Source organism: Mycobacterium sp. 852014-52144_SCH5372336, assembly GCF_001665615.1.
Taxonomy (GTDB): domain Bacteria; phylum Actinomycetota; class Actinomycetes; order Mycobacteriales; family Mycobacteriaceae; genus Mycobacterium; species Mycobacterium neumannii_A.
In genome coordinates, this window is record NZ_LZSW01000047.1 from 335488 (window position 1) to 393158 (window position 57671).

The 57671-nt window shown below is 67.1% G+C and carries 57 protein-coding genes and 1 pseudogene (2 of these 58 only partly in view); 25 read left to right on the forward strand and 33 right to left on the reverse strand.

Annotated elements, in window-relative coordinates; translation table 11 throughout:
• The 4 genes in view from A5759_RS12335 to A5759_RS12350 are tightly spaced (at most 52 nt apart) and all read left to right on the forward strand, a layout consistent with a single transcriptional unit that may run on beyond the window.
• On the forward strand, positions 1-640 hold the 3' portion of the coding sequence (locus A5759_RS12335) for a phosphotransferase (RefSeq protein ID WP_068198322.1). The gene continues 464 nt to the left of window position 1, outside the view; 640 of the gene's 1104 nt are visible here — the last part of the coding sequence; its start codon lies off the left edge, out of view; its stop codon occupies positions 638-640.
• 21 nt (positions 641-661) lie between these two features.
• Positions 662-1213, forward strand: coding sequence for a TetR/AcrR family transcriptional regulator (locus tag A5759_RS12340; RefSeq protein WP_068197837.1), 552 nt, complete (start codon positions 662-664; stop codon positions 1211-1213).
• A 52-nt stretch (positions 1214-1265) separates the two neighbouring features.
• Positions 1266-2753, forward strand: coding sequence for an aldehyde dehydrogenase family protein (locus A5759_RS12345; protein ID WP_068197839.1), 1488 nt, complete (start codon positions 1266-1268; stop codon positions 2751-2753).
• Positions 2750-3157, forward strand: a complete 408-nt coding sequence (locus A5759_RS12350; RefSeq protein ID WP_156616896.1) for a nuclear transport factor 2 family protein — start codon at positions 2750-2752, stop codon at positions 3155-3157. The genes A5759_RS12345 and A5759_RS12350 overlap by 4 nt, the downstream gene beginning before the upstream one ends.
• Before the next feature lie 71 nt (positions 3158-3228).
• On the opposite strand, the gene rlmN is transcribed toward A5759_RS12350, so the two are convergent.
• Together rlmN and A5759_RS12360 are read right to left on the reverse strand one after the other, a co-directional pair.
• Positions 3229-4353, reverse strand: a complete 1125-nt coding sequence (gene rlmN / locus A5759_RS12355) for a 23S rRNA (adenine(2503)-C(2))-methyltransferase RlmN (RefSeq protein WP_068198324.1) — start codon at positions 4351-4353, stop codon at positions 3229-3231.
• 112 nt (positions 4354-4465) lie between these two features.
• Positions 4466-4939 (reverse strand): MarR family winged helix-turn-helix transcriptional regulator, encoded by a 474-nt coding sequence (locus A5759_RS12360; RefSeq protein ID WP_068197844.1) that lies wholly within the window; start codon positions 4937-4939, stop codon positions 4466-4468.
• 87 nt (positions 4940-5026) lie between these two features.
• Here A5759_RS12360 and A5759_RS12365 point away from each other — a divergent pair, with 87 nt between their 5' ends.
• From A5759_RS12365 to A5759_RS12415, 11 genes and pseudogenes are all read left to right on the forward strand, one after another.
• A complete protein-coding gene (locus tag A5759_RS12365) occupies positions 5027-6085 on the forward strand; it encodes a glucose 1-dehydrogenase (protein WP_068197846.1) in 1059 nt (352 codons plus the stop codon).
• A gap of 1 nt (position 6086) precedes the next feature.
• The gene (locus tag A5759_RS12370; RefSeq protein WP_068197849.1) at positions 6087-7901 is read left to right on the forward strand and encodes a glycoside hydrolase family 15 protein; all 1815 of its coding nucleotides are present in this window, start codon (positions 6087-6089) and stop codon (positions 7899-7901) included.
• Positions 7898-8464, forward strand: coding sequence for a hypothetical protein (locus A5759_RS12375; RefSeq protein ID WP_068197851.1), 567 nt, complete (start codon positions 7898-7900; stop codon positions 8462-8464). Before A5759_RS12370 ends, A5759_RS12375 begins: the two co-directional genes overlap by 4 nt.
• Positions 8465-8554: 90 nt before the next feature.
• Positions 8555-10351 (forward strand): thiamine pyrophosphate-requiring protein, encoded by a 1797-nt coding sequence (locus tag A5759_RS12380; RefSeq protein WP_068197854.1) that lies wholly within the window; start codon positions 8555-8557, stop codon positions 10349-10351.
• Positions 10348-11475 (forward strand): enolase C-terminal domain-like protein, encoded by a 1128-nt coding sequence (locus A5759_RS12385; RefSeq protein WP_082962093.1) that lies wholly within the window; start codon positions 10348-10350, stop codon positions 11473-11475. Before A5759_RS12380 ends, A5759_RS12385 begins: the two co-directional genes overlap by 4 nt.
• A 15-nt stretch (positions 11476-11490) precedes the next feature.
• Positions 11491-14379, forward strand: coding sequence for an FAD-binding and (Fe-S)-binding domain-containing protein (locus tag A5759_RS12390; RefSeq protein ID WP_068197857.1), 2889 nt, complete (start codon positions 11491-11493; stop codon positions 14377-14379).
• A gap of 2 nt (positions 14380-14381) precedes the next feature.
• Positions 14382-14744, forward strand: coding sequence for an ANTAR domain-containing protein (locus A5759_RS12395; protein WP_068197860.1), 363 nt, complete (start codon positions 14382-14384; stop codon positions 14742-14744).
• Positions 14745-14855: 111 nt separating this feature from the next.
• Complete coding sequence (locus A5759_RS12400; protein WP_068197862.1) at positions 14856-15308, forward strand: hypothetical protein; 453 nt, start codon at positions 14856-14858, stop codon at positions 15306-15308.
• A pseudogene (locus A5759_RS12405) lies at positions 15305-16535 on the forward strand (NRAMP family divalent metal transporter). The gene A5759_RS12400 and the pseudogene A5759_RS12405 overlap by 4 nt, the downstream one beginning before the upstream one ends.
• Positions 16532-16933: a hypothetical protein gene (locus tag A5759_RS12410; RefSeq protein WP_068197866.1), complete on the forward strand. Its 402-nt coding sequence runs from the start codon at positions 16532-16534 to the stop codon at positions 16931-16933. The pseudogene A5759_RS12405 and the gene A5759_RS12410 overlap by 4 nt, the downstream one beginning before the upstream one ends.
• Entirely contained in the window at positions 16920-17258 is a 339-nt protein-coding gene (locus A5759_RS12415; protein ID WP_068198328.1) for a PRC-barrel domain-containing protein, read from the forward strand. Before A5759_RS12410 ends, A5759_RS12415 begins: the two co-directional genes overlap by 14 nt.
• Before the next feature lie 18 nt (positions 17259-17276).
• On the opposite strand, the gene A5759_RS12420 is transcribed toward A5759_RS12415, so the two are convergent.
• From A5759_RS12420 to A5759_RS12435, 4 genes are all read right to left on the reverse strand, one after another.
• Complete coding sequence (locus A5759_RS12420) at positions 17277-18155, reverse strand: phosphatidate cytidylyltransferase (RefSeq protein WP_068197870.1); 879 nt, start codon at positions 18153-18155, stop codon at positions 17277-17279.
• Positions 18155-18712, reverse strand: a complete 558-nt coding sequence (gene frr / locus A5759_RS12425) for a ribosome recycling factor (protein ID WP_064398771.1) — start codon at positions 18710-18712, stop codon at positions 18155-18157. Before frr ends, A5759_RS12420 begins: the two co-directional genes overlap by 1 nt.
• A gap of 72 nt (positions 18713-18784) precedes the next feature.
• Positions 18785-19486 carry a UMP kinase gene (gene pyrH / locus A5759_RS12430; RefSeq protein ID WP_068198329.1) on the reverse strand — a complete coding sequence of 234 codons (702 nt, stop codon included), beginning with the start codon at positions 19484-19486 and terminating at the stop codon, positions 18785-18787.
• Between the two features lie 198 nt (positions 19487-19684).
• On the reverse strand, positions 19685-20362 hold the full coding sequence (locus A5759_RS12435) for a class I SAM-dependent methyltransferase (RefSeq protein WP_068197872.1): 678 nt from the start codon (positions 20360-20362) through the stop codon (positions 19685-19687).
• A gap of 45 nt (positions 20363-20407) precedes the next feature.
• On the opposite strand from A5759_RS12435, the gene A5759_RS12440 reads away from it, so the two are divergent.
• On the forward strand, positions 20408-20833 hold the full coding sequence (locus A5759_RS12440) for a MarR family winged helix-turn-helix transcriptional regulator (RefSeq protein WP_068197875.1): 426 nt from the start codon (positions 20408-20410) through the stop codon (positions 20831-20833).
• A gap of 19 nt (positions 20834-20852) precedes the next feature.
• Positions 20853-21974 carry a glycerate kinase gene (locus tag A5759_RS12445; RefSeq protein WP_068197878.1) on the forward strand — a complete coding sequence of 374 codons (1122 nt, stop codon included), beginning with the start codon at positions 20853-20855 and terminating at the stop codon, positions 21972-21974.
• Here the strand turns inward: A5759_RS12445 and A5759_RS12450 are convergent.
• From A5759_RS12450 to rpsB, 3 genes are all read right to left on the reverse strand, one after another.
• Positions 21971-23377 carry an amidase gene (locus tag A5759_RS12450; protein WP_068197881.1) on the reverse strand — a complete coding sequence of 469 codons (1407 nt, stop codon included), beginning with the start codon at positions 23375-23377 and terminating at the stop codon, positions 21971-21973. The genes A5759_RS12445 and A5759_RS12450 overlap by 4 nt on opposite strands.
• 130 nt (positions 23378-23507) lie before the next feature.
• On the reverse strand, positions 23508-24323 hold the full coding sequence (tsf, locus tag A5759_RS12455) for a translation elongation factor Ts (protein ID WP_068197883.1): 816 nt from the start codon (positions 24321-24323) through the stop codon (positions 23508-23510).
• 12 nt (positions 24324-24335) lie between these two features.
• The gene (gene rpsB / locus A5759_RS12460) at positions 24336-25199 is read right to left on the reverse strand and encodes a 30S ribosomal protein S2 (protein WP_068197884.1); all 864 of its coding nucleotides are present in this window, start codon (positions 25197-25199) and stop codon (positions 24336-24338) included.
• Between the two features lie 285 nt (positions 25200-25484).
• Between rpsB and A5759_RS12465 the strand changes: the two genes are divergently transcribed.
• A complete protein-coding gene (locus tag A5759_RS12465) occupies positions 25485-25985 on the forward strand; it encodes a murein hydrolase activator EnvC (protein WP_068197886.1) in 501 nt (166 codons plus the stop codon).
• A 135-nt stretch (positions 25986-26120) separates the two neighbouring features.
• Entirely contained in the window at positions 26121-27053 is a 933-nt protein-coding gene (locus A5759_RS12470; protein WP_082962095.1) for a TIGR03621 family F420-dependent LLM class oxidoreductase, read from the forward strand.
• Here A5759_RS12470 and A5759_RS12475 read toward each other — a convergent pair.
• The 7 genes from A5759_RS12475 to A5759_RS12505 form a co-directional block, all read right to left on the reverse strand.
• Entirely contained in the window at positions 27037-27924 is an 888-nt protein-coding gene (locus A5759_RS12475) for an alpha/beta fold hydrolase (RefSeq protein ID WP_068197893.1), read from the reverse strand. The genes A5759_RS12470 and A5759_RS12475 overlap by 17 nt on opposite strands.
• A gap of 69 nt (positions 27925-27993) precedes the next feature.
• A complete protein-coding gene (locus tag A5759_RS12480; protein WP_068197896.1) occupies positions 27994-28896 on the reverse strand; it encodes a tyrosine recombinase XerC in 903 nt (300 codons plus the stop codon).
• A gap of 33 nt (positions 28897-28929) precedes the next feature.
• Entirely contained in the window at positions 28930-30090 is a 1161-nt protein-coding gene (locus tag A5759_RS12485) for a lactate 2-monooxygenase (RefSeq protein WP_068197899.1), read from the reverse strand.
• 24 nt (positions 30091-30114) lie between these two features.
• Positions 30115-30963: a siderophore-interacting protein gene (locus A5759_RS12490; RefSeq protein WP_068198332.1), complete on the reverse strand. Its 849-nt coding sequence runs from the start codon at positions 30961-30963 to the stop codon at positions 30115-30117.
• A gap of 131 nt (positions 30964-31094) precedes the next feature.
• Complete coding sequence (gene dprA, locus A5759_RS12495) at positions 31095-32222, reverse strand: DNA-processing protein DprA (protein ID WP_068197902.1); 1128 nt, start codon at positions 32220-32222, stop codon at positions 31095-31097.
• Entirely contained in the window at positions 32219-33730 is a 1512-nt protein-coding gene (locus tag A5759_RS12500; protein ID WP_068197904.1) for a YifB family Mg chelatase-like AAA ATPase, read from the reverse strand. The genes dprA and A5759_RS12500 overlap by 4 nt, the downstream gene beginning before the upstream one ends.
• Positions 33731-34099, reverse strand: coding sequence for a YraN family protein (locus A5759_RS12505; RefSeq protein WP_068197914.1), 369 nt, complete (start codon positions 34097-34099; stop codon positions 33731-33733).
• Positions 34100-34236: 137 nt separating this feature from the next.
• Here A5759_RS12505 and A5759_RS12510 point away from each other — a divergent pair, with 137 nt between their 5' ends.
• Positions 34237-35055: a DUF1206 domain-containing protein gene (locus A5759_RS12510; RefSeq protein WP_068198335.1), complete on the forward strand. Its 819-nt coding sequence runs from the start codon at positions 34237-34239 to the stop codon at positions 35053-35055.
• On the opposite strand, the gene A5759_RS12515 is transcribed toward A5759_RS12510, so the two are convergent.
• The gene (locus tag A5759_RS12515) at positions 35056-35427 is read right to left on the reverse strand and encodes a heme-binding protein (RefSeq protein WP_068197927.1); all 372 of its coding nucleotides are present in this window, start codon (positions 35425-35427) and stop codon (positions 35056-35058) included. It lies immediately after the preceding gene.
• 176 nt (positions 35428-35603) lie between these two features.
• Here A5759_RS12515 and A5759_RS12520 point away from each other — a divergent pair, with 176 nt between their 5' ends.
• From A5759_RS12520 to A5759_RS12535, 4 genes are read left to right on the forward strand one after another with little or no spacing between them, the layout of a single operon-like run.
• Entirely contained in the window at positions 35604-36620 is a 1017-nt protein-coding gene (locus A5759_RS12520; protein ID WP_068197930.1) for an iron ABC transporter substrate-binding protein, read from the forward strand.
• On the forward strand, positions 36621-38201 hold the full coding sequence (locus A5759_RS12525; protein WP_068197933.1) for an iron ABC transporter permease: 1581 nt from the start codon (positions 36621-36623) through the stop codon (positions 38199-38201).
• 11 nt (positions 38202-38212) lie between these two features.
• Entirely contained in the window at positions 38213-39247 is a 1035-nt protein-coding gene (locus tag A5759_RS12530; protein WP_068197935.1) for an ABC transporter ATP-binding protein, read from the forward strand.
• Complete coding sequence (locus tag A5759_RS12535; protein WP_068197937.1) at positions 39244-41742, forward strand: AMP-binding protein; 2499 nt, start codon at positions 39244-39246, stop codon at positions 41740-41742. Before A5759_RS12530 ends, A5759_RS12535 begins: the two co-directional genes overlap by 4 nt.
• Here the strand turns inward: A5759_RS12535 and A5759_RS12540 are convergent.
• The 6 genes from A5759_RS12540 to A5759_RS12565 all read right to left on the reverse strand — a co-directional run bounded on the left by A5759_RS12540 (position 41723) and on the right by A5759_RS12565 (position 46158).
• On the reverse strand, positions 41723-42526 hold the full coding sequence (locus tag A5759_RS12540; RefSeq protein WP_068197939.1) for an acyl-CoA thioesterase II: 804 nt from the start codon (positions 42524-42526) through the stop codon (positions 41723-41725). The two genes, A5759_RS12535 and A5759_RS12540, sit on opposite strands and share 20 nt — an antisense overlap.
• Positions 42523-43743 (reverse strand): CoA transferase, encoded by a 1221-nt coding sequence (locus tag A5759_RS12545; protein WP_068197941.1) that lies wholly within the window; start codon positions 43741-43743, stop codon positions 42523-42525. The genes A5759_RS12540 and A5759_RS12545 overlap by 4 nt, the downstream gene beginning before the upstream one ends.
• Before the next feature lie 33 nt (positions 43744-43776).
• On the reverse strand, positions 43777-44517 hold the full coding sequence (locus A5759_RS12550) for an HAD-IIA family hydrolase (RefSeq protein ID WP_369816195.1): 741 nt from the start codon (positions 44515-44517) through the stop codon (positions 43777-43779).
• Positions 44518-44581: 64 nt separating this feature from the next.
• Positions 44582-44926 (reverse strand): heme-binding protein, encoded by a 345-nt coding sequence (locus A5759_RS12555; RefSeq protein WP_064398725.1) that lies wholly within the window; start codon positions 44924-44926, stop codon positions 44582-44584.
• Between the two features lie 28 nt (positions 44927-44954).
• Entirely contained in the window at positions 44955-45251 is a 297-nt protein-coding gene (locus tag A5759_RS12560; protein WP_068197944.1) for a hypothetical protein, read from the reverse strand.
• A 118-nt stretch (positions 45252-45369) separates the two neighbouring features.
• The gene (locus A5759_RS12565; RefSeq protein ID WP_068197948.1) at positions 45370-46158 is read right to left on the reverse strand and encodes a spirocyclase AveC family protein; all 789 of its coding nucleotides are present in this window, start codon (positions 46156-46158) and stop codon (positions 45370-45372) included.
• Positions 46159-46361: 203 nt separating this feature from the next.
• Between A5759_RS12565 and A5759_RS12570 the strand changes: the two genes are divergently transcribed.
• Positions 46362-47018, forward strand: a complete 657-nt coding sequence (locus A5759_RS12570; protein WP_068197949.1) for a TetR/AcrR family transcriptional regulator — start codon at positions 46362-46364, stop codon at positions 47016-47018.
• Here A5759_RS12570 and A5759_RS12575 read toward each other — a convergent pair.
• From A5759_RS12575 to A5759_RS12620, 10 genes are all read right to left on the reverse strand, one after another.
• Positions 47015-47893, reverse strand: a complete 879-nt coding sequence (locus A5759_RS12575) for a mycofactocin-coupled SDR family oxidoreductase (protein ID WP_068197951.1) — start codon at positions 47891-47893, stop codon at positions 47015-47017. The two genes, A5759_RS12570 and A5759_RS12575, sit on opposite strands and share 4 nt — an antisense overlap.
• Positions 47894-47957: 64 nt before the next feature.
• Positions 47958-49226 (reverse strand): cytochrome P450, encoded by a 1269-nt coding sequence (locus A5759_RS12580; protein ID WP_068197952.1) that lies wholly within the window; start codon positions 49224-49226, stop codon positions 47958-47960.
• Positions 49223-50134: an SDR family NAD(P)-dependent oxidoreductase gene (locus tag A5759_RS12585; RefSeq protein ID WP_068197958.1), complete on the reverse strand. Its 912-nt coding sequence runs from the start codon at positions 50132-50134 to the stop codon at positions 49223-49225. The genes A5759_RS12580 and A5759_RS12585 overlap by 4 nt, the downstream gene beginning before the upstream one ends.
• The gene (locus tag A5759_RS12590; protein WP_068197960.1) at positions 50131-51354 is read right to left on the reverse strand and encodes a cytochrome P450; all 1224 of its coding nucleotides are present in this window, start codon (positions 51352-51354) and stop codon (positions 50131-50133) included. The genes A5759_RS12585 and A5759_RS12590 overlap by 4 nt, the downstream gene beginning before the upstream one ends.
• A gap of 10 nt (positions 51355-51364) precedes the next feature.
• Entirely contained in the window at positions 51365-52816 is a 1452-nt protein-coding gene (locus A5759_RS12595; protein ID WP_068198339.1) for an aldehyde dehydrogenase family protein, read from the reverse strand.
• Between the two features lie 19 nt (positions 52817-52835).
• The gene (locus A5759_RS12600) at positions 52836-53723 is read right to left on the reverse strand and encodes an SDR family oxidoreductase (protein WP_068198337.1); all 888 of its coding nucleotides are present in this window, start codon (positions 53721-53723) and stop codon (positions 52836-52838) included.
• Between the two features lie 25 nt (positions 53724-53748).
• A complete protein-coding gene (locus tag A5759_RS12605) occupies positions 53749-54894 on the reverse strand; it encodes a spirocyclase AveC family protein (protein ID WP_068197962.1) in 1146 nt (381 codons plus the stop codon).
• 3 nt (positions 54895-54897) lie between these two features.
• The gene (locus tag A5759_RS12610) at positions 54898-56010 is read right to left on the reverse strand and encodes an ABC transporter substrate-binding protein (RefSeq protein ID WP_068197965.1); all 1113 of its coding nucleotides are present in this window, start codon (positions 56008-56010) and stop codon (positions 54898-54900) included.
• Positions 56011-56070: 60 nt separating this feature from the next.
• The gene (locus A5759_RS12615) at positions 56071-56877 is read right to left on the reverse strand and encodes a CbbQ/NirQ/NorQ/GpvN family protein (RefSeq protein ID WP_068197968.1); all 807 of its coding nucleotides are present in this window, start codon (positions 56875-56877) and stop codon (positions 56071-56073) included.
• Between the two features lie 55 nt (positions 56878-56932).
• A protein-coding gene (locus A5759_RS12620; protein WP_068197970.1) for a nitric oxide reductase activation protein NorD crosses the window boundary here: on the reverse strand, positions 56933-57671 show its end. The gene runs 965 nt beyond the window's last position; 739 of the gene's 1704 nt are visible here — the last part of the coding sequence; its start codon lies beyond the right edge, outside the window; the stop codon is at positions 56933-56935.

Here is a 57671-nt window from a genome sequence, read left to right on the forward strand (position 1 = left end):
GATCAGCGCCGACCGGGCCGCCAAGATCGTCGAGCTGCAGGCGAGGCTGCACGCGACCTTCTGGAACCAGGTGCCCGACTGGCTCTACACCGCATCGGGCGATACCGCGTCATTGCTCACCGGGCCGCTGTTGAAGACGTCGGCGCGCCGCATCGCCGAGCGCACCGATATCGCGGTCGACGCCGGCCGATTCATCGACGAGAACTACCGTGCCGTAGCCCGGCTCATCGACGAGCCGCCCCACACCGTGATGCACGGGGACGCGCATCCGGGCAATGTGTACTTCCGCAACGGTGAGGCCGGGCTACTGGACTGGCAAGCCGTCCGGCGCGGGCATCCCAACCGTGAGCTGGCGTACACCCTGGTCACCAGCATGACGCCCGCCGATCGCCATGCGCACCAACGCGACCTGCTCGACGTCTACCGCCAAGCGCTCACCGCATGCGGCGGACCGGAGTTGGACCGCGACGAGCTGTGGGAGCGGTACCGCCAGGGCGCCCTCTACGCCTACGTCGCCGCGCTGATCACCGCCGGGTTGGGAGGCATGCAGGCCGAGGGCATCGCCCTGGAGGGCCTGCGCCGCGGCATCGCGGCGCTAGAAGATCTCGACACTGTCGCCGTACTCCAGAAGTCGATGTGAAGAACGATCTACGCTTGCCCCGTGAACGAAGCGCTGCGCGACGCACTCGGACCCGAGGACACCTCGACGCGGCACCGGATTCTCGTCGCGACCTCGGAGGTCCTGGCCCGAAGCGGGCAGACCAAGCTCAGCCTCTCGGAGGTCGCGTTGCAGGCCGGCGTATCCCGCCCGACGCTTTACCGCTGGTTCGCCTCCAAAGGTGAACTGCTCGACGCGTTCGGCGTTTTCGAGCGTGACCTGTTCGACAACGGCATCAGTAAGGCGACGGCCGGCCTGCGGGGCAACGAGAAGCTCGACGCGGCGCTGCAGTTCATCGTCGAATACCAGCACTCGTACTCCGGTGTTCGCGTGGTCGACATCGAACCCGAGGTCGTCATCCCGCAGCTGACGAAGATCATTCCGCTCATGCGGGCGCGCCTGGAGAAGCTGCTGAGCGGCCCGAACGCAGCGGTCAAGGCGGCCACCGCAATTCGGGTCGCGATCTCGCACTACATCGTGCGCAGCGACGACGACGACCAGTTCCTGGCGCAACTGCGGCACGCCACCGGGATCAAGCCACAGGGTCAGGCGTAAGGCTCCGGCCCGAAAAGCTGACACTCGCGCAAAAATTTGTAAAGCTGTCCGCATGACCCAGGTTGAGACTGATACCGGCGTGCTGGCCGGCGACGAGCGGATGTTGATCGACGGCGAAATGCAGACCACGGCCAGTGGCGCGACGTTCGATGTCATCCACCCCGCCAGCGAACAGGTCGCGGGCCGGGCGACCGACGGCACCGTCGAGGACATGGCCCGCGCGGTCGGCGCGGCGCGGCGCGCATTCGACGAAACCGACTGGTCGCGCGATCTGGACTTCCGCTACCACTGCCTGACGCAGCTGCACGAGGCCTTCGAACGCAACAAGGAGCGCCTGCGCCGGATCCTCATCACCGAGGTCGGCTGCCCCGTATCGGTGAGCGGCAGCCAGATCGAGAGCCCGATCGACGAGGTCAAGCACTGGGCCGAACACGGCAAGAACTTCGACTACCTGGTCGACAACGGCGTGCACGAGACACCGCTGGGCCCGGCCCGCCGCAAGATCCACTACGAGCCGGTCGGTGTGGTCGGGGCGATCACCCCGTGGAACGTGCCGTTCTACCTCAACGTCGCCGAGACCGTGCCCGCGCTGATGGCCGGTAACACCGTCGTCCTCAAACCCGCGCAGCTGACGCCGTGGTCGGGCAGCGAGTACGGCCGCATCGTCGCCGAGGAGACCGACATCCCGGCCGGGGTGTTCAACGTGGTGGTGTCCAACTCCAACGAGGTCGGCGCTGCGCTGTCGGCCGATCCGCGGGTCGACATGATCACCTTCACCGGGTCGACGGCCACCGGGCGGGCCATCCTGGCCGCAGGCGCACCGACGGTGAAGAAGACGCTGCTGGAGTTGGGCGGCAAATCGGCCCACATCGTGCTCGACGACGCCGACTTCAACTCGGCGTTGTCGATGGCGGCGATGATGGCGTGCGTGATGAGCGGGCAGTCCTGCATCCTGCCGAGCCGGATCCTGTTGCCGCGCAGCCGCTATGACGAAGGCATCGAGATCCTCAAGACGATGATGGAGGGCTTCCCGGTCGGCGACCCGTGGACACCGGGCAACATGCAGGGCCCGCAGATCAGCGAGACGCAGCGCCAGAAGGTTCTCGGCCTGATCAAGAGCGGTATCGACTCCGGTGCGCGGCTTGTCACCGGCGGCGGCATCCCGGAGAACCTGCCGACCGGCTACTACACCCAGCCGACGCTGTTGGCCGATGTCGACCCCAATTCCCAGGTGGCCCAGGAGGAGATCTTCGGCCCCGTGCTCACGGTCACCCCGTACGACACCGACGACGAGGCGGTCGCGATCGCCAACAACACGATCTACGGGCTGTCCGGTGAGGTGTCCGGCGCCGACCTCGAGCGCGCGTTCGCGGTGGCCTGCCGCATGCGCACCGGCAACGTGACGATCAACGGCAAGAGCCACTTCGGCATCAACAGCCCGTTCGGCGGCACCAAACAGAGCGGGTTGGGTTACCGCAACGGCGAAGAGGGCTATAAGGAATACCTCGAAGCCAAGACGATCGGCATGCCCGACCAGTGACGGACTCCGAACAGATCGCCGCGCTGCTCTACCGCTACGCCCGCGCGGTCGACACCAAGGACTGGGAGCTGTACCGCTCGGTGTTCACCGACGACGCCCACATCGACTACTCGTCGGCGGGCGCCGTGGTCGGAAGCCGCGAGGAGGTGGTGGACTGGTTCGCGGCGAACTTCGGGGTGATCGCGTGGAGTTTGCACCACATCACGAACGTCGAGGCCGACGTCGACGGTGACAGCGCGCGGGTCCGGGCGATGTTCTACAACCCGATGCAGCTGCCCGGCATGTCGGAGCCCAGCTTCTGTGGCGGCTACTACCACCACGAACTCGTCCGCACTCCCGACGGGTGGCGCAGCCGGCGCCTGGTCGAGGAGAACGTCTGGTTCACCAATCCCCCCGCTCAGTAACGCCGAGACCGACGTTTTGGCGGAAATGTACGAGCGAAACCCGCCAATACGTCGGTCTCGAGGCGACGAACTCAACTTTGGGCCGCCAACTGCCCACAGGCGGCGGCGATTTCACGCCCTCGCGTATCGCGCACAGTGCAGGACACACCGCGCTCGCGGACACGCCGGACGAACTCGCGTTCGGCCGGTTTGGGACTGGCATCCCACTCGCTGCCCGGTGTCGGGTTCAGCGGGATGACGTTGACGTGCGCGAGCGGGCCCAGCGCGCCGTGTAGTCGCTTACCCAGAAGATCCGCGCGCCAAGGCTGGTCGTTGACATCACGGATCAACGCGTACTCGATCGACACCCGACGGCCGGTCACGTCGGCGTAGTAGCGCGCGGCGTCGAGAGCCTCGGACACCTTCCAGCGGTTGTTCACCGGGACGAGCGTGTCGCGTAGTTCGTCGTCCGGGGCGTGGAGTGACAACGCCAGCGTGACCCCGAGCCGTTCATCGGCGAGCTTGCGGATCGCGGGCGCCAGCCCGACCGTCGACACCGTGACCGACCGGGCCGAGATCCCGAAACCATCGGGGGCGGGGGCGATGATCCGCCGCACTGCGGCCAGCACCCGGTTGTAGTTGGCAAGCGGCTCCCCCATGCCCATGAACACGATGTTGGACAGCCGCCCGCCTCGCGCCGCAGGTGTGATTCCGTCGCCGTCGCGGTCACGCAGTTCCACCGCGGCCGCCCGTACCTGTTCGAGGATCTCGGCCGTCGACAGGTTGCGTTTGAGCCCGCCCTGGCCAGTCGCGCAGAACGGGCAGGCCATCCCACATCCGGCCTGCGACGAGATGCATACGGTGTTGCGTTGCGGATAGCGCATCAGCACCGACTCGAACGTGGTGCCGTCGACCGCGCGCCACAGCATCTTGCGCGTCTCGCCCGCATCGGTCTCGATCTCGCGTACCGCATCGAGCAGCGTGGGGAACAGTGCGCCGGCCACCTGGTCGCGCACGCCTGCGGGCAGGTCGGTCATATGGTGGGGATCGGCGATCAGCCTGCCGTAGTACTGGTTGGCCAGCTGTTTGGCCCGAAACGCCGGCAGCCCGAGTTCACCGACGGCCGCGGCACGACCCGCGTCGTCGAGGTCGGCGAAATGCCGCGGCGGCATGGCGCGGCGCGGCGGGTCGAATACGAGAGGTAGAGAAGTGGGCATGAGCTCAGACCAGTATCCCACTTCTGACGTCGGGTAAGTCCATGCGCCAACGGTGGCGCCGCGCGTGGTCGCCACATCCGCGCCGAGCCCCGGCCTGCCGAGCGGGCAAGCCTCAGATCAGGGCGTGCCGGTGCTCCTCCCGTGGTTCACCGGCGACGGTGGCGAACGCGTCGAAAGCCATTGCCAGCGCTTCACGTTGGGTCGCGGGCATCTCCCGCAGGATCTGACGGATCGCGATGCGGCGGTGATGGATGACACGATCGATCAGCACCTGCCCGTCGGGGGTGAGCGTCAATGCGATGTGACGCCGGTCGGCGGGATCGTCCCTGCGGTCGACCATACCGATCTTGAGCAGCCGATCACAGATTCGGCTGGCGTTTGACGCGCTGACCTGCAGACCAGCCGCCACCGCGGCGAGGTTGACGGCGCCGCGGGTCGCGATCATCATCATCACCCGCAGCTGAGGCACGGTCACCACGTCGTCGACGGTCGAGATCGACGCTGCGGTGATACCGACGAGAGCCCGTGACGCCCTCATCACCGACTCCACCTGCTCGTTCGTCACACCAGCGCCGCGACCGGCCATCTTCGCCTCATTCCAGGTTCAAGAATGTTTATCAAACCGCAATTATTCACTGTTTGCAATTACTGCCTAACGGCAAGTCTCAACTGTATGCAGGCATTGACCGTTCAGCCCGGAAAGGCGGACACACTTGCCGTAGACGACGTCGACGAACCCACCCCAGGCTCGGACGAGCTACTGGTCGACGGCCTGTCCATCGGTGTTTGCGGGACCGACAAGGAGATTGCGGGCGGACAGTACGGCTGGGCCCCGCCCGGTCGGGACAAGTTGATCATCGGGCATGAGTCTCTAGGCCGGGTGGCGACCGCCCCGCCCGGCGCGTCCTTCTCCCCCGGCGACCTGGTGGTCGGCGTGGTGCGCAGGCCCGACCCAGTGCCGTGCCGGGCCTGCGCCCATGGCGAGTTCGACATGTGCCGCAACGGTCGCTACACCGAACGCGGGATCAAGGCGATCGACGGTTACGGCAGCCAAAGATGGTGCGTCAAAACCGATTACGCGATGCGCATCGACGAGGGCCTGCGCGACGTCGGAATGCTCATGGAGCCCACCACGGTGGTGGCCAAGGCGTGGGAGCAGGTTCGGCGGGTGGGCCAGCGGGCCTACTTCGAACCCGAACGGGCGCTGATCACCGGCGCCGGTCCGATCGGGCTGCTGGCAGCCCTGCTGTCCGTGCAGTCCGGCCTCGACACCCACATCCTCGACCGCGTCACCGACGGACCCAAACCGGCGATCGCCGCGGCGTTGGGCGCGACGTATCACCACGACGACATCGACGAGGTCGCCTCCCGGCTGCAGCCGGACGTGGTGATCGAGGCGACCGGAGCCGGGCCGGTCGTCTTCGGTGCCATTGCCAACACCTCGGCCTACGGCATCGTTTGCCTGACCGGAGTATCACCGGCCGGACGAACCCTCAAGATCGACGCTGGCGCCGTCAACCGCGAATTGGTGCTGGAGAACGACGCGGTCATCGGATCGGTCAACGCCAACCTGCGCCACTATCGGCAGGCCGCCGAGGCGTTGGCGAAAGCCGACAAGGACTGGCTGGCCAGCCTGATCACCCGGCGAGTGCCGCTGCACCGCGCCGCCGAAGCCTTCACCGCCCGACCCGACGACGTGAAGGTGGTCATCACCCTCGACGACGCGAGCTGACATGGCCGCGATCGAGGACTACGCGCTGATCGGGGATCTACAAACCGCAGCCCTGGTGGATCGCAGCGGAGCCATCGACTGGTTGTGTCTGCCACACTTCGACTCGCCGGCCTGCTTTGCGGCGCTGCTCGGCGGGGCCGAGGCGGGTACCTGGCTGATGGCGCCGGCGGGCGGCGGGCCGGCGACGCGCCGGCGCTACCGCGACGACGCGTTGATCCTCGAAACCGAATGGGACACCGCGGACGGAACCGTCCGGCTCATCGATTTCATGCCACCGCGCGGCGTGGCCGCCGACGTCGTCCGCATCGTCGAGGGCGTGCGCGGCACCGTCCCGATGGCGATGACGCTATGCCTGCGCTTCGACTACGGCCACGTGGTGCCTTGGGTGCGACGCAGCGACGGCGGGCTGTCGGCGATCGCCGGCCCCGATGCGGTGTGGCTGCGCACGCCCGTCGACACGCACGGTCGCGAGCTCACCACCGTGGCGGAGTTCACCGTCACCGAGGGCCGGCGCATACCGTTCGTCCTGACGCATCAGCTCTCGCATCTAGCCGCACCCCCACCCGCCGACGCCGAGCAGGCGCTGTCCGAGACCGAACGCTGGTGGAGCGCGTGGGTGGCCCAATGCAACTACACCGGATCGTGGCAACCGGAGGTGCGCCGGGCGCTGATGTTGCTCAAGGCCCTGACCTTCGCTCCGACCGGTGGCATCCTCGCCGCGGCCACCACATCACTGCCCGAGCAACTCGGCGGGTCGCGGAACTGGGATTACCGGTACTGCTGGCTACGCGACGCCACCTTCACCCTGCAGGCGCTGCTCGGCACGGGTTTCGTCGACGAGGCGCGGGCCTGGAGGGAATGGTTGGTGCGCGCGGTCGCCGGCGACCCCGCCGATCTGCAGATCATGTACGGCGCCGACGGACGGCGGCGGCTACCCGAGTTCGGCCTTCCCTGGCTGGCCGGTTACGAGAACTCGAGCCCGGTGCGGGTGGGCAACGCCGCCGCGGGCCAATTCCAACTCGACGTGTGGGGCGAGGTGCTCGACGGCCTGCACCTGGCCAGGGACAGCGGGCTGCCGACCGACGACATCGCCTGGGACGTCCAGCGCGCACTTCTCGACTTTCTCGAAGGCAATTGGCAACGGTGCGACTACAGCCTCTGGGAGATTCGCGGGCCGGCAAGACATTTCGTGCATTCGAAGGTCATGGCATGGGCCGGGGTCGATCGTGCGGTACGCACCGTCGAGAACCATCAGCTGGACGGCCCGCTGTCGCGATGGCGAGCCCTGCGCGACGAACTCCACGCCGACGTCTGCGAACACGGATACAACACGCAGCGCGGTTGCTTCACTCAGTCCTACGGCTCCGACCACCTCGACGCGGCACTGTTGCTGCTCCCGCGGGTCGGCTTCCTGCCTTACGACGACCCGCGCATCGTCGGCACCGTCGAGGCGGTCCAGAAGGAACTCTGCTGTGACGGGCTGCTTTTGCGCTACCTTCCCGAACGAAGCGACGATGGCCTCCCGGGCCGTGAAGGCAGCTTCCTGGCGTGCAGCTTCTGGCTCGTCGACGCGTTGTGCGGCATCGGCCGCCCCGACGAAGCCACCGCGCTCTTCGAGCGACTGCTGGGTCTCCGCAACGACGTGGGGCTGCTCAGCGAGGAGTACGACCCGAAAGCCGGGCGCCAGCTGGGTAACACACCACAGGCCTTCAGCCTCGTCGGGTTGATCAACAGCGCCCGACAACTCAGCGGGCACCACACCATGACGTCCGGACACCACCGGCAACAGCATCCCCAGTCGACGGCACGACAGTGAAGGGAGACGACGATGCCCCCACCCCACGCACCTCCGCACAGCAACTGCCGACGATGACCGCTCCGCGGACGCAGTTGGTCGAGGTCAGCCTGAACCGGTCGCGGTATCGCAGCGGCCGGTGGTTGCTCGTCGCCGAGGGGGTGGCGTGCGCCGCCGTCGGAAGCGCCGCCGCCATCGGTCACCTCGGCGGCGGATCCCGTTCGGGGACCGGGATATCCGTATTCGGGCTGCACATCTCCCCCGTCGAATGCGTCGTCCTGGCGGTGTTCGGTGTGCTGGCCGTTGCGGCGGCGTTTCGACGCGGCACGGCGGTGGTTTTGAGCGCCATCGGTGTGGCCGGTGGCATGACGATGGTGATCGTCACCTCCGTGGCAGCCGTGCACGACGCCTCCGGAGCGCTGGGGTTCGAGTTCGGCGACATCCTGCTCTCCGGCCTGCTCGGCGCCTACAACCTGGGCCTGCTCATGTGGCTGTGTTCAGACGCCGTGGAGGGGAGGGTGTGGCGATACCGACACAGATCCGCGATGACCGGATCGAGCGGCCGGCGACGAAGTCTCAATTAATTTTCAGGAAGCAATAGTTGCTGTACAGCAAATGAAAGCGTAGGACGGAGATAACGCCTCCGTCCGCGAACCAACCGACAAGGAGCAGTCATGCCCGACCAAACCGTCGCTGATTACTTGCTCGAACGGTTACGCGCCTGGGGTGTTCGCCGCGTATTCGCATATCCGGGTGATGGGATCAACGCGATCCTGGCAGCCTGGGGCCGCGCCGACAACGATCCTCAGTTCGTGCAGTCCCGCCATGAAGAGATGAGCGCGTTCGAGGCGGTCGGCTACGCCAAGTTCGGCGGCGCGACGTTCGGCGTCTGCATGGCGACGTCAGGCCCCGGGGCGGTACATCTGCTCAATGGCCTCTACGACGCCAAACTCGACCACGTACCGGTGGTGGCCATCGTCGGGCAGACCAATCGCAGCGCGATGGGCGGGTCCTATCAACAGGAGATCGACCTGCTGAGCCTCTACAAGGACGTCGCCGCCGACTACGTGCAGATGGTGACCGTGCCCGAGCAGCTTCCCAATGTCCTCGACCGCGCGATCCGCACCGCGGTGGCGAGGCGGTGCCCCACAGCCTTGATCATTCCGGCCGACGTGCAGGAGCTCCCCTACCGCCCGCCCCGACACGCCTTCAAGATGGTGCCGTCGAGTCTGGGTGTCGACTGGCCGGCGGTCAACGCCGATGACGCGGCCATCGCGCGGGCCGCCGAGATCCTCAATGCCGGAAGCAAAGTCGCCATGCTGGTTGGCAACGGCGCCAGAGGCGCCGCCGCCGAACTGGCCGAGACCGCTGAGCTGCTCGGCGCCGGAGCTGCCAAGGCCCTGTTGGGCAAGGACGTGCTGTCCGATGAACTGCCATGGGTGACCGGGGCGATCGGCCTGCTGGGCACCCGGCCCAGCTACGAGTTGATGCGTGACTGCGACACCCTGCTCACGATCGGGTCGAGCTTCCCCTACACCCAGTTCCTTCCCGACTTCGGACAGACCCGCAGCGTGCAGATCGACATCGATCCCACCTTGATCGGAATGCGCTACCCCTACGATGTGAACCTGGTCGCCGACGCGAAATCCGCTCTGCGCGGCCTCATTCCGCATCTGCAATACAAATCCGACAGATCGTGGCGGTCCACGGTCGAATCGAACGTCAGCCGCTGGTGGGAGACCATGGCCAAGGAGGCCGCCGTCAGTACCGACCGCGTCAACCCGCTGCGGCTCTTCTCCGAACTCTCCGCGCAGCTGCCCGGCAACGCGATCGTCACCGCCGATTCCGGATCCGCCGCAAACTGGTATGCCCGGCAACTGCGCTTCGGGCCCGGCGTGCGCGGTTCGCTGTCCGGAACGCTGGCGACCATGGGTCCGGGGATTCCGTACGCCATCGGTGCCAAGTTCGCCCACCCGGACCGCCCCGTCATCGCCCTCGTCGGCGACGGTGCCATGCAGATGAACGGTATGGCCGAACTCATCACGATCAAGCACTACCACCAGCAGTGGTCGGACCGCCGCCTGATCGTGGCGGTCCTGCACAACAACGACCTCAACCAGGTGACCTGGGAGATGCGTGCGATGAACGGATCACCGAAATTCGCGGCGTCACAGACTCTTCCGGACGTCGACTACGCCGGCTTCGCCGCCAGCCTTGGACTTCAGGCACACACCGTGCGTGACCCCGACGGACTCGCCGACGCGTGGCGTTCCGCGCTCTCGGCCGACCGGCCGACGGTGCTCGACGTGCACACCGACCCCAACATGCCACCAATTCCGCCACACGCCACCTTCGAACAAGCCAAAGCCACCGCCACCGCAGTGCTCAAGGGCGATGAGGACAGTCGCGGCTTCATCAAGGAAGGCATCAAGACCAAGGCGCAAGAGTTCATGCCGCACGCACGCTCATGATCACCGACGACGCTGTCCGCACCGGAATTCCCGCCGCCACCGTCGATGCGCTGCGCGTCACGGCGTACCGCATCCCCACCGAAACGCCGGAGGCCGACGGGACGCTGGCCTGGGATCACACCACGCTGGTGGTGGTCAACGCCGACTGCGGCGACATCACCGGAACGGGCTGGACGTACGGGCATCCGGCTTGCGCCGACGTCATCACCCGAAGCCTCGTCACTCACGTCGTCGGGCGGGACGCGCTCGACGGCGCCGCGGCGTTCGACGCCATGGCCAAAGCCGTGCGGAACATCGGGCGCAGCGGCATTGCGGGACAGGCGCTCTCCGCGGTCGACGTGGCGTTGTGGGACCTCAAAGCCCGGGTTCTAGGCATCCCGCTACACCGGCTCCTCGGTGCCGTGCGCGACAGCGTCCCCGTCTACGGCAGTGGCGGGTTCACCACCTACGGCCCCCACCAGATGGGGGACCAACTGCTCGGCTGGGTCCGTGACCACGGCATCACCCGCGTGAAGATCAAGATCGGGCAGTCGTGGGGCACACGCACCAGACGTGACGTGTCGCGGATGCGGCAGGCCCGGGCCGCGATCGGCGACGAAACCGCACTGATGGTCGACGCAAACGGTGGCTACACCGCCAAACAGGCCGTCCGGTTGATGTCCGAGGTCTCCGACCTCGCGATCACCTGGTTGGAAGAGCCGGTCTCATCCGACGACCTCTCAGGCCTGCGAGCCGTACGTGACGCGGTCGACGCCGACGTCACGGCGGGCGAATACGGCCACCGGCTGGCCGATTTCGTCCCGCTGTGTTCCGCGGTCGATTGCCTGCAGATCGACGCATCGCGGTGCGGCGGCATCACCGGTTGGCAGCAGGTGGCCGCGCTCGCCGCCGCACACCATCTGGAAGTCTCAGCACACTGCGCGCCGTGGCTGCACGCCGCAGTCGGCGCCGCGACACGCAATCTCCGCCACCTCGAATGGTTTCACGATCACGCCCGTATCGAGACCCGCTACTTCGATGGCGCGACACCGCCGACCGACGGGGTTATCCGCCCCGACCCGGACAGCCCCGGGCACGGGCTGACCGTACGCAGCCTGGACCTCGAGCCCTATCGCGTCGGCTGAAAGAGACACCGCCACATGAGCACTTCCTCACTGCTTTATTCCAAGCTCGCCGCCGAGCTGGACCGCCGCGTGGCGGGTGAGGTCCGGTTCGACCCCGGCTCGCGAGCGGCCTACTCCACCGACGCGTCGAACTACCGCCAGGTCCCCATCGGCGTGGTCGTGCCGTATACGCCGGACGATGCGGTCGAGGCCATCGCGACGTGTCGCGACAGCGACGTCCCAGTTCTCTCCCGCGGCGGCGGCACCAGCTTGGCCGGTCAGTGCTGCAATGTCGCCGTGGTGCTCGACTGGAGCAAGTACTGCACCCGCATCCGCACGGTCGACGTCGACAGGGGCACGGCGGTGGTCGAACCCGGCATCAAGCTCGACGTTCTCAACGACCGTCTGGCGGACACCGGATGGATGGTGGGCCCGAAACCCTCTACACATGTCAGTTGCACCATCGGCGGAATGATCGGCAACAATTCGTGCGGCTCGACCGCGCAGGCATACGGAAAGATGGTCGACTCGGTTCGCGCCCTGGAGATTCTGACCTACGACGGCATCCAACGCTGGATCGGCCCGACCGAGGACCGCGACATCGACCGAATCATCACCTCGGGAGGGCGGCTCGCCGAAATCTACGGTGGGCTGCGCTCGATCGTCACCGAGTTCGGGGACGACATTCGCGAGCGCTACCCCCACATTCCACGCCGGGTGTCGGGCTACAACCTCGATAGCCTGTTGCCTGACAACGGCTTTGACCTCGCAAAGGGGTTGGTCGGGAGCGAGAGCACGCTTGTCACCGTGCTGTGCGCCGAGATCGACCTGGTTCGCCGGCCCGCGGCGAGCGCCCTGGCGCTACTCGGCTTCGACGACATCGCCGCCGCCGCCGACGCCGTCCCGGCCGTCCTCGAGCACGAACCGGCAGCGCTGGAAGGCCTCGATCAGCGGCTGGTCGAACTCGAACACTCACGGCGGTTGGCCGAAAGGGCCCTCCACCAGCTGCCCCACGGAGGCGGTTGGCTCATGGTGCAAATGGACGGCGAGGACCAAGATCAGGCCGATCACCGCGCCAAGGCGATGATCGAGGCCGTGCAGGCGGTGGCCGGCTGCGATGCCAAGGTCCTCAGCGATCCCGTACACAAGAAGCAGGTGTGGGCAGCCCGGGAAGCCGGGCTGGGCGCGACGGCCTATCCACCGGTCGGCCCCGAGACGCACGAGGGATGGGAGGATGCGGCGGTCCCGCCGCACCGGTTGGGTGATTACCTGCGCGACTTTCATTCCCTGCTCGATCGCTACGGCTATGGAACATCGTCGCTCTACGGGCATTTCGGTCAAGGATGCGTGCACACCCGGATCCCGTTCGACCTGCGAACCTCCGACGGCATCGCCGCATACCGTCGGTTCGCCCACGACGCCGCCCACCTCGTCGTCGATTACGGCGGGTCGCTGTCCGGGGAACACGGCGACGGTCAGTCACGCGGCGAACTGTTGCCGATCATGTTCGGCCACCGCGTCGTTCGGGCGTTCGAGAAGACCAAGGCACTCTTCGATCCCGACAACCGGATGAATCCGGGAAAGGTCGTCAACCCATACCGTCTCGATGACAACCTGCGGTTCGGTACCGGTTATCTACCGATCGAGCCGGCGACGGCGTTCGCCTACGCCGATGACGGGCACCGCTTCTCGCATGCGGCGGCGCGGTGCGTCGGCGTAGGGAAGTGCCGCGGTGACGAGTCCGGAGTGATGTGTCCTAGTTATCGCGCCACCGGGGAGGAGCACCATTCGACCCGCGGGCGGGCGCGGCTGCTGTTCGAGATGCTGCAGCAAGACGTCATCACCGACGGCTGGGCGTCGACCGAGATCCGCGACGCCCTCGATCTGTGCCTGGCGTGCAAAGGCTGCCTGAGCGACTGCCCGGTCAACGTCGACATGGCAACGTACAAGGCGGAGTACCTTTTTCACCACTACCGTCGTCGCCTGCGTCCCATGGCCCACTACACCATGGGATGGATACCGCTGTGGGCCCGGATAGCCACGGGCGCACCGCGAGCCGTCAACGCCCTGACACACACACCGCGCCTGGACCGGGTGATCAAGGTCCTCGGCGGGATCGACTCGCATCGAGACCTCCCGCGGTTCGCGGCGCGACGGTTCACCCGATGGTGGCGCGATCAGCCGCTGCTGACCGGAGGCCGCGAGTCGGTCATCCTGTTCGCGGATACCTTCACCAACAACTTCGATCCGGACATCGGCCGCGACGCTGTCAAGGTGCTCCGATCGGCCGGCTTCAGCGTCACCGTTCCCAGCAACACGCTCTGTTGTGGGCTCACGTGGATCTCGACCGGCCAGCTAAGTGTCGCGAAAAAGGTTCTGGGAAGGACGCTGCGAGCCCTTCGGCCCGCGCTGCGTACCGGTACCCCGATCGTCGTCCTCGAACCCAGTTGTGCGGCCGTGTTCCGCTCCGATGCGACGAACCTGTTGCATGGCAACGAGGATGCACACCGACTCGCCGCGCAGACGTACACGATCGGTGAACTTCTGCACCTCAGGGCGGACGACTGGGACCCGCCGCGTATCGGCGGCCACGCCGTCGTGCAGCCGCACTGTCACCAGCACGCGGTGCTGCACTACGCCCACGAGAAGGCGGTTCTCGAGGACGCCGGTGTCGACGTCCGAGTGCTCGATGCCGGATGCTGCGGTCTCGCAGGTAATTTCGGCTTCCAACGCGGGCATCACGACGTATCGGTGGCGTGCGCCGAGGACAAACTGCTCCCCGCACTGCGCGGCGTGGACCCCGAGACGACGGTGCTCGCCGACGGATTCAGCTGCCGAACACAGATCCGCGACCTGACAGAGAACTGCACCCCGCGTCACACAGCTTCCGTCCTCGCCGGGGCGCTACGAGAACGAAAGGAGTAACGATGACCCTCACCTGGTCCGCCGAAGACCGGGCCACCCGCGTGACGGTCGCTGCACCTGTCACCGAGGCCGAACGCCTGGGACTCGAAATCGCTCAGCTGAGAGAAAAGCTCGCCGGTCTGCCCGTGATCGAACAAGCCAAAGGGATGCTGATGCAGACCTTCGGCCTCAGTGACGAGCAGGCGTTCGATCTCCTTCGCGTGCTGTCCCAGGTCAGCAATGTCCGGGTTCGGCAGGTGGCGAGCTGCGTCGTCGAGTTCTGGACCCGCTGCGGGCCTCGACCCGACTTCGATGACGCGGCTGACTTCCTGGTGAGAGTGCGCGAGGCGCTACGGGCAATGCACGCCACGATGTGCGCTGACTGAAACCTACACTGCCGCTGACGAAGCATGCGACACGCCGCGCGGTACCGCGGTTGCGCGCGGGGTCCAGGCGCAAAATGCAGAAATGTGGCCCTTCGGCATCGGCGCTGCTTGATGCATGCCCACAATCGGGTGCGTATTGCCGCCGTGCTGCTACTGATGGCCAGTGTGCTCGCGCTGATACTGACCAGCTGTCCGAGTAACCGCGACGGGATGCCCGGGAAACTTGCGGCGGCAAAGGAGGAAACGGAGTCGGCGGCGCGGACGGGCGCGCAAGCGCTCGATCTGTGGATCCAGCGCCGGTCGACGAGGAATCTGGCCGCGGTGCAACTCAGCGATGCGCGCGATCAGATCGCCAAGTCCTATTCGGGTATCGCGGTGCTGCGAGCCGAAGATCCGCAGGACTTGCGTCGGCAGTCGCTACTGACCGAGACGATGACAACCCTCATCGGTCAGCTCAACGCCGCCAACGCCGCCGTGCGCGCGGTGGACGGCCAACCCGACGCGCGGCAACTGCGCCGGTCCATGCTCGATGTCGTCGACCACCTCACGGCCACCTACCGATGAAACGCATCTTCGCGGTAGCCCTCGGCATCCTCACCGCCATCGGCGGCTTCCTCGACATAGGCGACCTGGTGACCAATGCCGTGGTCGGTTCGCGGTTCGGTCTCGCGCTCGCGTGGGTGGTCCCTGTCGGGGTGCTCGGCATCTGCCTCTTCGCGCAGATGTCCGGCCGGGTGGCCGCGGTCAGCGGGCGGGCCACATTCGAGATCATTCGTGAACGGCTCGGGCCACGCACTGCCGCAGCCAATCTCACCGCCTCGTTTTTCATCAACCTGATGACCGTCACCGCCGAGATCGGCGGTGTCGCGCTGGCTTTGCAGCTGGCCACCGACGTCGGCCCCAATCTCTGGTTCCCGGTAGCGGCGTTCGCGGTCTGGGTCGTCATCTGGCGGGTGAAGTTCTCCCATATGGAGAACTTCGCCGGCATGCTCGGATTGGCGCTGATCGTCTTCGCCGTCGCGGTGTTCCTGCTGTCACCCGACTGGGGCGACCTGGCCTCCCAGGCCACTGCCCCGACCATCCCGGAGAGCGAATCGGCGGCCACCTACTGGTACTTCGCGGTCGCGCTGTTCGGAGCGGCGATGACGCCCTACGAAGTCTTCTTCTTCTCCTCCGGCGCAGTGGAAGAAGGCTGGACCGTCAAGGATCTCAGTACCTCACGGCTCAACGTGCTGGTCGGTTTCCCGCTGGGCGGCGTGCTCTCGGTCGCGATCGCCGCCTGCGCGACGATCGTGCTGCTGCCCGCGCAGATCGAGGTCACCTCGCTGTCGGAGGTGGTCATGCCGATCGTGACCCGCAGGCGGCCAACTCGCCCTGGCGTTCGCCATCGTCGGTATCGTCGCCGCCACCTTCGGCGCCGCGTTGGAGACCACGTTGTCCTCCGGCTACACCCTGGCCCAGTTCTTCGGCTGGACGTGGGGCAAATTCCGTCGTCCGGCCGAGGCGTCGCGTTTTCACGTCGTGATGCTCGTGGCGTTGATCGTCTGTACCGCAGTACTTTTCAGCGGAGTGGATCCGATCCAGGTGACCGAGTTCTCGGTGGTGTTCTCCGCTATCGCGTTGCCGCTGACGTATCTGCCGATCCTGATCGTGGCCAATGACCCGGGGTACATGGGTGAGCACGTGAACGGCCGGGCCACCAACGCCTTGGCATCGGTGTACCTGGTCATCATCCTCGCCGCCTCACTGGCCGCGATTCCGCTGATGATCCTCACAGGAGCGGGTCAATGAGCTCATATGACTTTCCTGAAGCACCGCACCGCGGACGGCTGCTCGACGCGCGACTGCAGTTGCTGGACCGACAACTGGTCGACAACGACGGTGACCCGGTCGGAATCGTCGACGACCTGGAAATCGAGGGCATCACCGTCGGCGCCGATATCGACAAGAGCGCTTCACCACCGACCGTGAGCGCGATCCTGACCGGCGACGTGCTGATCACCCGAATCTTCGGCGGCCGCCCTCCGGTTTCGCGGATGCAGTCGATCGCGTGGCGGGCCGTCGCCGAAGTCCATGCCGTCATCCAGGTCGACATCGACGACACCGACTTGGACCCGCCATGGATCGAGAGGTGGTTACGCGAACGGCTGATCGTCCACATCCCTGGAGGACGCCATGCAGCTGAGTGAGATCCTCGGCCTGCCGGTGTGCGACACAGACGCGCAGTCGGTGGGAACCGTGGTCGATGTCCGACTGTATTTTCGCGACGGCGGCGACCCGGCCTCCACCACACCGAATCTGTTCGGCCTGGTGATCAGCCCACACACCCGTTCGTCGTATCTCGGCTACGAGCGCTCCGGCGTCAACAAGCCCCGCGCGTTGGCCGCGTTCCTGCGATGGCGGCACCGGGGCACGCACTTGGTCTTGTGGAACGACATCGCCCGCATCGACTCCGACACCGTGACGCTTCGCGGCGGCTACCGGCGCTATTCGCCCGTACTACCGGCCTCCTAGCGGTCCCTGACCGACGTATCACGCCAACAGCGTCAGGACGATCCAACCCGCCACGGCCGACGGGAGCATCGCGTCGATGCGGTCCATGATGCCGCCATGGCCGGGCAGCAACGTGCCCATATCCTTGATTCCGAGGTCGCGTTTGACCTGCGACTCGACCAGGTCACCGAGCACACCGGTGATCACCAGCATGAGCCCGAGGGGCAGGCCGACCCAGGAGGGCTTGTCCATCAGGAATGTCACCGACAGCACAGCGGCGGCGGTGCCGAACACCAGCGAGCCGCCAAGGCCCTCCCACGACTTCTTCGGGCTGATCGCAGGCGCCATCAGATGCTTGCCGAACAGCACACCGGCCACATAGCCGCCGATGTCGGCGAACACGACGGTCGCGATCACCGTGAACACCCTGCCGCCGCCGTGGTCCTGGAAGATCAGCAGCGCGCTGAAGCTGGCGAACAACGGCACCCATGTCGACAGCAGGACCGCGGCGGCGATGTCGCGAAGGTAGTTGACCGGTTGGTGGCGCAAACCGTGCCCGACCAGCCGCCACACCATGCAGACGACGACCGTCCCGCCGTACGCCCCGAGCACCCCGGCCGACCCGAACGGCCAGCTCAACCAGATCATCGCCTGGCCGCCGAGCAGCAACGGAATCGCAGGAAGGTCGTATCCGGCCTCGCGCAGCCGGCGGATCACCTCGTGGGTGGCGATCGGTATGAACACCGCCAGCACGGGCAGCCATCCGATCGGCCAGAAGAGCAGGATGCCGATCGCCATGGCGCCGAGCAGGACGCCGACTCCGATGGCGGCGGGCAGATCGCGGCCCGCCCGCGACTTCTTCTTGGGCGGTTCTTCGACCGGCGTCTCTGCCACGGGACCCTTCTGCTGTTCGGTCACTAGACCTCCAGCAGCTCGCCTTCTTTGTGCTTGACCAGTTCGTCGATCTGGTGGGTGTAGGTGGCGGTGGACTTGTCGAGGTCCTTCTCCGCGCGCGACACCTCGTCCTCGCCTGCCTCGCCGTCTTTCTTGATGCGGTGCAGCTCCTCCATCGCCTTGCGGCGGATGTTGCGCACCGCGACCTTGGCGTCCTCGCCCTTGGCCTTGGCCTGCTTGACCAGGTCGCGGCGTCGCTCCTCGGTCAGCTGCGGGATCGCCACGCGGATGACGTTGCCGTCGTTGGTGGGGTTCACGCCGAGGTCGGAGTTGCGGATCGCATCCTCGATGTTGCGCAGCTGGCCCGCCTCGTAGGGCTTGATCACCACCATCCGCGCCTCGGGCACGTTGATGCTCGACAGCTGGGTGATCGGTGTCGGCGATCCGTAGTAGTCGACGTTGACACGCGAGAACATGCCGGGATTGGCGCGGCCGGTGCGGATCGACGACAGGTCATCGCGCGCGACCGACACCGCCTTCTCCATCTTCTCCTCGGCATCGAAGAGGGTTTCGTCGATCACGGTCCTTCTCCTTCGTCTGTGCGCGTCGGTCACCGGTCTCGCGTGTGCACCTTCGCTGCGGGCGCGGGGGTGTCAGGTAGTGACCAGTGTTCCGATCTTCTCACCCGCGACCGCCCGGGCGATATTGCCGTCGGTGAGCAGGTTGAACACCAGGATCGGCATGCCGTTGTCCATACACAGGCTGAACGCGGTGGCGTCGGCCACCTTCAGGCCGCGGTCGATGACTTCGCGGTGGCTGATCGCGGTGAGCAGTTCGGCGTCGGGGTTCTGGCGCGGGTCGGCGGTGAAGACGCCGTCGACGGCCTTGGCCATCAGCACCACCTCGGCGCCGATCTCGAGCGCGCGCTGGGCGGCGGTGGTGTCGGTGGAGAAGTACGGCAGGCCCATGCCCGCCCCGAAGATGACGACGCGACCCTTCTCGAGGTGCCGCACGGCGCGCAGCGGGATGTACGGTTCGGCGACCTGACCCATCGTGATGGCGGTCTGTACCCGGGTCGCGATGCCTTCCTTCTCCAGGAAGTCCTGCAGCGCCAGGCTGTTCATGACGGTGCCGAGCATCCCCATGTAGTCACTGCGGGTGCGCTCCATGCCGCGCTGCTGCAGTTGCGCACCGCGGAAGAAATTGCCGCCACCGATGACCACGGCCACCTGCACGCCGCTGCGGACCACTTCGGCGATCTGACGCGCCACCAGGTGGACGACGTCGGGATCGAGGCCCACTTCCCCACCACCGAACATCTCACCGCCCAGCTTGAGCAGTACCCGGGTGTACATGGGACGGATGGAACCTGCGGCGGCTCCGTTGGGTTTGCTCGCATCCGGAGCCGCTCCGGTGGCGACTTCGGAGTTCGGAGCTGCCTGACCGGCGACGTTGGGATCCGCCATCCGACTCCTTACGGGTCCTCGCTGAGATCCCCTTCATCCTGCCTCATGGCGGGGCCGAGGGCGGCCAGTGGGTCGCGACTCGCCGGGTCAGTCGGGCAGGTGGGCGCTCAGCAACCAGGCGGGCACGGATTTGCGGCCTTTCGGCTCGTCGCGGATGTCGAGCGCCGGAAAGAACTCCTCGAATCCGTCCGGGAAGACGCCGTGTATGCGCGCCGGTGTGATCTCGTCGATCGTCCAGTACTTGGAGACGACGTCGCGCAGCTCGTCTTCGGTGACGGGGTTGGCCGGACCGTTGGGCATGCCCGCCCTGTCGAACACCAGCACGAAGTAGGAGGCGCCGGGTGCCGCGGCCCGCACGATCGAACGCTGATAGCCGTCGCGCAGTTCCACGGGCATCGAGTGGAACAGCGTCGAGTCGACGATCGTGCCGAACCGGCCGTCGTAGCCCGAGAAGTCGCTGATATCGGCGACGTCGAAGGTCGCGTTCGTCAGCCCGCGCTTGGCAGCCTCCTGCCTGGCCAGCTCGATCGCGGTGGGCGACTGGTCCAGACCCACCGTGGTGTAGCCCCGTTCGGCGAGGTGGATCGCCAGCGCGGCCTCACCGCACCCCGCGTCGAGCACGTCGCCGTGGAATCTGCCCTCTTCTATCAGGGGCATGAGCTCCGGCTGCGGCTCACCGATGCTCCACGGCGGCTTGCCGCCGCTCATCTCGGGCATCTCGCCCTTGTATGCGTTCTCGAACAGCTCACCCGTTGGTTCGGTCATGCATCGTTGATATCAATATGGTTGATATATGTCAATATAGTTGACATGAATGGACCGCTCGAGGATCAGCCGCTGGGTTTGCTCCTGTCCCGCGTCGCCAAGGCCCTACGTGCCGAGGTCACCACGACGGTGCTCGAACCGCTTGGCGTGGCGTTCCCTCAGTACCTGTGCATGCGGATCCTTTCCCAGCACGAGGGACGGTCCAATGCGGAACTGGCCCGCGACTTCAACGTCTCGCCGCAGGCGATGAACATGGTGCTGCGCGGCCTCGAGGACCGCGGGCTTGTCTCCCGCCCCGCGAGCGTGTCTTCGGGACGGTCGCTGCCCGCCCAGCTCACGCGCGAGGGCCGGGAGTTGTTGAAACGCACCGATTCCGGCGTGCGCGCGGCGGAGCGCAAGTTGATGGCGAATCTGAGTCAGCGCCAGCAACGGGACTTCAAGCAGATCCTCGCGGCGCTCGGCACGGACTGAGTTCTGCGAAACTACGTCCATGAAGATCGTCCTGGCGCCTGACTCATTCAAGGAGTCGATGACGGCGTCCGAAGCGGTCGCCGCGATGAGGGCCGGTGTCACGGAGGTGCGGCCCGACGCCGAGGTCATCGGCGTGCCCATGGCCGACGGCGGCGAGGGCACCGTCGACGCCGTCGTCGACGCGTTGCACGGTGAACACGTCGAGGTGCCAGTGGCCGACGCACTCGGCCGCACCGTCACCGCCCGGTATGGCTATGTGCCGCTGCGCCAGTTGGCCGTGATTGAGATGGCGGCCGCGGCGGGTCTGGAACTCATCGCCCCCGCCGACCGAAACATCATGTCCGCGAGCACCTTCGGAGTCGGTCAGCTGATTCGCGCGGCCCTCGACCGCGGCGCCGAGGACTTCTTGATCGGGCTGGGCGGTTCGGCCACCAACGACGGAGGGACGGGCATGCTCACCGCGCTGGGCGCGGCGTTCCTCGACGCCGATGGCAAACCGCTGTCCCCCGGCGGCGGGGACCTCGAACGCCTCGAACGCATCGACGTCACGGCGCTGGATCCCCGCCTGCGCGACGTCCGGATCCGCGTGGCCTCCGACGTCACCGGGCCGCTGCTGGGTCCGAGCGGCGCCAGCGCGGTGTTCGGCCCGCAGAAGGGCGCGGGCCCCGACGGCGTCGCGCGACTCGAGGCGGGTCTGGCGCGGTTGGCCACCGTCGCATCGGCGACGCTCGGTGGCACCCAACCGCAGCGCCCCGGGGCCGGGGCGGCGGGCGGTGTGGGATTCGCGCTCGTCGAATTTCTCGGCGCGGTAAGCAGATCCGGCGCCGAAGAGGTGGCCGAGACTGTCGGGCTCGAACGGGCGCTGCACGGTGCCGACTGGGTGTTCACCGGCGAGGGCAGCGTCGACGCTCAGACCGTCATGGGCAAGACGCCGTTCGGCGTGGCCCGGGCGGCGTTGCGCGCGGGGGCACGGGTGGTCATCTTCGCCGGTCGTGTCGCCCCCGACGCCGCGGTGCTGCTCGACCACGGCGTCGAGCGACTGGTCGCGATCACCGCCGAGGGCATACCGATCGAGCGAGCGCTGCGCGAGGGCGCCCAGTCGCTCACCCGCGCGACGGCCGAGGTCTGCCGCTCCCTCTAGCCCGCGTCGTGAATCCGCTTGAACGGACGCGCTTCTTCGAGTTCGTAGGCCAAGTGCAGCAACCGGCCCTCGTGGCCCACTGGCGCGGCGAACATCATGCCGACGGGAAGGCCCGAGGCGGACTCGGCCAGGGGCAGCGAGATCGCCGGCTCACCGGTGGCGTTCTGCAGCGGCGTGAACGCCACCCACTCGATGAGCCGGTCGATGACCGTCTGGTAGTCGAGCGTCGGGTCGAGGTGGCCGATCCGCGGCGTGACGTCGGCGAGCGTGGGTGTCAACACCACGTCGTGGTCTTGGGTGACCCGCTCGGTGAGTTGACGGATCCGTGCGAGCCGCGCGATCGCCCTGGGCAACCGATGCAGGTTGCGCGACGCGTGACGGTCGAGGCCGAGCGTCAGATTGTCCAGACGCCCGCGGTTGAAGTTCGGACCCAACGTACGTCCGCTGCGCACGAGCGCGAACGCGAGAAACGCCCAGTAGAGCAGGAAGTCGTTCATGAAGTGCGACGGCACGGGGTTGTCGATCACCGTGACCCGGTGTCCCAGTTCCTCCAACAGGGCGGCGTTCTTCAGCGTCAGCTCGCGCACCTCGGGGCTGGCCTCGCGCGAGATCGACTGGGTGCACGCCGCGATGCGCAGCCGCTGCGTTCCGGGTCCGGTGATGTTGCCGATCGCGGGCAGCCGCGGATCGCGGTACACCCGCTCGATCTCGCGATAGAACGCCGCGGTATCGCGCACGGTGCGCGTGGCAACGCCGTTGGCGACGATGCGCAGCGGCATCTGGCGCAGCTTCTTGTCCAGCGGCAGCCGACCGCGTGACGGTTTGAGACCCACCAACCCGTTGCAGGAGGCGGGGATTCGGATCGACCCGCCGCCGTCGTTGGCGTGCGCGATCGGCACCACCCCCGCGGCGACGAACGCCGCGGACCCCGACGACGAGGCGCCCGCGGTGTGCTCGGTGTTCCACGGATTGCGCACGGGTCCGATGCGGGGATGCTCGGCCGAGGCGCTGAAACCGAATTCCGACATCTGCGTCTTGCCGATCGGAGCCAGGCCCGTCGCGAGGAATGATCGCGCGAAGTCGCCGTGTGTGCGCTCCGGATGCGGATCCCAGGCGTCGGTGCCGTTCATCGTCGGCATGCCGGCCACCGCGACGTTGTCCTTGAGGAACGACGGAACCCCGTTGAAGTAGCCGCCGTAGGGACGGGCCTGGGCACGCGCGCGGGCTTGCTCGAACACCTCGTACGCGAGCCCGTTGAGCGCCGGATTGACCGCCTCCGTCCGGGCGATCGCGGCGTCGACGAGTTCGGCTCGCGACACCGCGCCCGCCTGCAGCGCCTCCACCAGACCGACCGCATCGAGATCGCCGAGGGCGTCGTCGCCGAAGGCGCTTATCCGAGTCATGCCGACGACGGTACCAAGTCGTACCGCCGTGGCCCCACAAATGCGCGAGCGCTCACCCTTGTACGGTTCCCGGCATCCGGGCCGTACAACGATGAGCGCTCGCGCTGGAGACTGGTTCGCTAAAGAGTGGTCAGGCTTGGCCGACCTCGAAGCGAACGAAGCGGGTCACGGTCACACCGGCCTCGTCGAGCAGGGCCTTCACGGTCTTCTTGCTGTCGGACACCGACGGCTGGTCGAGCAGCACGACGTCCTTGAAGAAACCGGTCACGCGGCCCTCGACGATCTTGGGCAGCGCCTGCTCGGGCTTGCCCTCGTTGCGCGCGGTCTCCTCGGCGATGCGCCGCTCGTTGGCGACGACATCCTCGGGCACGTCCTCCCGGGTGAGGTACTTGGCCTTGAGCGCGGCGATCTGGAGGGCGACCGCGTGGGCGGCCTCCTTGTTATCGCCTTGGTACTCGACCAGCACACCCACGGCGGGCGGAAGGTCCGCGGCACGCTTGTGCAGGTACGTCTCCACCGCCCCGTCGAAGTAGGCGACGCGACGCAGCTCGAGCTTCTCGCCGATCTTGGCCGACAGATCCGCGATGACCTGCTCGACGGTGGTATCGCCCACCTTCGCAGCCTTGAGCGCGTCGATGTCGGTCGCCTTGGCGGCCGCCGCGGCGGCGACGATCTGCTCGGCGACGGACTGGAACTCCGAGTTCTTGGCGACGAAGTCGGTTTCGGAATTCAGCTCGATCAGTGCGCCGTCCTTTGCTGCCACCAGGCCTTCGGCGGTTGCGCGCTCGGCGCGCTTGCCGACATCCTTGGCGCCCTTGATGCGCAGCAACTCAACGGCCTTGTCGAAGTCGCCGTCGGCCTCGACGAGCGCGTTCTTGCTGTCGAGCATGCCGGCGCCGGTCAGCTCCCGCAGTCGCTTGACGTCGGCAGCGGTGTAGTTAGCCATATCAGCCTTCTCTTACGGATTCTGGGAGGGTTTCGGTTCGGTCTGGACGTCCGCCTCGGGGGTGCCGGGCGCGGCACCCGCGGCGGTGGGGCTCGCGGTGGCGGTCGCACTCGCAAGCAGCTCCTGCTCCCACTCGGCGAGCGGCTCGGCGGCCTCGGCGTCCGGCTTGTCACCGTCGCGACCCACGCCCGCGCGGGCCTGCAGGCCCTCGGCGACCGCGGCTGCGATCACCTTGGTCAGCAGTGCCGCCGAACGGATCGCGTCGTCGTTGCCCGGGATCGGGTAGTCGACGAGATCCGGGTCGCAGTTGGTGTCGAGGATCGCGATGACCGGGATGTTGAGCTTGCGCGCCTCACCGACGGCGATGTGCTCCTTGTTGGTGTCGACGACCCACACGGCCGAGGGCAGCTTGGACATGTCCCGGATACCACCGAGCGACCGTTCGAGCTTGTTCTTCTCGCGGGTCAGCATCAGGATTTCCTTCTTGGTGCGACCCTCGAACCCGCCGGTCTGCTCCATCGTCTCGAGTTCCTTGAGACGCTGCAGCCGCTTGTGCACGGTCTGGAAGTTGGTGAGCATGCCGCCCAGCCAGCGCTGGTTCACATATGGCATGCCGACGCGGGTGGCCTCTTCGGCGATCGACTCCTGCGCCTGCTTCTTGGTGCCGACGAACATGATCGTCCCGCCGTGCGCGACCGTCTCCTTGACGAACTCGTACGCCTTGTCGATGTAGGTCAGCGTCTGCTGCAGGTCGATGATGTAGATGCCGTTGCGGTCGGTGAAGATGAACCGCTTCATCTTGGGGTTCCAGCGACGGGTCTGATGCCCGAAGTGGGTGCCGCTGTCGAGCAGCTGCTTCATGGTTACAACAGCCATGAGTCCGTGGTCCTTTTCGTCGGTTGATGCCGGCGCCGGGTGGCGCCGAGCCCTGGTGACTGCTCGGAATGCCAGAACCCGTCTGGAGACGGGACCGACGGCATCCGGGGAAACGACCTAGTGGAACGGGTCGCGGGTGCAGACACGCGAAGTCAGCCCGCGCAAGCGAGCTGCGGTTAGCAGTTTACACCCCACACGGGGGTGCTTTTTCCACGCCGAGCAGGCTGTCCACAGATCCGCGTCGCACTCTGGCCCCGGTCGGGCATCACCCGCTGAGCTGGGGTGATGCGATGGGTCGCGCTCGCTTGCGCCGCGCTGGTGTCTGCGCTGGTCTTGGCGGGACCCGTCGCGGCCGACGGCGGCCGGTTGACCTGGCCGCTACGGCCGCGCCCCGAGGTGACCAGGACTTTCGACGCGGCAGAGCCGAACTGGACGCCCGGGCATCGAGGCGTCGACCTGGCGGGCGCACCCGGCCAACGCGTGCTGGCGGCGGCCGAGGGCACCGTGGTCTTCGCGGGTGAGCTTGCGGGGCGGCCGGTCGTCTCGATCACCCACCCAGGCGGTCTGCGGACCAGCTATGAACCGGTCCGGGCGACGGTCGTGCGGGGACAACGCATCGACGCCGACGCAGTGATCGGCGTGCTGGAAGCCGGACATCCCGGCTGCCAACGCTCGGCCTGCCTGCACTGGGGCGCGATGTGGGGTCCGGCGTCGCGCGCCGACTACGTCGACCCCCTCGCCCTCGTGGTCACCACCCCGATCCGCCTCAAACCGACCCCCGGCTGACTTCCCCTCTTTGCGCGAGCGACCGTGTTTGAACACGACACGCCGCCAGATTACCGCCGTTGCCGCACGCTCAGCGCCGCGCGAGCGTGCGCCTACCGTCGAACCGTGACCACCGATGCTCATCGCAACCGGCCCATGCGGTTCGGACTGACCGCCGGCCTGCCGCGCACCGGCGAGCAGATGCGCGCGTTCGCCCGCGCCGTCGAGAGCTCCGGTTTCGACGTCTTGTCGTTCGCCGACCACCTCGTTCCGATGGCGCCGCCGTTCACCACCGCCACCGCCGCTGCGATGGCCACCGAGCCGTTGCGCGTCGGAACGCTGGTGCTCAACAACGATTTCCGTCATCCGGTCGAAACCGCCCGCGAGGCGGCGGGCCTCGCGCTCGTCTCCGACGGCCGGTTCGAACTCGGCATCGGCGCCGGGCACATGAAGTCCGAGTACGACGCCGCCGGTATTCCGTTCGACGGCGGCGCGGTCCGCGTATCGCGGTTGGCCGAGGCGGCCGAGGTGATCCGCGCGCTGCTCGACGGCCAACCTGTCGATGCGGACCTCCAGCACTACCGGATCCACGCCGCAGCAGGACAGCTGCTTTCGGTCCCGCCCTCGCGCGTGCCACTGTTGATCGGCGGCAACGGAACCCGTGTCCTCGAGCTCGCGGGACGGCTCGCCGACATCGTCGGCCTGGCGGGCATCACCCACAACCGCGACGCCACCGCGGTTCGGCTGACGCACTTCGATGCCGAAGGACTCGAGAACCGCATCGCGGTGGTGCGCGAGGCCGCAGGCGACCGGTTCGAGCGCATCGAACTCAACGTGCTGATCCAGGCCGTCGTCGTGACCGACGAGGCGCCTCGGGCCGCCGAACAACTGGCCTCCACATTCGGCGTGTCCCCCGAGCGCCTGCTGACGTCGCCGTTCGTGCTGATCGGCACACATGAGCAGATGGCCGAACAGCTCACCGAGCGCCGGCGGCGGTTCGGGGTCAGTTACTGGACCGCCTTCGACGAACTTCCCGGGCGGCCCTCGGCGATGCCGGATATCGCTCAGGTGATCAAGCTGCTGCGCTGAGCGTGTCGAGGAACTGCAGCATCGCGGACACCACGACATCGGGACGGTCCCGCTGCACCCAATGTGCCGCGCCCGCAACCACTTCGAGGCGTGCAAACGGGATCAGTTCGGCCGCTGCCCGCGCCGCAGCCACCGGCACGCTGGTGTCCTTGTCTCCGTGGATGATCAACACTGGGTGCGGGAACGTCGCGAGCCGGTCGCGGTAGTCGGTGGTGAGACGATTCCACCGGACCTGATCGCGTTGCCATTGACCGAACGCCTCGAACGCGTGATCCGCTCGGGCGGCCGACAAAATCTCGTCCACCAGTTCCGGCGTTCGCGCAGCGGGGTCGCCGATCAGCGCAGGCATTACCCACGCCATGGCGCGCCTGCTTCGCCCCGACCACCGGCTCACCGCTCGCAGCAGGCCGGTGCGGACCCAGGCCCACGTCAACACCTGCCGAAGACCGGACAGCGGCCCTCCAGACAGCCGGGGCATGAACCCGTAGCTGGCCAACAGCATTGCCCCCGTGACCTTTTCGGGCCGCTCCAACACGTGCCCGATCGTCATCCCACCACCGAGCGACAAACCGCCGACCGTGTAGCCGTCCAGGGCAAGCGCGTCGACGAACTCGCCGACGTAGCCGACCAACCGTTCCTGGGTCGACGGCCACGGCGCCGGCGGGCTGTCGCCGTAGCCTGGATGATCGGGCGCGAGCACGCGGTAACCACCGGCCGCGAGCCGCGGCCCGACGCCACCCCAGGACAGCGACGCGCTGTCCACTCCTCCGCCGTGCAGCAGCACCACCGTCGGCGCGGCGTCGACGCGCTCGGGCGTCCACTCGAGGTAGCTGACTGGCCCCCACGACAGCCCGACCGTCGACCTGACCACGTTCCTCCTTTGCGATTTCGGTGCTCGCGGGTGCGCACAGCGCAACCGACTACACCGAAATCACCGTAGTCAAGCGCGGGGGTGGGCCTGGTCGTGGACGGCGCGCAACCGCGCGACCGTGACGTGGGTGTATAGCTGCGTGGTGGCCAGGCTGGTATGGCCGAGCAGCTCCTGCACGATACGCAAGTCTGCGCCGCCCTCCAGCAGATGCGTTGCGGCGCTGTGCCGTAACCCGTGCGGCCCGATGTCGGGTGCACCGTTGACCGCCGTGACGGTCTGGTGCACGACGGTGCGCGCCTGGCGCGGGTCGAGCCGCCGACCACGCGCCCCCAGCAGCAGCGCCGGACCCGAGTCCGCGGTCGCCAACGCCGGCCTGCCGCGATCGAGCCACGCCGTCAACGCCTCCTGCGCGGGCGCACCGAACGGCACAGTCCGTTGTTTGTTGCCCTTGCCGAGGACCCGCAGCAGCCGCCGCGGCGTGTCGACGTCGTCGATGTCGAGCCCGCACAGCTCGCTGACGCGAATTCCGGTGGCGTACAACAACTCCACGATCAATCGGTCGCGCAGCGCCATCGGATCGCCTTGTTCGGCACCCGATGTCGCGGCCGCCATGGCGTCGAGCGCCTGGTCCTCACGCAACACCGCGGGCAGTTCACGCCGGGCCTTCGGTACCTGCAGCCGGGCCGCGGGATCGGTGTCGATCAGGCCGCGCCGCACCGCCCACGCGGCGAACATCTTGACGGCCGACGTGCGCCGGGCCAGCGTCGTGCGGGCGGCGCCGGCGGCGGCTTGCGCGGCCAGCCACGATCGCAGCACCGGCAGACTCAGCGCGTTCAGGCTGACGGCGTGTCCGCGCTCGGCCATGAACCCGAACAGCGACCGAAGGTCACCGAGATACGCGCGACGGGTGTGCTCGGAGCGGCCTCGCTCCAGCGCGAGGTACTCGTCGAACTCCTCGAGGACGCCTTCCACGACACCAACCGTCGCAGAGTCCCCCGGCAACGCTCAGGTGACGCGCCGCAGCGTGTCCGGAGTGAGATCGGCGAGGGTGGGATAACCGTCGACGGCCATCGTCAGATCGGCCTCGGCAAGCAGCGATCGCAGCACGTGCACGACGCCGTCCTCGCCGCCGAGCGCCAGTCCGTACGCATAGGGCCGTCCGATCCCGACCGCGGTGGCGCCCAGCGCGAGCGCTTTGACGATGTCGGCGCCGCTGCGGATGCCCGAGTCGAACAGCACCGGCAGCCCGTCGGCCGCCTCCACGACCCCGGGTAGGCAGTCGATGGCCGCCAGCCCGCCGTTGGCCTGTCGTCCGCCGTGGTTGGAGCAGTAGATCGCGTCGACGCCGCCGTCCTTGGCGCGCCGCGCATCGTCGGGATGGCAGATGCCCTTGACGATGAGCGGTAGGTCGGTCAGCGAACGCAGCCACGGCAGGTCGTCCCACGTCAGCGGGTTGCCGAAGAGACCCACCCAGTGCATGACGGTGGCCTGCGGGTTTTCCTCAGGCGGCTGCGGCAGTGCGGCGCGGAACACCGGGTCGCTGGTGTAGTTGGCCAGGCAGCTGCCGCGCAGCTGCGGGAAGTTCGACGTCGACAGGTCCCGTGGCCGCCATCCCGGCACCCAGGTGTCCAGGGTGACGATGATCCCCTTGTATCCGGCGGCCTCGGCGCGGTGGACGAGGCTGGCGGCCAACTCCCGGTCGGTCGGCGTGTACAGCTGGAAAAAGCCTGGCGTATCGCCGAATTCAGCGGCGATGTCCTCGAGCGGGTCTTCGGTCAGGGTCGACACGACCATCGGCACATCGGTGCGCGCTGCGGCGCGGGCCGTGACGAGGTCACCGTGCCCGTCCTGCGCGCAGATGCCGATCACGCCGATCGGCGCCATGAACACCGGCGAGGGCAATGTCATGCCGAACAGGTCGACCGAGAGGTCGCGTTCGCGTGTGGCGCGGAACATCCGCGGCATCAGACCCCAGTTGTCGAACGCGGTGCGGTTGAGCCGCTGGGTCCGCTCATCCCCCGCGCCGCCGGCGACGTAGGAGTACACCGACGGCGGCATGGCCGCTTCCGCCTTGGCCTCCCACTGCGCGAACGTCATCGGCAGCTTCGGCACGATGCCGGAGAGGCCTTGCAGGTAGATCTCGAACTGGTAGTTACCGAACGTCATGCGGCAAGCGTGCCAGGCCGCCGGTCAGGTAGCGGATTCGGCCTTGGCGAGCTCGGCCTTCCATTGACGGAAGGTCTCCTCGGTGCGGCCGCGACGCCAGTATCCGGAGATCGACGACGCCCATTTGGCCTCCACGCCGCGCTCCTTGCGGATGTAGGGCCGCAGGTTGTGCATGACGGCCTGGGCCTCGCCGTGGATGAACACCTGCACCTGTCCCGGCAGCCACGAGGTCTCCTTGACCGCGGCGATCAGCGGAGCGTGGTCACCGGCCTGATCCTCGGGCACCAGGTCGGCACGCCCGCCCCGATAGATCCAACGCACCTCCACACCGTCGGGCTTCTTCAACGGAACCTCGTCATCGGGCCCGGCGACCTCGATGAAAACTCGCCCGATCGCGTTGTCCGGCATCGCTTCCAGCGCGGCGCTGATCGCGGGCACCGCCGCTTCGTCACCCGCCAACAAATGCCAGTCCGCCGCGGGATCGGGCGCATAGGCGCCGCTGGGACCCATCAGGTAGGCCGGCTGGCCAGGAGTCGCGGCGGCCGCCCAGGGCCCGGCGACGCCGTGGTCACCGTGCACCACGAAGTCGATGCAGATCTCGCGGCGCTCGGGATCGACGCTGCGCACGGTGTAGGTGCGCACGGTGGGCCGCCGCTCCGGCGGCAGCGACGAGAACGAGTCGAGTGTCAGCGGCTGCGGCAACTGCGCGACATCGACGCCGGGATCGACGATCACGATCTTGACGTAGGCATCGGTGAACTTGTTCGGGGTGAACGTGTCGAATCCCGATCCGCCGAGAACCAGCCGGATCATGTGCGGTGTCAATTGCTCGGTACGCACCACTTCGAAGGTGTGTATCGGTCGCGCTGCCACGAAGAATCCCTCCAAAACTCGGCCGACCTGGTCGACCACACTGGTTCCGAGCCGGCCTCACCGACTATACGAGCGGAGGCCGTCGGTCAGGGTTCTACCTCGTACGACCAGCGGCCTTGCCGACAACCGGGTCACCCCGCCGCCAGCTTCCACCTCCCGTCCCGGCCGACCACCAGGCCGGACAACTCCAGGTTCACCAGTGGACCCAGCACCTGACGCGCCGGCAGACCGGAGGCCACCGCGACCTCCTCGGCGGTGCGGCCACCCCGGCGCGGAAGCGCGTCGTAAACGCGCTTCTCGATGTCGCCGAGCTCGTCGAGCGGTGAGGCCGGACGTTGCTCCTCGGGAGCCAGTTCACCCATCCTGCCGACGAGTTCGACGATGTCCGCCGCGCGCGTGACGATCTGCGCTCCTCCGCTCCTTAGCAGCGCATGGCACCCGACCGAGGCCGACGACGTCACGGGCCCCGGCACCGCACACACGGAGCGACCGAGCATCCGTGCCCAAGCCGCGGTGTTGGCCGCACCGCTTCGCGCGCCCGCCTCGACCACGACGGTCGCCCCGGACAGCGCTGCCACCAACCGATTACGGGTCAAGAACCGGTGGCGCGCGGGTCGCACGCCGGGCGGATATTCGCTGAGAAGCAACCCGTGTTCGGCGATGCGCTGCAGCAGCGCGGAATGCCCGGCCGGATACGGGACGTCGATGCCACCGGCAAGCACCGCGACGGTCACCCCTTCCACCGCAAGCGTCGCGCGGTGGGCTGCACCGTCGATACCGAACGCGCCACCGGACACCACCGCGACGTCGCGCTCCGCCAGCCCGGTCGCGATGTCGCCTGCGACGAATTCGCCGTACGTCGTCGCGGCCCTGGTTCCGACGACTGCGGCGGACCGGAAGGCGACCTCGTCGAGGGCCGCGGGCCCGATCGCCCACAGCACCATCGGGGCATGCGCCTGCGACTGCAACCGGCCCGGAGCGCCTCCGAATCCGGCGAACGACAGTAGCGGCCACTCGTCGTCGTCGCTGGTAATCAACCGACCGCCGCGGCGCGCCAACACCGCCAAATCATCGGCAGCACAGTCGATGTCACGACGCGCCTCGGCGTGCCGGTTGACTTCTTCGCCTGCCGACCCGCGCCGCACCCGCTCCGCGGCTTCCACCGCACCCACCCGCGCCACCAGCGCTGCAAGTGCGGGACAGGGAGGTTCGACGACCCGCGACAGATACGCCCAGGCTTCGGTGGTTTCGTCGGTCACGGCGCACCTCCGGTCGGCCGGAAACTCAACGCGGTGGTGACGTCCTCGAGGGTCGGCGATGTCCGGCCCGCCAGGTCGCTCAACGTCCATGCGACCCGCAACGTGCGATCCATACCACGGACGCTGAGTGTGCCGCGATTGAGCGCCGCCTCGAACGGTTTCATCACCGCCGGGGGCAACCGGAACCTGCGGCGGAGCAACGAACCACTGACCTCGACGTTGGTGCAGATCCCGTGTGGCCGCCACCGCTCGGCAGCAGCGGCACGTGCCGCGGCCACGCGTTCACGCACGACCTCGGTGGATTCGCCGTCCTTGGCGACGATCGCGCCGGCCCGCAGCGAGTGCATTCGCACGTGAAGATCGACTCGGTCGAGCAGCGGACCGGAAAGCTTGCCGAGATAGCGTCGCTTCTCGTGGCCGGTGCACACACAGTCCCGTGGGTCGGGGCGGGCGCACGGACACGGGTTCGCTGCCAGGACCAACTGGAACCGTGCCGGATACCGGGCGATGCCGTCACGGCGGGCGAGGCGAATTTCACCGTCCTCCAACGGAGTACGTAACGATTCGAGCACGCTGCTGCCGATCTCGGCACACTCGTCGAGGAAGAGCACGCCGCGGTGCGCGCGGCTGACCGCGCCAGGCCGCGCGATCCCCGACCCGCCGCCGACCATCGCCGCCACGCTCGACGTGTGATGCGGCGCGACGAATGGCGGGCGGGTGATCAGCGGGGCCTCCTCCGAGAGGAGACCCGCCACCGAGTAGATCGCGGTGACCTCCAGCGCCTCGCTCTCCGACAGCGCCGGTAGCAAGCCCGGAAGGCGTTGGGCCAGCATTGTTTTCCCGACGCCCGGCGGGCCGGTCACCATCAGGTGGTGACCACCCGCCGCGGCCACCTCGACGGCATATCGCGCCTCGGTTTGACCGACCACGTCGGCGAGGTCGGCCATCGGCTCGGGTCTCGACGACGGCGACGCGATGCGCCCTTCGAGTCGTTCCTTGCCCTGCAACCACGACTTCAACTGACTCAGCGTGCGCACACCCCACACCTCGATACCCTCGACCAGGCTCGCTTCGGCGAGGTTTCCGGCGGGAACGACGGCCGCCGGCCAGCCCTCCCGCTTGGCGGCCAGCACAGCCGGGAGGATGCCCCTGACCGAACGAACCCGTCCGTCGAGTGCCAATTCGCCGAGTAGCACGGTCTTTTGGAGCCGCGGCCACCGTTCATTCGCGCTGGCCGACAATACCGACAACGCCAACGCGAGGTCATAAACCGACCCGACCTTGGGCAGAGTCGCCGGTGACAGTGCCATCGTCAACCTGGTCATCGGCCAGTCGCACTTGGAGTTTGTGATCGCAGCCCGGACCCGGGCGCGCGACTCCTGCAGCGCAGCATCCGGCAGGCCGACCAGGTCAACGCTCGGTAGACCGGAACCGATGAAGGCCTCGACCTCGACGATCTGGCCCTCGAGCGCGGTCACCGCCACCGAGAACGCCCGCCCCATCGCCATCTACCCCACCCCCTGAAGATGCGTGATCTCCGGTGTGCGGCTTCGGCCGAGCCGCACCCGGACGACGTCGATGCGCACCTGCGGCCACCCGGTCTCCTGGGCGGCCAGCCACAATCCGGCGAGCCGCCGCAGCCGACGCACCTTCTGCGGGGTCACGGCCTCCTCGACCCCGCCGAACCGATCGCTCGTGCGGGTTTTCACTTCCACGAAGACCGCGGTGCGGACCGAGTCGTCGACCGCGATCACGTCCAGCTCGCCGTACCGGCACCGCCAGTTGCGCTCGAGCACCCGCAGCCCCAACGACCGCAGGTGATCGACCGCGAGTTGCTCGCCCAGCGCGCCGATCTCGGCACGGGTCCATGAAGTCATGGCTTCACCGTCGAGCAGGCCACCGACACATCGACGGCGCCGCGGTGCCGATGGTCCCCGTCATCCCCAACGCCGGCTTCATCCACAGATCGAGCCGGCACCGTTTCGCCGACGTCAAAAAGGGGGTACACGCCGGCATGACCGACAACTCGTTACACGGAGTCGCCGACCGCGCGACCGACAGCGATGCGTTCGAATACACCGCGCGCGCCGGTTTCGCGATCAGCGGCGTGCTGCATCTGCTCGTCGGCTATCTGATCCTGCGCATCGCGCTGGGATCCGGCGGCAGCGCCGACCAGTCGGGGGCGCTGGCGACCTTGGCACAACAGACGGGCGGCGCAGTGCTCCTGTGGGTTGTCGCCGCCGGACTGCTGGCGCTCGGGCTGTGGCGCGTCGCCGAGGCGATTGTCGGCCCGAGACCGGGTGAGGGCTCGGGCCGCTTCCGCGACGACACACCGGCGTGGAAGCGCGTGAAATCGCTCGGCCTGGCCGTCGTCAACCTCGCGATCGCCTTCTCGGCGGCCCGCTTCGCCATGGGCAGCGGACAGCAGAGTTCACAACAGAACGCCGGCTTGTCCGCGCAGATGATGCAATCCGGTTGGGGCAAGGCCGTGTTGGTCGCGATCGCGCTGGGCCTGATCGTGGTCGGCGGGTACCACGTCTACAAGGGCGTGACGAAAAAGTTCTTCAAGGATCTGCGGGCTTCAGGCGGCACCGGCGTCACCGCCGTGGGTATCGCGGGCTACACCGCCAAGGGGCTGGTTCTCGCGGGCGCGGGTGTGCTCGTGATCGTGGCCACGCTGCAGGCCGATCCCGCGAAGGCGACCGGGCTCGACGCGGCGGTCAAGACACTCGGGCAGGCGCCGTTCGGCAAGTTCCTTCTCATCCTCGCCGCGGTCGGCATCGCCGCGTTCGGGGTCTACAACTTCGTCCGCGCCCGGTCCGGGCGGATGTGACTATTCGCCCATCGCCTCGAACAGCATCGCCAACTGACCGGGACTGACGGCGATGCCGCACTGCGCGCGCATATCGGTCAGCGGTGCGGCGATCCCACGCAGGTCGAGGTACTCGTTGGGATGGGCGGTGAAGTACGCCCGCACATTGGCGCGGGCAGCATCGGGCGGCTGCGTCGCCGCGGCGGTCAGCACCTCGTTGGCACCCGGGTGCGACTCCAGATAGCCGCCCGCTTGGCTGAGCACGCCGCTCGCCGTCGTCGCCAGCCCGCTCGCCGTGCACGGCGCGGCACCCGCCACGGGGACGGCGCCAAAGACGCCGGCCGCCGCCAGCGCCGCTCCGCATACGATTGCCGATCGCTTTGACCTCTTCATCGTCCGTCCTCCGGTGTCTGTGTCGCGAGGCCGACCGCCCCCCGGGTTGCAAGCAAACTACCCCGCCGAATTGCTCTGCAAACTGCGGGCGGCGAGGCCGACAGGGTATGTTCGTTAGGTAAACCTCAGCTAAAGATTGCGGCCTGACCTGCACGTACCGCGAAAGGACCCCCTGTATGCGATCACGGTGGAGGCGGATCGCCGCCGTCCTGGCAACCCTCGCGCTGACATCCGGCGCCACGGCCTGCTCGGATGGGGGTGAGAGCGACGAACTGCTGATCTACAACGCCCAGCACGAGTCGCTGACCAAGGAATGGATTGACGCCTTCACCAAGGAAACCGGGATCAAGGTGACCTACCGCCAGGGCGGTGACACCGAACTCGGCAATCAGCTTGTGGCCGAAGGGAAAGCATCGCCTGCCGATGTCTTCTTGACGGAGAACTCGCCGGCGATGGCCGCGGTCGAGCGCGCCGGACTGTTCGCCGACCTTGCACCCGAGACTCTCGACCAGGTGCCGCCGCAGTACCGGCCGCCGACCGGTAAGTGGACCGGGGTGGCCGCGCGCAGCACCGTGTTCGTCTACAACACCTCACGACTGCAGCCCGACCAGCTGCCGAAGTCGCTGCTCGACTTGCAGCAGCCGGAATGGAAGGGCCGCTGGGGCGCGCCTCCCACCAAGGCCGACTTCCAGGCGATCGTCTCGGCTCTGCTGCAACTGGAGGGTGAGCCGGCCACCGCGCAGTGGTTGGCGGCCATGAAAGCCAACGCCAAGCTCTACAGCGACAACATCGCCACGCTCAAGGCCGTCAACGCCGGCGAGGTCGACGGCGGGGTGATCTATCACTACTACTGGTTCCGCGATCAAGCGAAAACCAAAGAGTTGAGCGGCAATACCGCGCTGCACTACTTCAAGAACGAGGATCCCGGCGCCTTCGTCAGCCTGTCCGGTGGTGGGGTGCTCGCCTCGACCGACCGAATGGACCAGGCCCAGCAGTTCATCCGGTTCGTCACCGGCAAGGCCGGCCAGGAGGTGCTCGAGAAGGGCACGTCGTTCGAATACCCGGTCGCCAGTGGCGTGCCCGCGAACCCCGCCCTGCCCCCGCTGGACACTCTGCAGGCGCCGAACGTCGACCCGTCGAGCCTCGACGCTCAGAAGGTCACCGATCTGATGACGAAAGCCGGCTTGCTGTAAGTGGTCGCCGCCGCTCCCCCTGTCCCCCCGCCCGCGGCACCGGTGTCGCGGGCGGACAAGGCGGCCCGGCCCGGTCCGCTCATCTCGGTCACCGTCGCAATCCTGGTGGCGGCCACCTGCATCCCGCTGGGATATGTGGCGTGGGCGACGGTCTCGGTGGGGTGGACGCGGGCCTACGAACTCGTGGTGCGCCCACGTGTCGGTGAACTGCTCGTCAACACGGTCGCCCTGGTTCTCGTCACGGTCCCGCTGTGTGTGGTGATCGGTGTCGGCACGGCGTGGCTGGTGGAGCGGACGGATCTTCCGGGCCGGACGCTGTGGCGGCCGCTTTTCGTTGCGCCGCTGGCCGTTCCGGCGTTCGTCAACAGTTACGCCTGGATCGGGGTGATCCCGTCGCTGCACGGCCTGACGGCGGGCGTGCTGGTCACCACCCTGTCCTACTTCCCGTTCATGTACCTGCCGGTCGCCGCGACGCTGCGGCGGCTCGATCCCGCCGTCGAGGAATCGGCGCGGGCGCTGGGATCCGGCTCGGCGGGAGTGTTTTTGCGCGTCACGCTTCCCCAGCTGCGACTCGCCATCCTGGGCGGTTCGTTGTTGGTCGGGTTGCATCTTCTCGCGGAGTTCGGCGCGTTCGCGATGTTGCGGTTCGACACCTTCACCGTCGCGATCTTTCAGCAGTTCCAGGCCACCTTCGATGGAGCGGCAGGCAGCATGCTGGCGGGTGTGCTCGTGCTCCTGTGTCTGGCGTTGTTGGTCATCGAGGCCGCCGCGCGGGGTAATGCCCGGTTTGCCAGGATCGGTTCTGGCGCCCCGCGCACGGTCACACTGATCCACCTGCGCCACAGTGTGATTCCGGCGATGACTGCGCTGACGGCGCTGGCTGTGCTGGCCATCGGAGTGCCGGTCGGCACGATCCTGCGGTGGCTGTGGTTGGGAGGCGGCGAGGTTTGGATCGTCGATGACATCCTGTCGGCGCTGGGTCAGACCGTCGGATTGGCTTCGGCCGCAGCGGTCGTGACGACTGTGCTCGCGTTCCCGGTCGCTTGGGTTGCGGTGCGCTCGACCGGCTCTCTTGCTCGCGTCGTCGAAGGCGCCAACTATGTGACCAGTTCGCTGCCCGGCATCGTCACGGCGCTGGCGCTGGTGACCTTCACGATTCACTTCGTGCGCCCCCTCTATCAGAGCGTGATATTGATCGTGTTCGCCTACGTCCTGTTGTTCATGCCCCGCGCGCTGGTCAACGTGCGGGCCGGCCTCGCTCAGGTTCCGCCGAGCCTGGAGGAGGCGGCCCGGTCGCTGGGCAGTTCGCCGGCGGCGACGTTTCTCCGGGTGACGCTGCGGCTCACCGCTCCCGCCGCGGCGGCAGGGGCCTCGCTGGTGTTCGTGGCGGTGGCAACCGAACTGACCGCTACCCTGCTGCTCGCGCCCACCGGGACCCGCACGCTGGCGATGATGTTCTGGTCGTTCTCCAGCGAGCTCGACTACGCGGCGGCGGCACCCTATGCACTGGTGCTCGTGGTCCTCGCCATTCCGGTGACCTTGCTGCTGTACCGGCAGTCGACGAAGGCGGCGGCACTGTGAGCGTTGCCGAAATGCACGGGCTGGCCAAGGCGTTCAACGGTCACACGGTGCTCGATCACATCGACCTGGAAATGCAGGCGGGCACCATCACCGCGGTAGTCGGGGCGTCAGGCTGCGGCAAGACCACGCTGCTCCGTTTGATCGCGGGATTCGAGACCCCCGACGACGGGACCATCGTCATCAGCGGACGCCAGGTCGCCAGCCCGGACGGTGCCGTCGCGCCACACCGGCGCGCGGTCGGTTACGTCGCCCAGGACGGCGCACTGTTCCCACATCTGACCGTGGGGCAGAACATCGCATACGGCCTGAACGGACCGCTCCGCCGAGCAGATATTCGCCGCCGGGTCGGCGAATTGCTCGAGACGGTCTCGCTGGATGCCGCCTTCGTACCGCGCCGGCCACATGAACTGTCGGGCGGCCAGCAGCAGCGGGTGGCCCTCGCACGGGCGCTCGCCCGCAAACCGGTCGTGATGCTGCTCGACGAACCGTTCAGCGCCCTGGACACCGGCCTGCGCGCGTCAACGCGAAAAGCCGTGGCCCGCCTGCTGATCGATGCCGGTGTCACCACGCTGCTGGTCACTCACGACCAGGAGGAGGCACTGTCGGTGGCCGATCAGGTCGCTGTCATGCGCGACGGGCGGTTCACTCAGGTGGGACCGCCGCAACAGGTGTACCGGCATCCGGCCGACCATTTCACCGCCGCGTTCCTCGGCGACTGCATATCACTTCCCTGCACGGTCACCGACGGTATCGCCGAGTGCGTGCTGGGACGAATCCCCCTGCACGGTACGGGATCACGTCCGACGGGCCCTGCGACGCTGCTCCTCCGGCCCGAACAGCTGGTCGCGACGGCGGTTTCGGACACCGAGCGGCTCGAGGGCGTCGGTACCGTGTTGGCCGTCGAGTTCCTCGGCCACGACGTGTTGTTGACCGTCGACCCCGCCGGTGACGCGGACCCGATCATCGTGCGCCAGCACAGCCTCGATCCCCCGCAGGTCGACGCGAAGGTCCACATCCAGGTGGTGGGAAGCGGAGTCGCGCTGTGACCAACCCCCTGATCGAGCACCTCCGCGGCTACGGCGACAACGTCGCGGTGCACACCGATACGCGGCACATGACCTATGCCGCGCTGGCCGACCGGGTTACGGCCGCCATGACCGCCCTCGGCGAGAGCAGATCCCTCGTGCTGCTTGAAACGCGCAACGACATCGACACGCTCGTGCACTATCTCGCCGCGCTCGCGGCTGACCATGTGGTGCTCCCCGTCCCAGCCGGGCGGGAGCACTCGACGATCCTGCGCACCTACGAACCCGACACCGTGGTCGGCGACGGCGTGATCCACCATCGCCGCAGGACCGGCGGGCGCCGCCTGCACGAGGACCTGGCGATGCTGATGTCCACGTCGGGCACTACCGGGTCACCGAAGCTCGTCCGGCTGTCCCGCGGCAACCTGCTGTCCAACGCCTGCGCGATTGCCAGCTACCTCGATATCGATGAAACCGACCGTGCGGCGACCACCCTGCCGATGTCGTACTGCTATGGGCTCTCGGTCGTCAACAGTCACCTGCTCCGCGGCGCCGGTCTCATTCTCACGGATCTCTCGGTGACCGACGAGCGGTTCTGGGACCTGTTCCGCCGCCATCGCGGCACCTCGTTCGCGGGTGTGCCCTACACGTTCGAACTGCTCGAGCGGATCAAGTTCGACGCGATGGAGCTGCCGGACCTGAGGTACGTGACGCAGGCCGGTGGGCGCATGCCGCCTGAGCGCGTCCGGCGGTTCGCAGAACAGGCCCGAAACGACGGCTGGCAGCTGTTCGTCATGTACGGAGCGACCGAGGCGACCGCCCGAATGGCTTATCTGCCACCTGAATTGGCGCTGTCGCGACCCGAGGCCATCGGCCGGCCGATACCGGGCGGTTCGTTCACGATCGAATCGACCGCCGAAGGGGCGGACGACGCCGTGGGCGAACTCGTCTACCGCGGACCCAACGTGATGATGGGCTACGCCCGCGGCCCCGACGACCTGGCCCTCGACAAGACCGTCGAATCGCTGCACACCGGCGATCTCGCCCGCCGCGCTCCCGACGGGCTCTACGAAATCATCGGTCGCACCAGCCGGTTCGTCAAAATGTACGGCTTGCGCGTGGATCTGCAACGCATCGAGTCCTCATTGAGCGCCCGCGGTATCTCCGCATTCTGCACCAACGACGACGACCGCCTCGTCGTCGCGGCGGCCGGCGCGCACAGTGAACGCGATCTCCAGCGCATCGCGGCCGAGGCCGCCGGCATACCGGCATCGGCCGTACGCGCAGTCGCAGTGGACGAACTGCCGCTGCTGGAATCCGGCAAACCCGACTACCAAACCGTCCGCGAACTCGCGCGCGGCCCAGACACGACGCCGACCACCGACCTGCGCGAGGTGTTCGCCGACGTGCTGCAGCTCAACCCGGCGGCGGTCGACCCGGACGCGAGCTTCGTCGATCTCGGGGGGAACTCGCTGTCGTATGTGGCGATGTCGGTGCGACTCGAGCGAGCGCTGGGCCAGCTGCCCGCCGGATGGCAGCAGCGGCCGCTTCGCGAACTCGAGAGGCTGGTCAAGCGGCCGCGGACGCGGTGGCGACTGTGGGACGCGACGCTGGAAACCAGCGTGGCGTTGCGGGCTGTGGCGATCATCTTGATCGTCGGTTCGCATGCCGAATTGTTCGAGCTGTGGGGCGGCGCGCATCTGCTACTCGGCATCGCCGGGTACAACTTCGGCCGGTTCTGCCTGACCCCGGTGTCGCGCACCAAGCGGGTGCGCCACCTGCGGAACACTATCGGCTGGATCGCGGTGCCTTCGGTGCTGTGGGTCGGCATCGTTCTGCTGTGGACGTCGGATTACACCTGGACGAACCTGTTGCTGGCCAACAAGTTTCTCGGTCCGCATGACAGCATGACGGCCGGCCGCCTGTGGTTCGTCGAAATTCTGGTGTGGACGCTTGTCGCTCTGGCGCTGCTGTTCTGCATACCGGCGATGGACCGGGTCGAGCGTCGGCGTCCGTTCGCGGTTGCCGTGGTGTTCCTGGTCGCCGGGTTGGCGTTGCGCTACGACGTGCTCGGGCTCGACATGGGCCGAGACGCCTGGTTCACCATGCTCGCGTTCTGGTTCTTCGCCATCGGCTGGGCGGCATCCAAGGCCGGCACGACCTTGCAGCGGGCGCTGCTGACGGCGGTTCTGGCGGTGGCGCTGTACGGCTACTTCGACAGCACGCTGCGAGAGCTCCTCGTGTTCGGCGGTCTCGTCCTGGTGATCTGGCTGCCCAGCATCCGCTGTCCAGCGGCGCTGACCGTGGCGGTCGGTGTTCTCGCCGAGGCCTCGCTGTACACCTACCTCGTCCACTACCAGGTGTATGCGATGTTCCCCGGCCACCCCGCCGTCGGCGTGATCGCTTCGCTTGCCGTCGGCATCCTGCTCACCTATCTGGTGACGATGGCGCGTCGAGGGCTGCGGGTACGCCGCAGCCAGAGCGCCTCGGCAAAGCTCAATCCCGCTCCGCGATAAGGCCTTCCTGCGCCAGCGTGGCGACGATGACCCCGTCGGTGCGGATCAGGTTCCCGGTGACGACGCCCCTACCCCGTGCGGCGGCGGGCGACGTCGACTCCAGCATGTTCCACTGGTCGGCGAACACCGGTTGGTGGAACCAGATCGACGAATCCGTGGTGCCGCTGCGGTGCGTGCGCGCCCGCATCGAGTGGCCGTGAACCTGTAGTGCGGGATCGATCATGTACACGTCGCACACATAGACCGCGATCAGGGTGTGCACGATCGGATCGTCCGGAAGCGGCACTGTGGCGCGCCACCAGAGACGGCGGACGAACTCTCCAGAGGAGCTGTCGTCGACGATCCTGATATCGAGTTCCTCGAGCGGCATCGACGGCGCGGATCCGGCGGGACCGGTGCGCGGTAAGGACTCCGGATCGTACAGCGCGGGGAGTCGGCGCCCGTGCTCCGGGCCGCGGGTGGGCACGGCGAAGGACACCGTGGCCGTCGTCAAAAGCCGTGACTGTTGCCGGGATTCGACACGGCGGGCCGAGGACGTGCGGCCGTCGAAGACGCGTGCGACGGTGTAGTCGACGTCGTCGCCTGCCTCTCCGCCGCGCAGGAACTGCAGGTGCAGGTTCGTCGGCAACCGGTCTCCGTCGACGGTGCGGCAAGCGGCGGCCAGGCTCTGCGCGACGAACTGACCGCCGTAGGCGCGTTTGCCCGCAGGGCCGCTCGCCGGCCCGACCCAGCCGTCCGCTTCCGTCCCGGAGCGCAGCTCGAGCAGCTCGAGCAGCCTGCTCATCCGGCGCGTCCCGTCGCCACCGCGCCCGACGCGACCAGGCCGTCGACCTGATCGGCGGTCAGCCCCAGCCACTCGCCCAACACGGCGACGGTGTCGTCCCCCAGCGCCGGCGACGCGACCGCGGGCGAATACTGTCCGTCGATCGAAATCGGTAGCCCCGGCGCCAGATAGCTGCCGATCCTCGGCTGGTCGAGCGACGTGAACAGCGGGTTGTCGGTGACCTTGTCCTCCGTGGTCGCCTCGGCGAAGGTGCGGTAGCGCTCCCACAGCACCGAGGTCGCCGACAGCGCGGCGCTGATCTCGTCGCCGGTGTGTGCGGTGAACCATTCGGCGAACAATCCGCTCAACGCGTCGCGATGCACGAACCTCTGCCCTTCGTCGGAGAAGTCGGCACCCAGCGTTTCTGCCAGCGCGGCAACCGCTTTCGTCGTACCGGTGAGCTCGGTGAGGTCGCGGAAGTGCCGACCGGTCAACGCGACGACCATGAACGACACCCCGTCGCTGCTGACGAAGTCCTGGCCGTACTGGCCGTACACCGAGTTGCCGATGCGTTCGCGTGCGGTGCCGTTGACCATGACCTCGGTGAAGAAGCCGAGGTTGCCCGCCGTCGCCAGGGCGACGTTCTCCAGCGGGATGCCGATTCGCTGGCCTTCTCCTGTCGCGTCGCGGTGCCGCAGCGCGGTCACGACGGCCAGCGCCGTGTAGAGGCCGCATGCGACGTCCCACGCGGGCAGCACGTGGTTCACCGGTGTGGCGAGTTCGGCTGGCCCGGTGACCAGAGGGAAACCGATGGCCGCGTTGACCGTGTAGTCGACCCCGGTGCCGCCGTCGGCGCGACCGGAGATCTCGACATGGATCAGGTCGGGGCGAAGCGCTTTGAGCGTTTCGTATGAATGCCATTCGCGCCCAGCCACATTGGTGATCAGGATCCCGCTACTCGCGATGAGCCGCTTGATGACGTCGCGGCCCTCGTCGGAGCGCACGTCAGCGGCGACCGATCGCTTGCCCTTGTTCAGGCCCGCCCAGTAGATGCTCTCGCCCTCGCCGGTGACGGGCCATCGGCGGTAGTCGGCGGCGCCGCCGATCGGATCGACCCGCGTCACCTCCGCCCCGAGCTGGGCCAGCGTCATCCCGGCCAGCGGGACGGCGACGAAGCTGGAGATCTCGACAATGCGCACGCCGGCCAGTGGCCGCGTCGCCTCGGATGTGCTGGTCATCGGGGTCAGTGTAGGCAGCGGCCCCGTCGCGGCTCACACCAGTTCGATCGCTTCGGCGATGGACGGCAGCACGCGGCTGGGCCGGAACGGGTACCGCTCGACCTCGTCGACCGTCGTCGACCCGGTCAGCACCAGGATCGTCTCCAGGCCCGCTTCGATACCCGCGACGACATCGGTGTCCATCCGGTCGCCCACCATGACCGTGCTCTCCGAATGGGCCTCGATCCGGTTGAGCGCGCTGCGGAACATCATCGGGTTGGGCTTGCCGACGAAGTACGGTTCGCGGCCGGTGGCCTTGGTGATCATCGCGGCGACCGACCCGGTGGCCGGTAGCGGACCCTCCGCGGACGGCCCGGTGACGTCGGGGTTGGTCGCGATGAACCGAGCCCCGCCGAGGATCAACCGGATCGCCTTCGTGATGGCCTCGAACGAGTAGGTCCGCGTCTCGCCGAGGACCACGAAATCCGGTTCGACGTCGGTGAGCGTGTAACCCGCCTCGTGCAGCGCCGTGGTCAGCCCCGCCTCGCCGATGACGTACGCCGATCCACCCGGCAGCTGGTCGGTGAGAAACGATGCGGTCGCCAGTGCGGAAGTCCAGATGGACTCCTCGGGTACGACCAGGCCGGACCGCTTCAGCCGGGCGGACAGGTCGCGCGGCGTGAAGATGGAGTTGTTGGTCAGGACCAGAAAGGGCCGGTGCAGGTCGACGAGCCGCTGCAGGAACTCGGCGGCGCCGGGCAGCGCGTGTTCCTCGCGGACTAAGACCCCGTCCATGTCGGACAGCCAGCACTTCGGTGTGTCGCGCACTGTCCCAGTGTGTCAGGTCCGCTCGCGCTCGTTAGCCCATCGGCAAGTCGGGCATCGCAACGTCGCAGCGCGCCCGGAAGTCGAACGCGGCCTGCCGGACCGCCCGAAGCTCGTCGCGGACCCGCGGATTCGCGTCGAGGTACGCCTTGATCTCCTGCGTCATCTGGTCCCTGGGCTTGCCTTTCAGGCCGGTGAAGAACGCGTTCACATCCGGATGCGTGAACAGGTATGACGATGTGCCCGCCGAGACTCCGGACATGACGCCGGCCAGGTCGGCGGCCGTGCAGTTCGGCGGATCGGCGGCGGCGGGTGCGGCACCGAAGAGGATCGCGCCGACGAGCACTCCGGCGCCGACAGCACTGCGTCGCAACAACATTGACAACTCCCTTACTCGGATGGGCTTACTAGCGCGGACCGCCGCCGCCGGGGCGGCCCGGTCGACCGATGTCTATCCCGGGGGGACCCGGATCGAGGATGATGTCGACGCCCCAGTCGTCGCTGCAATACCAGGGGTCGGCGCAATAGCCGGGATAAGCCGGACCGGCCTGCGGGGCATCGGGTCCCCCGCCGCGTACGGTCCCCTGGGCGCACACGGTCGCCGCGCCCGCGTTCGTGCAGTCCGCCGACGCGACGGGAGCGCCAGCGACCGGCGCCATCGAGATCGACACAGCAACCAGTAGGCAGCAATGGACAGATCTCATGGCCGCCTCCCTCTCTCGTAGGCGGATGCAGTGCCGTCGCGCCCGGGTGCGTCGGCTACCGCGAATCATCGCAGCCTACTTCGCAAACGGTGTCGGTTTTTCGAATTCGCCGAAGAGCTCAGCGCGGCTGGTTCGGCACGCCCGGGAACAGTTGCTCGGTCGGACCCGATGTCACGTAGCCACCGAGTTTCGTCGCCAGGTGTGGTGCGAACACCGCGCCGTACATGAGATGACCGACCACGACGACGGCGGCGATCGAGAGCAGCGACGATCCGACACGGCTCGTCGATCGCTTGTCCGCCCATACCTCGATCACGTTGCGCCCCCGGGAGTCGACTCGTCCGAGGAGATAGGTGAACACCATCATCTGCAGACCCATCGCGAACGCGTCGTAGAGCGGGTACTGAAACCTGCTGCCCTCGAAGATCGCCAGACCCGGGATCACGTACCCGTAGTAGAAAACCCCGAGGCGGGGACCGAAGAAGCCGTTGAACAGCAGCGCCCAGCAGAACCCGACGACCAGACCCACGATCAGCAGGGTTTGTGGTCTGCGCCAACCGAATCGCCTAATCAGCCGCCGCCCCAGCCCCGCGCCGATCACCGCCGGCAACACGAAGTAGGGGATGTAGCCGATCGGCACCGATGACGGAAGTCCGCCGCCCCACGTCATGTTCATCGGCCACCACGAGGGCATGCGCGGAAGTGCCGGCGGGAACTGGGCGTACACCGCCCAGTCGTACGGTGCCTCGATCCACGAGAACGAGATCGCCGAAATCGACAGCAGCAGCAGCGGATGGAGGCGGCTGCGCCGGATGCTCAGATACACGCCGTAGGCCAGGAACAACACTCCGCCGACGTAGGCGAAGGACAAGCCGACGATGAGCGCCGGCGTCAGCTCGGTGCTCATCGGTCGTCCTCCGCGACCGCCCTGTTGCCGCGTGCTTCGGGATCGAAGTACAGCACCAAGCCGACGATCAACACGAGCAACCCGAACAAGGTGCCGAGCATGATGAGTTGGCCCATGACCACTTCCCTTCCGCGCCCGCGTCCGCAGTAATAGTGCACACTATTACCGGTGCTCCGGTCAAGGGACGACTATCGTCATGTCCCGTGCCCCAGCGACGTTCGTCGAAGAAGGGATCGGCCCCGGAGGCGCCTGCCGGGCGCAGGGCCCCCGGCGAGGCCCGGCGGCTCCTGCTCGACGCCGCCCGTGAACTGTTCGCGCGCCGGGACTATCGCAGCACCACCACGCGGGAGATCGCCGAGGCGGCAGGCGTCACCGAATATCTGCTGTTCCGCCATTTCGGCTCCAAAGCGGGGCTGTTTCGGGAAGCCCTCGTTCTCCCGTTCACCGACTTCGTCGACGACTTCGGGAAGACCTGGCAGGCCGTCATACCCGACAAGGTCACCGAGGAGGAACTGACCCGGCAGTTCGTCGGCCGCCTCTATGACGTGCTCATCGAGCATCGCGGCCTTCTGTTGACCCTTGTCTCCTCGGCCGGCCTCACCGACGACGAGATCGACAGCGCCGGTATCGCCGATATCCGTCGGGCGCTCACGCTGCTCGGCCAGATCAGCGCCGAAGGTATCCGCCTGCGCGGACTGCGTTCGGATCAGCCCGATCTTCCCGCGCACTCGACGGTCGCGATGATCGTCGGGATGGTGGCACTGCGTTCGACCTTCTTCGGCAACAGACCGCCGTCGCGCGAGGCGATCGTTGACGAACTCGTGCAGGCGATCCTGCACGGATTCCTGCACCGGCCTTAGCCGCCAGGCCCGTTGGGCCACTTGAGCAGCGATCCGGCGTCCACGCGGATGTGCTGGCCGGTGATGTAGCGGCTGTCGTCACTGGCCAGAAACACTCCGAGGTTGGCCATGTCTTCGGGCTCGATATACGGAATCGGCATGGCCTGGAAGAGCGTGAAGAGCGGTTCGGCGTCTTCGCGGGTCGGTGTCTTGCCTTCGGCCTTCAGGTCGGGCCGGAAGACGCCGTACATCCCCTCGTTCTGCAACAAGTGGGTGTTGCAGTTGGTGGGGTGGATGGCGTTGATGCGGATCATCCTCGGCGCGAGGTGCAGGCACATCTCGTCGACGTACTCCATCACGATGCGCTTGCTCCAGCCGTAACCCGCGCCGCCGGGACCCATGTCCGGGCTCGTGGTGGTACCGCGGATCATGCCTGCGGTGGAGCCGGTCACGATGACCGACGCACCGTCGGGCAGGTGCGGAAGCGCCACCGCGACGGTGTTCATCACGCCGACCAGGTCGACGTCTGACGCGTCGACGAAGCCGATCGGGTCGGGATTGCCCATCGCCATCGGCAAAATGCCGGCGTTGGCGACCACGATGTCGATCCTTCCGAGGTCGGCGACCCCCGCCTCCGCCGCTTCCCGAAGTTCGTGTCGCTCACGGACATCGGCGACCCGAGCGACGACGCGCCGTCCGATCTCCTTGACCGCACGCTCGGTTTCGGCGAGATCCTCGGGGCTGGCGAGGGGATAGGGATTGGACGGGATGTCACGGCAGATGTCGACGGCGATGATGTCGGCGCCTTCTTTGGCCATCGCGATCGCGTGCGCGCGACCCTGGCCCCGGGCGGCCCCCGTGATGAAAGCGACCTTGCCGTCGAGCTTTCCGGTCATGTCAATGCTCCTTCGATTCTTGCCGGGTCGTGACACGCGGTGAGGTGCTCGCCGGGCGTCTTCCTCATCCGAGCGAGGTGAACGTGATGTGCAGTTCGCTGAGCCCACGCATGATGAAGGTCGGCTCATAGGTGAAGCGACGGTCGTCGGCGGGACCGTGGTGTTCGGTGGAGATCGCGATGTCGGTCATCCGGTCGAGAATCCGGTTCAACGAGATCCGTCCTTCCGCCCGGGCCAACGGCGCGCCGGGGCAGGAATGGGCGCCGCGGATGAACGCGATCTGCTCGCGAACGTTCGGGCGGTCAGGCCGGAAAATGTTGGGATCGGCGAACTTCCGTTCATCACGGTTGCAGGCGCCGGGCAGCAGCATCACCGTCGTACCCGCGGGCACCTCGACGTCGCCGATCTTGGTGGTGGTGCGCGCCATCCGGAAGTGGGATTTGACGGGGCTTTCCATCCGCAACGTCTCCTCGAGGAAGGCTGGGATCATGCTGCGGTCGTCGCGGAGCTTCTTCTCGAAGTCGGCGTTGTCGGCGATGAACCGGACCGCGGAGCTGACCAGTTTCGTGGTCGTTTCGGTACCGGCCGCGAACAGGAAGGTCGACAGATTCATGACGTCCTCGATATCGGGAGTCGAGCCGTCTTCGTGCTTGGCCTGCGCCAGCTCGGTCAGCACGTCCTCCCGGGGAGAGCGTCGGCGATCCTCGATGTAGGAGTAGAACTTCTCGTTGAGCCACTCCAGGGGGTTGTGCGACGTCGGCGCGTCCTTGCCGAGTTCGCCGACTGTCTCCATGGCGAAGACCGCTTTGAATTCCTCATGGTCCTCGACCGGCACACCGAGAAGGTCCGCGATCACCAGCAGCGAGAACGGTTTGGCGTAGGCGGACAGGAATTCACAGCTTCCCCTGTCGAGGAAGGTGTCGAGTTGCCGGTCTGCCAACCGCCACATGAAGTCCTCGTTCTCCTTGAGGCGTTTGGGCGTGATGAGCTTGTTCAGCAGGCCACGGGTGCGGGTGTGCAGAGGCGGGTCCTGCGACGTGATGTGTTCGGCCATCGGCACAGCGGCGCGGTGCTGTTCGATCAGCTCGCTGACGTCGTCGGATTCCCCCGGCCCGAAGGGCATACCCGAGAACGGGCCGGCGACCGATACGCAGGAGGAGAACGCGGGGTCCTTGTAGACGGCGAGCGCCTCGTCGTAACCGGTCACGGCGAGCACATTGAACGGGGTCGCCTGTGCCACCGGGCATTTGGACCGTAGATGATCGAAATACGGATACGGGTCGGGAACAAGAGCCGCATCGGTGAAGAAGTCGACGGTTTCGAAATCGGTCACAAGACACTCCTGGTTGCTTCGGTCACGTAGGCGTCGTCGACACTCATGATCTGGTCGAGGTTCTCGGCGATGTCTTCGGCGGTCAGCGGCTGCTTCCAGACGCCCTGGGTGCGCACGACCGCAAGGCGTGAGACACCACCCATTCCCGTCAGCAGGACCTCACCGGTGAGCGGGCACGACTCGTGCGCAAGGAAAGCCGCTGCGGGAGCGCACAGTTCGGGAGGCATGCTCGCGTTGATCTCGGCCATCATGTCCTCTGACATGCCGTACAGCTCGGCCAGTTGGCGGCCCTGGGAGGCCGACATGCGGGTGTAGGCCCGCGGCGCGATCGCATTGACTCCGATGCCGTGGGCCACGCCCTCGGTGGCGAGGGTACGGGTCAGCCCCCAGACCGCCCCTTTGGCAGCGCCGTAGCTCGTGAGTTCGGGGATGCCGCCGAGCATGGCCTCGGATACGGTGTTGACGATCCGCCCGCGGCCGGCCTTGGCTAGATGGGGCCATGCCGCCCGCGTGACGAAAAGTGTTCCGAAATAGTGCACGTCGAGCATCTTGCGGACCCGGTCCTGTGACAGCGTCTCGAAAAGTACCGGGTCGTGGATGCCGGCGTTGTTGATCACCGCGTCGATGCGCCCGAACGTTTCGGCTGCGGTGTCGACCACCGCCTGCGCCCCCGACTCCTCGGCGACGGAGGCACTGCACGCCACCGCCCGGCCACCGGCTTTCGCGATCTCATCGACCACAGAGTCGGCCGGCCGCGAGCCGCATGCGCGACCGTCGATCTGCACCCCGTTGTCGGCGACGACGACGCAGGCACCCTTGGCCGCGAGCAGCAGCGCGTGACCGCGGCCGATCCCACGGCCGCCGCCGGTGACGACCACCACCCTGTCGTCAAAGCGCAGATCGGTCACGGGCTGACCGCGGGGTCGAACACGATCGGCAGCGCGGTCGGAGACCGGAACACCTGCCCGCGGATGTAGGCTTCGTCGGCTTCGGGGTCCAGCCGCAGGTTGGGCAGCCGATCCAGCAGGAGGTTGAGCGCGACGCGCATCTCGAGGCGCGCCAGATGCATGCCCAGGCAGACGTGCACGCCGTGGCCCCAGCCGATGTTCGCCTTGGCTTCGCGGAAGATGTCGAACTGATCGGGCTGTGGGAAGCGCTCGTCCTGCCGGTTGGCCGCGCCCAGCACCGGCATCACCGACGAACCCTCGGGGATGTGGACCCCGCCGAGTTCGGTGTCGCGGCTCGCGATCCGGGTGATCATGCTCAGCGGCGGCTCCCAACGCACCGCTTCCTCGATCGCCTGCGGTATCAGCGACCGGTCGGCCAGGATCGCGTCAAGCTGTTCGGGGTTGGACAACAACCCGAACAACAGGTTCCCCAGCGACCGGTACGTCGTCTCCACACCCGCGGGCAGCAGCAATCGCAGGAACGAGAAGATCTCTTCGTCGGAGAGCTTTTCCCCGTCGATCTCGGCCGCGCCGAGCCGGCTGATCAGGTCGTCGCGCGGTTCCTCGCGTCGCGCCGCCAGGATGGGCCGGAAGTAGTCGGCCAGCGCCAAAGACGCCTCCCGCCCGCGCTCGGGGTTGATGGTGAACGACAGCAGCGAGATCGACCACTTCTGGAACTGCGCGTAGTCGTCCTGCGGCAGGCCCAGCAACCCGGCAATGATCAACGTGGGATACGGGAAGTTGAACTCCTTGACGAGGTCGACACGTCCCCGGCCGGCGAAGCGGTCGATCAGCGCATTGCCGATCGTTGTCACCAGCGTGTCTTCCCAACGGGCCAGGGCCTTTTGCGAGAACGCCTTCGCCACCAGGGCCCGGTGCCTGCCGTGCTCGGGTTCGTCCATTCCGAGCATCACATGCTTACCGAACACATCCCCGAACGCCTGGATGATGATCGACGACGAGAACGTCTCGTTGTCCCGCAGCATCTGCTGGGCTTCTTCATAGCGGTAGACCATGACGATCGGCTTACCTTCTTGCCCAGGGATACCCGGGATCTCGATCTTCTGGACCGGCTCTTCGCGACGCAGCCTCGCCAGTTCCGTGTAGGGGTCGCGCACATCGCCCGACACGAAGTCGTCGAACTCGCCGAAGTCCTCGAGGTCCTCGAACAACAGTTGCATGGCGTCCCTCCTACAAACCGGCCGGATAGGCGACGGACTTGATCTCGGTGTACTGGTCGAACCCGGCGACACCGTTCTGGCGTCCGATACCGCTGGCCTTATAGCCACCGAACGGCGTGTCAGCGCCGTACCCGGCGGAGCCGTTGAGTCCGATGAATCCGGCGCGCAGTCGCCTGGCCACTGACAGGGCCCTGTCCAGCGTCCCGGCCATTACGTTGCCCGCCAGGCCGTACGGACTGTCGTTGGCGATGCGCACCGCGTCGTCCTCGTCGTCGAACGGGATCACCGAGAGCACCGGGCCGAAGATCTCCTCCTGAGCGATGGTCATCGCGTTGTCGACGTTGACGAAAAGTGTTGGCTTGACGAAGAATCCCCTGTCCATGCCGTCGGGAGCCTCGGCACCTCCGACGAGCAGGGTCGCGCCCTCCTCGACGCCCTTGTCGATGTATCCGCGGATGCGCCCGCGCTGCTTGTCGGAGATGACCGGTCCGCACAGCGTGCCCGGATCCTGCGGATCCCCGGGCGCGACACCTTCGTAGATGCCCTTGAGGATTTCGACGCCTTCGTCGTAGCGCGAACGCGGCAGAAGCAGCCGGGTCGGGTTGGCGCAGCCCTGACCCGCGTGCATACACGGCGCGATGCCCATCATGCAGCCCAGCGCGAAGTCCGCGTCCTCGAGCACGATGGTCGCCGACTTGCCGCCCAGTTCGAGGAACAACCGTTTCATCGTCGCGGCGCCCTTCTCCATGATCCGCCTGCCGACGACGGTGGATCCGGTGAACGAGATCAGGTCCACCTTCGGTGACAGGGTGAGTTCTTCACCGACGAAGTGATCCGAGGCGGTGACGACGTTGACGACACCCGGTGGGATGTCGGTGTTCTCGGCAATCAGCCGGCCCAACCGAGTGGCGTTGTACGGGGTGTTGGGCGCCGGCTTGAGTACGACGGTGTTACCGGTGCCGAGGGCTTGCCCGATCTTCTGGATGGTGACCTCGAAGGGGAAGTTCCACGGCACGATCGCCCCGACCACGCCGACGGGCTCGCGCCAGACCTTGCGGGTGGTGTTGACCCCGGTGACCGACACGAGCGCATCGCCCAGTGATGTCTCCCAGGGATATTCGTCGATCAGCCGGGCCGGGTACTTCAGGGCGTCGAATAACGGCGCATCGAGTTGGGGGCCGTGGGTGATGGCACGCGGACAGCCCACCTCGAGGATGAGTTCCTCGCGCAGCTCTTCCTGCTCGGACTCGAGTGCCTCCTGAAGCTGCAGCAGGCACCGTTGCCGAAACGCATGATCGGTGGACCAATTCGTCTCGTCGAACGCTCGCCGCGCCGCGTCGATCGCGCGGTGCATATCGGCGTTCGAGGCATCGGCGACCTCGCCGAGCACCTGCTCGGTGGCCGGGTTGATGTTGGTGAAGGTGCCTGCCTCACCGTCGACGAGCTTGCCGTCGATCATCATCTTCGATTCGAAGCGAACGTCAGCCATGGTCTCTGCTCCCTCGTAGCGCGCCGAATCGCGGGATGCCCATCATCAGCCGGATCATCTGGTGCAGCCCGGCCGACGGGAACACCCGGTTGGCGATCAACAACATTCGCGCGTCGGGGCCGACCGGCCGCTTGACGAACGGTTTCGAACTGTCCAGTGCTTCGGCCAAACCCTCCGCGAACTTGTCGGGCGACCGTGCGGCCATGCGCATCGCGGCCCGCCCACGCTTGTCCATGGTGCGGTGATGCGGCGCATAGGGACCGGTCAGATCGCGACAGTCGGTGGTTCCCGCATCGGTGATGATCTCGGTGTCGTAGGTACCGGTCACCAGGATCGTGACGCCGATGCCGAATGGCGCGATCTCGGCGGCCATCGACTCACCCCAGCGTTCCAACGCGCCCTTGACGGCCGAATACGGTGCGGTGGCAGGCATTCCGCGCACACCACCCTGGCTCGACACCAGCACGATGCGACCGCAGCCGGCTTCGCGCATGGACGGCAATAACGCCCTGGTCAATCCGACGGGACCGAAGATGTTGGTCGCGAACATCTGCTCCCACAGATTCACCGGTGTCTCCTCGACCATTCCGGCCGCCGAGATGCCGGCGTTGTGCACCAGCGCATACGGGGCGCCGACCGCCTCCTCGATCGACTTGGCCGCCGCCTCGATCGAGGCGGTGTCGGTGAGGTCGAGCGTGACACCGATCAGGTTCGGATCGTCCGGCACCGCGCCGGTCGCCTCACGCAGCCGTTGCATGCCGGCATCGACGGACCGCATGGCCGCGACGACCCGCCAGCCGCACCGGTACAGATGCGACGCCGATGCCAACCCCAGCCCCCGCGAGGCGCCGGTGATGACGACGCTGCGCTCAGCCCTCATTGTCTGTTCTTCGCGCAAGCGCTCATCACCCATCCTGGGCGTCCGGTGCGCACCGGTTGCTCTTCTCACCCAGTTCCACGTCCGGGCGCCCGTCGGGCTGCCCGCTCATCCAGGTCGACATGATTCCGACTGAGTACGGACCCGGTTGGCCGTTCGCTTCGTAGAAGCCCTGCGGGTCATAGACCTTCACTTCCGGATACGGCCACGGGCAGGCCACCGACGTGGAGATCTTGGTCGCCTTCACGATCGCGAAAAGCCCGCCGTAACAGAAATAGGCGACGTTGATGATCACGAACATCACCACGAAGGTGCCCAGCCTGGGCCTCGAGGCTAAGATCCGCGCCCGCTGAGCAAGCTTCTCCGCGACGGACTTACCGGTGTCGTCGCGGTAGAGCAGCACACCGGCGGGGATCATCACGAACGTCACCGCCACCACTTCCCAGATCAACGGGAATTGATAGGTGTCTCCGGTGAACACCGACGCCCACGGCGGCACCTGCGAATAGATGTACATGCCGGTGCGCACCAGGGTGATCTCGAGCGCCGCGTCCACCACCACCCCGATAGGGAAGATGATGGCCGCCAGGCTGATCAGCGGATGGCGCCACACGAATGACTCGACAGGCCTGCGCGCCTGCAGTTTCCGCAAGATCCAGATCGCCGGGAAATAGGGCCCGAGATAGAACATCACGTAGCCGAGGACCACGAACGGTTCCACCGTCGGTGACAGCGACACCAATGGCCAGTCCTCGGGCAGGTGCGCCAGCTGGGGGTTGTAGACCGCGAACGGCGACCAGTTCATGATCGGGTCTTGCCACACGATCAACGACGTGACGAGTGCCATCAGCAACGTCGGGTTGTGCGGGTTTCGTCGCCAGTGCACCACCCACAAGGTGATGATGACGGCCATCGTGATGACGGTGAAGGTCTCGAGGATCACCACCCAGGTGGACGTGCTCCACCCGAACAGCACCTCGACGGGCCGCGGTGTCCCCTCGACATCGGGATTGGCGATGCGTGGGGACCCCGGACCCTTACGGGTGTTGACGGCGAAGAACACGGCAACGGCAAGGAGTGCCGCCACCGAGATCGACGGCCCGAGCCAGGACCGTTTCGTCGGCCCCGGAGAGGCCGGCGAGGTGGCTTCGGCCTTCGGCGTTTCAGTGGTCACGGTTCACTCCTCACCAAAGCGGTCGACGAGATGAGAGTTGACGCCGTCGGCGTCCAGCCTTCGGGCGACCAGATACCCGGCGCCCATCCACGCCCGGCGCGTCCAGTTGCCGAACGAGACGCGGGTCCCCGGCGCCCCCGCGGCCGCGGGCATCATCTTGACGCGTTCCAAGGCCTCCTTGACACCGCGCGGACTCAGCGGATGCGCATCGCTGCACGCACGGAGCAACGCTGTGGCGACGTCGCAGTTCACCACGGGCACACAGTATTCGGGCCTGCGGCCGAACTTCTCCTGGTACTTGTCGAGGAACCGCTGGCCGACGGGGTTGCCCTCGTCGTACTGGTCGACGCCCGTCCACCCCATGAACGCGTTCCACATGATCGGGTTGATCCACGCGTTCTGGAAAGCCGTGCTGGTGAAGCGCGGTGGATCCCAGCCGAGTTCTTCCAGAGCAGGGTTGACGAACACGATGCCGAACCCGAAACCGGCGTGCACCACGGCCTGCGCCTTGGCTTCGTACAGAGTCCGCACCGCTTCCGAGACATCCTGGGCCGTCTGCGCGATCGCGACTTCGGCGACGATCCGGATCCCCTTGCGACGGCACGCGTTCCGGAAGTTCTTCACGTATGTCTCGCCGACCAGTGACTGCTCCATGAGGACGCCTACCTCGTGGTGTCCGCCCTTGGCCAGAAGGTCCGCCCAGAAGATCGGCTCGTCGGTCAAAGACCCCTGCGGAAACGCGAACGTCCACTCCCCCAACCACGCGTCGCTGCCGGTGACGCTGAGCGCGGGCACCCGGAACCGCTCCTCGATGGCCTCGCGGGTCGGCACGCAGTTGTCGGTGATGTGCGGACCGAACACCGCGAGGCACCCCTCGTCGACGAGTTCGCCGAAGGCGTCGATCACCGCTTTGACCGAACCTTTCGGCAGCCCCTCGACCTCTTTGTAGATGATTTCGATGGGCCGATCGATCACGCCGTTCTCAACCGCCTCGGCGAAGATCAGCTCGAACGGATTGGACAGATCTTCCTTCATCTCCTGCGGGTACAAGTCGGGCAGCTTGAAGTCCATGAGGTACCCGAACTTGATCGGTTCCGCGGTGCTCTCGTAGGACATGCCACCTCCGTCATAGAAACCTAATATTTGTTCAGACAGTAGCGAGGGTCATGATCGGGGTCAATCATCCGGCGCCTGGTCGACCAAGTACGCGTCGATCATCTCGACCAAACCACGGGTCACGGTGGCGTCATCGGTGAGCGGGCCGGCGATCGCGGCACGTGCGGCGTCCCGCGGGGTCAGACCTTCGCCGATCAGCCGGCCCGCGGCGATCAGTACCCGCGTCGAGGCGACTTCGCGGAGTCCCCCCGTCTCCAACCGCCGGATCGCATGGCCCAACCGGACCAGCTCCGCGGCGCGGTCGTGGGCGATGCCCGCTTCGCTGGCGACGATCTTCTCTTCGACGTCTGTTGTGGGAAAACCGAATTCGATCGCAACCATCCGCTGCCTTGTGGAGTCCTTGAGATCCTTCAGCACGCTCTGGTAGCCCGGGTTATAGGAGACGACCAGACAGAACCCCCGCGCCGCTTCCAGCGTGACCCCCAGCCGTTCGATCGGCAGTTGTCTGCGGTGGTCGGCCAGCGGGTGCAGCACGACGGTGGTGTCCTGGCGGGCTTCGACGACCTCGTCGAGATAGCAGATCGCACCGTCGCGGACCGCACGGGTCAGGGGCCCGTCGACCCACTCGGTCTCACCGCCGCGTAGCAGAAACCGGCCGACGAGATCGGCGGTGGTCAGGTCGTCATGGCAGGCGACGGTGATCAGCGGACGATCCAGGTCGTGGGCCATCGCCTCGACGAACCGCGTCTTGCCACAGCCCGTCGGGCCCTTGAGTGCGATGGAAAGCCCCTGCTTGTATGCGGCCTTGAAGACCTGCTCCTCGTTCGCGACGGGCACGTAGTAGGGCCGCGGTGGCTTCACCTGCATGGCTTCCCTTCGGTTCGAACTCGCTTAGGACCCTAGCGCGGAACAGATGTTTGGTTCAAGATGCAGACGCAGTCGACACGCGCCGGCGCAGGTCTGCGGTGCGCAGCGCCGCGCGGAACAGCGGACCGATTACGTCGGCCAGCTGCGTGGGCTTGGGTATCGACGCGTGTGCAGCGCTGCCGAACACCATGGCCAGCTCCCCGGAGTCGGTGGCGGCGCCGATCGTCAAGCACAAGCAGCCGATACCCTCCCGCCGGGCCTCCCCCAGCGCCCGGCGTACGTCGGCCGCACCGTAGCGCCGTTCGTAGCCGTGGTCGTAGGCCAAGCCGTCGGACAGCACGACCAGCAGACGTCGTGACGTGCCCGCCTTCTCCGTCATCACCGCCGTACCGTGCCGAACGGCCGCCCCCAGCCGTGAATAGGCGCCCGGGGTGAGGCTGCCCAGGCGGCGCATGACCATCGCGTCGAGGTGATCGTCGAAGCGCTTGACCGGCACGAGATGAACGGCCGAGCGGCCCTGTGACTGAAAGGCGTACAACGCGACACGGTCTCCGAGTTCATGGAGGGCAACGGTCAGCGCCGCTGCGGCCGTACGCTGCTGCTCGTGCACGGTCTGGCCGAAAGTGCCCGATTCACCTGCCGAACCGGAGACGTCGAGCAGGACGAGTACGGCCAAATCGCGACGCCTTCGCAGATTGTCGAGGTAGACCGCCTCGTCGGGCGTCGAACCCGCCAGGGTTTCGACGCGCGCCTCGACCGCGGCATCGACGTCGATATCGTCGCCCTGGACCTGC

Bases quoted from the DNA above. Each gene is read 5' to 3' on its own strand.
- A5759_RS12510 (WP_068198335.1), top strand. From the start codon at position 34,237: ATGACCGACAACTCGTTACACGGAGTCGCCGACCGCGCGACCGACAGC.
- A5759_RS12595 (WP_068198339.1), bottom strand. From the start codon at position 52,816: ATGATGATCGACGGCAAGCTCGTCGACGGTGAGGCAGGCACCTTCACC.
- A5759_RS12615 (WP_068197968.1), bottom strand. From the start codon at position 56,877: ATGCAGGTGAAGCCACCGCGGCCCTACTACGTGCCCGTCGCGAACGAG.
- A5759_RS12550 (WP_369816195.1), bottom strand. From the start codon at position 44,517: ATGGACGGGGTCTTAGTCCGCGAGGAACACGCGCTGCCCGGCGCCGCC.
- A5759_RS12360 (WP_068197844.1), bottom strand. From the start codon at position 4,939: ATGGCCGGTCGCGGCGCTGGTGTGACGAACGAGCAGGTGGAGTCGGTG.
- A5759_RS12560 (WP_068197944.1), bottom strand. From the start codon at position 45,251: ATGAGATCTGTCCATTGCTGCCTACTGGTTGCTGTGTCGATCTCGATG.
- A5759_RS12410 (WP_068197866.1), top strand. From the start codon at position 16,532: ATGAGCTCATATGACTTTCCTGAAGCACCGCACCGCGGACGGCTGCTC.
- A5759_RS12545 (WP_068197941.1), bottom strand. From the start codon at position 43,743: ATGACCAGCACATCCGAGGCGACGCGGCCACTGGCCGGCGTGCGCATT.
- tsf (WP_068197883.1), bottom strand. From the start codon at position 24,323: ATGGCTAACTACACCGCTGCCGACGTCAAGCGACTGCGGGAGCTGACC.
- A5759_RS12400 (WP_068197862.1), top strand. From the start codon at position 14,856: ATGCATGCCCACAATCGGGTGCGTATTGCCGCCGTGCTGCTACTGATG.
- A5759_RS12485 (WP_068197899.1), bottom strand. From the start codon at position 30,090: ATGACGTTCGGTAACTACCAGTTCGAGATCTACCTGCAAGGCCTCTCC.
- A5759_RS12610 (WP_068197965.1), bottom strand. From the start codon at position 56,010: ATGTCCTACGAGAGCACCGCGGAACCGATCAAGTTCGGGTACCTCATG.
- pyrH (WP_068198329.1), bottom strand. From the start codon at position 19,486: ATGTACACCCGGGTACTGCTCAAGCTGGGCGGTGAGATGTTCGGTGGT.
- A5759_RS12500 (WP_068197904.1), bottom strand. From the start codon at position 33,730: ATGGCGATGGGGCGGGCGTTCTCGGTGGCGGTGACCGCGCTCGAGGGC.
- A5759_RS12530 (WP_068197935.1), top strand. From the start codon at position 38,213: ATGCACGGGCTGGCCAAGGCGTTCAACGGTCACACGGTGCTCGATCAC.
- A5759_RS12445 (WP_068197878.1), top strand. From the start codon at position 20,853: ATGAAGATCGTCCTGGCGCCTGACTCATTCAAGGAGTCGATGACGGCG.
- A5759_RS12575 (WP_068197951.1), bottom strand. From the start codon at position 47,893: ATGACCGGAAAGCTCGACGGCAAGGTCGCTTTCATCACGGGGGCCGCC.
- A5759_RS12345 (WP_068197839.1), top strand. From the start codon at position 1,266: ATGACCCAGGTTGAGACTGATACCGGCGTGCTGGCCGGCGACGAGCGG.
- A5759_RS12380 (WP_068197854.1), top strand. From the start codon at position 8,555: ATGCCCGACCAAACCGTCGCTGATTACTTGCTCGAACGGTTACGCGCC.
- rpsB (WP_068197884.1), bottom strand. From the start codon at position 25,199: ATGGCTGTTGTAACCATGAAGCAGCTGCTCGACAGCGGCACCCACTTC.
- A5759_RS12515 (WP_068197927.1), bottom strand. From the start codon at position 35,427: ATGAAGAGGTCAAAGCGATCGGCAATCGTATGCGGAGCGGCGCTGGCG.
- A5759_RS12520 (WP_068197930.1), top strand. From the start codon at position 35,604: ATGCGATCACGGTGGAGGCGGATCGCCGCCGTCCTGGCAACCCTCGCG.
- A5759_RS12385 (WP_082962093.1), top strand. From the start codon at position 10,348: ATGATCACCGACGACGCTGTCCGCACCGGAATTCCCGCCGCCACCGTC.
- A5759_RS12395 (WP_068197860.1), top strand. From the start codon at position 14,382: ATGACCCTCACCTGGTCCGCCGAAGACCGGGCCACCCGCGTGACGGTC.
- A5759_RS12555 (WP_064398725.1), bottom strand. From the start codon at position 44,926: ATGTTGTTGCGACGCAGTGCTGTCGGCGCCGGAGTGCTCGTCGGCGCG.
- A5759_RS12565 (WP_068197948.1), bottom strand. From the start codon at position 46,158: ATGAGCACCGAGCTGACGCCGGCGCTCATCGTCGGCTTGTCCTTCGCC.
- A5759_RS12470 (WP_082962095.1), top strand. From the start codon at position 26,121: ATGCGGTTCGGACTGACCGCCGGCCTGCCGCGCACCGGCGAGCAGATG.
- A5759_RS12465 (WP_068197886.1), top strand. From the start codon at position 25,485: ATGCGATGGGTCGCGCTCGCTTGCGCCGCGCTGGTGTCTGCGCTGGTC.
- A5759_RS12390 (WP_068197857.1), top strand. From the start codon at position 11,491: ATGAGCACTTCCTCACTGCTTTATTCCAAGCTCGCCGCCGAGCTGGAC.
- A5759_RS12505 (WP_068197914.1), bottom strand. From the start codon at position 34,099: ATGACTTCATGGACCCGTGCCGAGATCGGCGCGCTGGGCGAGCAACTC.
- A5759_RS12600 (WP_068198337.1), bottom strand. From the start codon at position 53,723: ATGAGGGCTGAGCGCAGCGTCGTCATCACCGGCGCCTCGCGGGGGCTG.
- A5759_RS12540 (WP_068197939.1), bottom strand. From the start codon at position 42,526: ATGAGCAGGCTGCTCGAGCTGCTCGAGCTGCGCTCCGGGACGGAAGCG.
- A5759_RS12415 (WP_068198328.1), top strand. From the start codon at position 16,920: ATGCAGCTGAGTGAGATCCTCGGCCTGCCGGTGTGCGACACAGACGCG.
- A5759_RS12450 (WP_068197881.1), bottom strand. From the start codon at position 23,377: ATGACTCGGATAAGCGCCTTCGGCGACGACGCCCTCGGCGATCTCGAT.
- rlmN (WP_068198324.1), bottom strand. From the start codon at position 4,353: ATGCCCACTTCTCTACCTCTCGTATTCGACCCGCCGCGCCGCGCCATG.
- A5759_RS12440 (WP_068197875.1), top strand. From the start codon at position 20,408: ATGAATGGACCGCTCGAGGATCAGCCGCTGGGTTTGCTCCTGTCCCGC.
- A5759_RS12590 (WP_068197960.1), bottom strand. From the start codon at position 51,354: ATGCAACTGTTGTTCGAGGACCTCGAGGACTTCGGCGAGTTCGACGAC.
- A5759_RS12435 (WP_068197872.1), bottom strand. From the start codon at position 20,362: ATGACCGAACCAACGGGTGAGCTGTTCGAGAACGCATACAAGGGCGAG.
- A5759_RS12365 (WP_068197846.1), top strand. From the start codon at position 5,027: ATGCAGGCATTGACCGTTCAGCCCGGAAAGGCGGACACACTTGCCGTA.
- A5759_RS12370 (WP_068197849.1), top strand. From the start codon at position 6,087: ATGGCCGCGATCGAGGACTACGCGCTGATCGGGGATCTACAAACCGCA.